This is a genomic window from Kribbia dieselivorans NBRC 106261, from assembly GCF_001552435.1.
In the GTDB taxonomy this organism is placed as follows: domain Bacteria; phylum Actinomycetota; class Actinomycetes; order Actinomycetales; family Dermatophilaceae; genus Kribbia; species Kribbia dieselivorans.
This window is the reverse complement of record NZ_BCRE01000043.1, coordinates 1-57671: the sequence shown is the minus strand read 5'-3', so window position 1 is coordinate 57671 and position 57671 is coordinate 1. Positions and strand designations below refer to the sequence as shown.

Below are 57671 nucleotides of genomic sequence, written 5' to 3'. Positions count from 1 at the left end.
GATGTGGATGTGGCTGCGCGTCACCCTCGGGGTGTTCGCCGCGCTGCCCCTGCTGCCGCTGGCCTTCTCGCTGCGTGTGCGGCTGAACGAGATCAACGACAACAAGGGGTCACTGGAGTACCAGATGCTCACCGATGGACGCGGTTACCAGACCGGTGTCACGGTCGGCCTGGTCCTCGCATTGGTCATCATCGGGTTCCTCGTCTGGTGGACCCTCGATCGCAAGTGGCGCCGTCGCAAGGCGGAGAAGGCGGACACAGCGGAGCGGTGACGCACGGGACCCTGTCGGTGTGTCGGGGAGCAACCGGTGCTCCGCAGGAACGGCAGGCTCGGCAGATGCGCGATTCCGTGGGACTCGCTTGGCGCGAGGGCCTACGATGGCAATGCATGGTTCACACGGGGCACGGGGGGCGACGTGAGGTTTCGGCATTCATCGGTGATGGGTATCGCGCTGCTTTCGACAGTGACGGGGGTGCTTGCACTGTCGAGCCAGGCACTTGCTGACAGGGGGGGAGATCAGGACGAGACCACCGTCGCCGAGGTGATCGACCGGGCCGTGGCGGCGGGGGTGGGTCCCGAGAAGCTTCCTGACGTGGCGGTCCGCCTGACGATTTCCCCGGACGGCGTTCCGGAGGGGGACATTGATGGCGTCTCCATCGCTGACGTGCAGGACGCTGCTTTGTTGGCGAAGCAGGACGGGATCAGCGGGCGAACGATTCTTGAGCGCCAGCGGCAGCACGAGCGGATCATGAAGGTTGCGGAGGTCGCACAGAAGCACGAGAGCACCTTCGCCGGCTACGACATCGACGGCCCGACGGGGTGGATCGGCTTCGTTGGGGAGGTCCCCGCGGACGTCCGCACTCGACTGGAGGCCACGTATGGTGAACTCCCCTCGCGCTGCTCGAGTTCTGAATATGCCGTGGCCTATGCCGACGTCAGGATCCGCTGAGCAGTCGCTCGCCACGAGGTGACCCCGCGCTGACGCAACGCAGGGTCCTGCGAAACGCGCGGTATAGCGCGCGCTTCGCAGGACCCTGTCGGTGTGTCGGAGAGTCGTCAGGCCTTCGGCGGCTTGACGAACGGCACGAGTTCGGTGTCGCGCAGCGCCATCGAGTCACCGTCGGCGAACTCGATCGTGCCGGTCAGGCGGCCGGCGGCGCGCAGGTCGCCCTCGCCCAGCTTGACCAACGCCACCTGAGCGGGCGGGCCGACCAACGTCGTCGAGGTGATCTCGGACTTCATCCCGACCTTGGCGTCGGACTTGGCCTTGCGCACCTGTGAGAGGGCCTCGCTGACCGCGGTGAGCACCGCCGGGTCGCCGACCGTCTCCGGGGTCACCTCGGCGACGGTGGGCCACGGAGCACGGTGCACCGACCCGGTCTGGAACCACGACCAGACCTCCTCGGTCGCGTAGGGCAGGAACGGAGCCAGCAGCCGCAGCACGGCGTCGAGCGCCACGCGCAGGGCGGCGCGCGCCGAGGCAGCGGCCTCCTCGCCCTGACCGCCGTAGGCGCGGTCCTTGACGAGTTCCAGGTAGTCGTCGCAGAAGGTCCAGAAGAACGACTCGGTCAGTTCGAGGGCCCGGGCGTGGTCGTACTTCTCGAACGCGTCCGTGGCTCGGGTGATGACGTCGGCCAGGGAGGCGAGCATCGCGGTGTCGAGGGGCTGGGTGATGGCCGCGAGCAACGCTCCGTCGACCTCGCCGAACGACAGGGCGAACTTGCTCGCGTTGAGCACCTTGATGGCCAGACGGCGGCCGACCTTCATCTGGCCGGTGTCGTAGGCCGCGTCGGTGCCGAGCTTGGCCGAGGCTGCCCAGTAGCGCACCGCGTCGGCCCCGTGTTCGCGCACGACGTCCTCGGGGGTCTGGGCGTTGCCCTTGGACTTGGACATCTTCTTGCGGTCCGGGTCGAGGATCCAGCCCGAGATCGCCGCGTGCCGCCAGGGCAATGAGTCGTGTTCGAGGTGGGAGCGCACGACCGTGGAGAACAGCCATGTGCGGATGATGTCCTGACCCTGCGGGCGCAGGTCCATCGGGAAGATCGTGTCGAACAACTCCGGGTCGTCGCGCCACCCGGCGGCGATCTGCGGGGTCAGCGACGACGTCGCCCACGTGTCCATGATGTCGGTGTCGCCGATGAAACCGCCGGCGACCCCACGCTGCTCCTCGGTGAAACCGGGCGGAGCCTGCACCACGGGATCAACGGGCAGGGCCGCCTCGTCGGGCACGATCGGGGTGTCGTAGTCGGGCTCACCGGCCTCGTCGAGGCGGTACCACACCGGGATCGGCACGCCGAAGAACCGTTGCCGTGAGATGAGCCAGTCGCCGTTGAGGCCGCTGACCCAGTTCTCGTAGCGGGTCCGCATGAAGCCCGGGTGGAACTCGAGCTCGTCACCGCGGGCCAGCAGCGCGGCGTTGAGGTCGGCGTCGCGACCGCCGTTGCGGATGTACCACTGCCGCGAGGTGACGATCTCGAGCGGCTTGTCGCCCTTCTCGAAGAAGTTGGCCTTGCGCTGGGTCTTCTGGGGCTCGCCCTCCATGTCGCCGGAGGAACGCAGCGCGTCGACGATGACCTCTCGAGCCGAGTGCACCGTCTTGGTCGCCGCCTGGGCGAACAGCTCACGGCCGGCCTGGTCGGTGATCCACTCCGGCGTCTCGGCCTGGATCCTTCCGTTGCGCGTGATGATGGAACGGGTCGGCAGCTGCAGCTCGCGCCACCACTGCACGTCGGTGAGGTCACCGAAGGTGCAGCACATCGCGATGCCGGCGCCCTTGTCCATCTCGGCAGCGGGGTGGGCCACCACGGGCACCTCGACGTTGAACAGCGGCGTGCGCACGGTGGTGCCGAACAGCGGCTGGTAGCGCTCGTCGTCGGGGTGGGCGATCAGCGCCACACACGCCGGCAGCAGTTCGGGGCGCGTGGTCTCGATGTACACCGGCCCGCTGCCGTCGGACGTGTGGAACCCGAGGCGGTGGAAGGCACCGGGGTAGTCGCGGGCCTCGAGCTCGGCCTGGGCCACCGCGGTCTGGAACGTCACATCCCACAGACCCGGAGCCTCGGCGGTGTAGGCCTCGCCACGGGCCAGGTTGCGCAGGAACGCCTGCTGTGCCGTCGCGCGGGAGTTGTCGTCGATGGTGCGGTAGTTGACCTGCCAGTCCACCGACAGTCCGAGGCGACGCCAGAGGTGTTCGAAGGTCTCCTCGTCCTTGACGGTGAGGATGTCGCACAGCTCGATGAAGTTCTGCCGGCTGATCGGCTTCTGGTCCGCGGCCTTGGTCGACTTGCCGTCACCGCCCTCCTGAGGCGGGGTGAAACCGGGCTCGTACGGCAGGGTCGCGTCGCCGCGCACGCCGTAGTAGTTCTGCACACGACGCTCCGTCGGCAGGCCGTTGTCGTCCCAGCCCATCGGGTAGAAGACGTGGTGACCCTGCATGCGCTTGTAGCGCGCAAGGCAGTCGGTGTGGGTGTACGAGAACACATGCCCGACGTGCAGCGAGCCCGATGCGGTGGGCGGGGGAGTGTCGATCGCGTAGATCTGCTCGCGCGGCGCGGCCAGGGCGGCCTCGCGGTCGAAGCGGTAGGTGCCCTGCTCCTCCCATACCGGTCCCCATACCTCTTCGAGCCCGTCGATGGTGGGCTTGTCGGGGATCGGTGTGGTCCGGATGGCACTCGCTTCGGTCATGCGCGCAATCTTCCCACCTGCGCCCGCGGCCCCGCGAATCGGTTGTCGACAAGGGTGGTTTGACCCGGGTTGGGCCCTTAACATCGCCGCATGAGCCTTGAACTGCCCTACCGCGGCGTCGAGCTGGCGGCCCGCGGGGCCTTTGCCCTGGCCGGATATCGCTTCACCTTCACCGGGCGGGAGAACGTGCCGCGCACGGGCGGCGCAGTCATGGCGATCAACCACACGGCCTACCCCGATTTCCTCATGGCGGGGCTCGGCGCGCGCAAGCAGCACCGCTGGGTGCGCTTCATGGCCAAGAAGTCCATCTGGTCGCACAAGTACGCCGGTCCGGTGATGCGCGCCCTGAAGCACATCCCGGTGGACCGCCGCTCCGGCGGGGAGGCCTACCGCCTGGCCGTCGCCGCGCTCAAGGACGGGGAGATCGTCGGGGTCTACCCCGAGGCGACGATGTCACGGTCGTTCGAGATCAAGGAACTCAAGCCCGGTGCGGTACGCATGGCACAAGAGGCCGGAGTCCCGATCCTCCCGACGATCGTCTGGGGCGCCCACCGCATCTGGACCAAGGACATCCCGAAGAACTTCTCCCGCAGCCACATCCCCATCCACGTCGCGATCGGAGCGCCGATCGAGGTCGGCCCCGACGACGACGTCACCGCGGTCACGCAGCACCTCCGGGAGACGATGCAGCGCATGCTCGATGAGGTCATCGCCGCGTACCCGCCCCTGACCGGCGAGGACCTGCGGTATCTGCCGGCCCGGCTGGGCGGTACGGCCCCGACCTATGACGACGCCTATCACCAGGACCTGTCGGACATGCAGCGCACGCGCGACGAGTTCACCGGCTGAACGACGCTCCGTCACCCGGCCCGATCACCACCAGCTTCGAGGTACCCCATGTCACCCCTGATCTACGGCGTCAACGGCGTCGACCCGACCATCGACCCCGCCGCCCGCTTGGCCGCCTCGGCCGTCGTCGCCGGAGCGGTGACCATCGGTGCGCAGGCGAACCTCTGGTACAACGTCGTGCTGCGCGCCGAGAGCGCGTCGATCACCATTGGCGCCCGCACCAACCTGCAGGACGGAGTCATCGGGCACGCCGACCCGGGCATTCCGCTGGAGGTCGGTGACGACGTCGGTGTCGGTCACGGGGCGGTGCTCCACGGCTGCCGGATCGGTGCGGGGAGCCTGATCGGGATGCGCGCGACCGTCATCAACGGAGCCGTCGTGCCCGAGGGCTGCATGGTCGCCGCCGGGTCGCTCGTGCTGCCGGGTCTGAAGGCGGAAACAGGCTGGATGATCATGGGGTCACCGGCCAAGGCGGTGCGCCCACTGACCGAGGCCGAGGTGGCGTTGGTCGCCGCAAATGCCCCAACCTACGTGGGGCTGTCCGAAGCGCACGACCTGACGCGGGGCGCCGACCTGGGCTGACGCGTCACACGTTGACCCTCAGACGCTGTGACCCAGGTGCGCGAGCGCTTGGCGCAGCAGCACACCGTGGCCGTTGGCCATCTGGCTGATGACCTCGGGAGCCAACGCCTCCTGCGGGGTCAGCCACGCCAGATCGAGGGCGTCCTGTTGCGGGGCGCAGTCACCGGCGACCGGCACGATGTAGCACAGCGCGACCGCGTGCTGGCGCGGGTCGTGGAAGGGCGTCACGCCCGGGGTGGGGAAGTACTCCGCGACGGTGAACGGCTGGGGACTGGCCGGTACCCGCGGCAGGGCGACCGGACCGAGATCCTTCTCGAGGTGGCGCATCAGGGCGTCGCGCACCCGCTCGTGATACAGGACGCGACCGGCGATGAGTTCGCGGGTCAGCCGGCCGTCGTCGTTGGCACGCAAGAGCAGCCCGACGGAGGCGACATCTCCGTTCTCGTCGACCCGCACCGGGATGGCCTGGACGTAGAGGATCGGCACGCGACCGCGCACGTCCTGGAGGTGCTCCTCGCTCAGCCACTGGCGTTCGACTTCGGTGGGCATGATCGTGATTCTGACAGAACGACGGTCAGGACCAGTACACGCGGCCGGGGTTGAGGATCTCCGTCGGGTCGAACAGGTGCTTGAGGTCGCGTTGGCGCTGCAGCGAGGCCGCACCCACTTCCTGCTCCAGCCAGCGGGCCTTGAGGGTGCCGATACCGTGCTCCCCACTGATCGTGCCGCCCATCGCCAGGGCGATGGTGACGAGTTCGCCGAACGCGGCTTCTGCGGCGGCCCGGCTGCCCGGGCCGCCGGGCACCTCCGGGTCGAAGAAGAACGAGGGGTGCAGGTTGCCGTCACCGCCGTGGCCGCTGGTCGTCACCTCGATGCCGTGCGCCGCCCCGACGCGATGCGCGGCCTCGATGAGATCGCCGAGTCGGACGATCGGCACGCAGATGTCCTCCAGGAACCGCGGCCCCTTCGCTTCGAGGCCGGGGTTGAGCATGCGCCGGCCGCCCATGAGCAACTCCGCCTCCTGGGGGTCATCGGCCGTGGCGAGGTCACTGGCACCGGCCGCCTCCAGCACCTGCGCGTAGCGGGCGATGTCCTCGGTGGCGTGCCCGGCGCGGTCGGACTGCACGAGCAGCACGGCCGTCGCCTCGGCCGGGTAGCCGTAGTCACCCAGGGCCTGGATGGCCGCCATCGTGGGGGAGTCGAGCACCTCGATCAGGCTCGGACGATGCGGTTCGAGGCGCAGCGCGACGATGGCCCGGGTCAGCGCCGCCATCGAATCGAAGATCGCCAGCGCGGTCAGCGGCGGCTCCGGGCGTGGAATGAGGCGCGCGACGACCTCGGTCACGACCCCGAGCGTGCCCTCCGAGCCGACGAACAACCCGGTCAGGTCCAGCCCGGCCACACCCTTGCTCGTGCGGCGCCCGGTCGTGATGACCTCGCCCGAGGCGAGCACGACCTGAAGGCCCCGGATGTGGTCGGCGGTCACGCCGTACTTGACGCAGCACAGTCCACCGGCGTTGGTGGCGACGTTGCCGCCGATCGTGCACGACCCCGAGGAGGCCGGATCGGGCGCGTACCACAGCCCCTGCTGCGCGGCGGCGGCCTTGAGGTCGGCGTTGATCGTGCCCGGGCCGCACACGGCGATCCCCTCGATCGGGTCGATCTCGGTCACGGTGTCGAGACCCTCGAGGTTGAGCACGATCCCGCCGGGAATGGCCACCGACCCGCCGGCCAGACCGGTCCGTGCCCCTTGCGGCACGACCGGGGTGCGGGTCGCCTGCGCGTGGCGGAGCACGGTGACGACGTCATCGAGATCGCGCGCCCGCACGAGGGTGAAGTCCCCGTCGCAGTGCGCCCCCAGCGACGAGTCGACGGCGTACCCGGCCTTGATGTCGGGGTCGGTGACGATCGCCGCGGTCGGCAACTCAGGGGCCATGGTCATGGCTTGCCCGACGACCTCTTCGACGCGATGAAGGCGTCGAAGTCGAAGGGCTCGGCCGGGCCGCTGATCTCACCCTCACTCAGCGCTGCGCGCAGCGTCGCCATCGGCGTCTCGGGGGTGTCAGGGTGGATCGAGGTGCTCTCGGCCATGTTCCGAGGTTATCCTTGGGCGCATAGGCGTTCGAGCCGTCATCAGCGGCGAGCCTCCGGAAGAACGGGCCAGCGACCAGGGCCTCACTAGACCCGGACGGGTGGCCCGTCACAGCCAGTGCAGAGCGGTCGTGCTCCCGTGCTCCGGGGTCGCGGCAAGCGAGGTGGTACCGCGGTGCTCCGTCCGATTCGGGCGCGGGCGTCGTCCTCGTGGACCGAGCCGAGTGACGACCGCCAGGAGCCGCACGCCATGACCTACCCCAAGGTCTCCATGTTCCCCGCTCAGCCCGAAGCGACCTCGGGCGACCCTGCCACCCCGGCGAACGACGCTCCGGGCGCGGCCTTCGGCGTCCCCGCCAGCCCGCACTTCCCGAAGCTCGAGGAGGGGGTGCTCGCGTACTGGCAGCAGGACGGCACCTTCCAGGCCTCGATCGACAATCGTCCCGCCGGTGATCACGGCTCCAACGAGTTCGTCTTCTACGACGGCCCGCCCTTCGCCAACGGCCTGCCGCACTACGGCCACCTCCTGACCGGCTACGTCAAGGACATCGTTCCCCGCTACGAGACCATGCGCGGCAAGCGGGTCGAGCGACGCTTCGGCTGGGACACCCACGGTCTGCCCGCCGAACTCGAGGCCATGCGCCTCAACGGCATCAAGACCACCGACGAGATCGTCGAGATGGGCATCGCGGAGTTCAACGAGGCCTGCCGCTCCTCGGTGCTGAAGTACACGAAGGAATGGCAGGAGTACGTCACCCGCCAGGCGCGGTGGGTCGACTTCGAGAACGACTACAAGACGCTCAACCCCGACTACATGGAGTCGGTCATCTGGGCGTTCAAGACCCTCCACGACAAGGGCCTGGTGTACGAGGGCTTCCGCGTGCTGCCCTACTGCTGGAACGACGAGACTCCGCTCTCGAACCATGAACTGCGCATGGACGACGACGTCTACCAGTCGCGTCAGGACCCGGCCGTCACCGTCGGTCTGCGCCTGAACACCGGCGAACTGGCCCTGGTGTGGACGACGACGCCGTGGACCCTGCCGTCGAACCTGGCGATCATGGTCGGTGAGGACATCGATTACGTCGTCATCGAGGCTCCGGTGCCCGGCAACCCCGAGCGCATCGAGCGTTTCATCCTGGCGGAGGCCCGTTTGGGCGCGTATGCGCGCGAGCTCGGCGACGAGCCGGTCGTCGTCGAACGATTGACCGGAGCGCAGCTCGCGGGCCGCACGTACACGCCTCCGTTCTCGTACTACCTCGGGCACGAGAACGCGTTCCGCGTCGTCACGGCCGAGTTCGTCACGACGACCGACGGTACGGGCCTGGTGCACACTGCCGGGGCCTTCGGTGAGGACGACAAGGTCGTCACCGACCGCGAGAACATCGAGGCGGTCATGCCGGTGGGCAAGGACGGCAAGTTCACCGCGCCGGTCAATGACTACCTCGGTCAGCTCGTGTTCGATGCCAACGCCCCGATCATGGAGCACCTCAAGGCCGCGACCCGTGGTGAGGGTGAGACCGGGTCGGTCACCGAGGGCACCGTGCTCCTGCGGCGCGAGACGTACGACCACTCCTACCCGCACTGTTGGCGTTGCCGTCAGCCGTTGATCTACAAGGGTGTCTCGTCCTGGTTCGTCGCGGTGACGCAGTTCAAGGACCGCATGGTCGAGCTCAACGAGCAGATCACGTGGACCCCGGAGCACATCAAGCACGGCCAGTTCGGCAAGTGGCTGGAGAACGCGCGCGACTGGTCGATCACGCGCAACCGGTTCTGGGGCAGCCCGGTGCCGGTGTGGAAGTCCGACGACGAGGCGTACCCGCGGATCGACGTGTATGGCTCGTTCGAGGAGCTCGAGCGGGACTTCGGTCGCCTGCCGGTCAACGCCGACGGCGAGCGTGACCTGCACCGCCCGTACGTCGACGACCTCGTGCGCCCGAACCCGGACGACCCGCGCACCCCCGAGGAGGGGCAGTCGATGATGCGCCGCGTCACCGATGTGCTCGACGTGTGGTTCGACTCCGGCTCGATGCCGTATGCGCAGGTGCACTACCCGTTCGAGAACCGCGACTGGTTCGAGAACCACTACCCGGGTGACTTCATCGTCGAGTACATCGGCCAGACCCGCGGGTGGTTCTACACCCTGCACGTGCTGGCGACCGCGTTGTTCGACCGGCCCGCGTTCAAGTCGTGCATCAGCCATGGCATCGTGCTCGGCTCCGACGGCCAGAAGATGTCGAAGTCGCTGCGCAACTATCCCGACGTCAATGAGGTCTTCGACCGCGACGGGGCCGACGCGATGCGCTGGTTCCTCATGGCCAGCCCGATCCTGCGCGGCGGCAACCTCATCGTCACCGAGCCGGGCATTCGCGACGGGGTGCGGCAGGTCATGTTGCCGTTGTGGAGCACGTGGTACTTCTTCTCGCTCTACGCCAACGCCTTCGACGGCGGCGCGGGGTACGAGGCGAAGTGGAGCACGGCGAGCACCGATCCGCTCGACCGGTACCTGCTGGCCAAGCTGCGCGAGTTCGTCACCGAACTGCAGGGCCAGATGGACCGGTTCGACATCGCCGACGCCTGCGAGAGCACGCGCACCTTCCTCGACGTGCTGACGAACTGGTACGTGCGTCGCAGCCGCGACCGGTTCTGGGACACCTCCGCCCAGGACGGTGCCGTGGCGCGTCAGGCGTTCGACACGCTGTACACCTGCCTCGAGGTGCTCACCCGGGCCATCGCGCCGCTGCTGCCGCTGACCACCGAGGAGATCTGGCGGGGCCTGACCGGCGGGCGCTCGGTGCACCTCACGGACGCGCCGGACCCGAGCGACCTGCCGCAGGACCACGCCCTCGTCGTGCAGATGGACACGGCCCGGGCGGTGTGCTCGGCCGCGTCGTCGCTGCGCAAGGCGAACAAGTTGCGCGTGCGGCTGCCGCTGTCCGACCTCACCGTGGTCACCGACGACGCCGCGGCGTTGCAGGAGTTCGCGCCGATCGTCGCCGACGAGGTCAACGTGCGGCAGGTCTCGCTGCAGGATGCCTCGACCGCGCAGGCGGCCGACTACGGCATCTCCCAGCAGTTGGTCGTCAACGCCCGGGCTGCCGGGCCTCGTCTGGGCAAGGAGGTCCAGGTCGCGATCAGGGGCTCGAAGTCGGGGGACTGGTCGGTGACCCCGGACGGCGACGTCACCAGTGGTGGCATCGCGCTCGTCGAGGGCGAGTACACCCTGGAGACCGTGGTCGCCCAGGACGGCGACGGCTCGCGGGCGACGGCCATGCTGCCCGGCGGCGGGTTCATCGTGCTCGACACGACGGTGACTCCGGAGCTCGAGCAGGAGGGGTTGGCGCGCGACCTCGTCCGGGCGGTGCAGCAGGCCCGACGTGACGCCGGCCTGGACGTCTCCGATCGCATCTCCTTGACGATCACCGGATCGGCGACCGTGTTCGAGGCGACCGTGACCCACCGCGATCTGATCGTCGAGGAAACCCTGGCCACGCAGTTCTCCTCGGCGCCGCAACTCGATGCGCTGCCGGCGCGTGACGACGTCGCCGAGGCGACCGTCGGTGAGGGCGAATCCGCGCGCATCAAGGTGATGAAGATCGGCTGACTCAGGGTTCTCCCAAGGTCGGCCGGGTAGGATGGTTGAACGTTCCACCTCGACCGGCCGATCTCTGGAGAGCCTCATGCCCCGACCCGACCGATCCTCCACCGGAGGCAACGACCAGCGAGCCGCCAAGCTCGACCAACTCCGCAAGGAGGCGCGCTCGGCGGATCGTCGTCGAACGGCCTCCCTGTGGGTCGTGGCGGTGGCGATCGTCGCGCTCGTCGGCGGTCTGGTCACGTGGCAGATCGCCCGCGACCCGGCCGGGGGCGACCTGTCCGCGGTGAAGTCGTACGACAACCTCGGGCGGGAGCACGTCACCGCCGGCAAGGCCGACTACCCCCAGACCCCGGCCGTTGGTGGCGACCACCACCCGGCGTGGTGGAACTGCGGCATCTACACCGAGGAGATCCCCGAGTACCACGCCGTGCACAGCCTCGAGCACGGCGCGGTGTGGCTGACCTACGAGCCCGGCCTGCCCCAGGCCGACCTCGAGAAGTTGCAGAAGCTGGCCTCCCAGGAGTTCATGCTGCTCTCACCGGTCAAGGGTCAGGACTCGCCGATCAAGGCCACCGCCTGGGGCAAGCAGTTGAGCGTGGACAGCGCCGACGACACGCGCATCGCCGACTTCATCCGCACCTACCGCCAAGGACCGCAGACCCCGGAGCCGGGTGCGGCCTGCACCGGTGGCACAACGACCGATCTCGCGCCGTGACGCAACCGGCGCCGCGGCTATCGGTCTCCGGGTGGATCGCCTTCGCCGCGGCTGTCGGGCTGGCCCTCGGCGCGCTGCTCGGGTGGGTGGCCTTCGCGCCTCGACACCCCGGTGACGACAGCGCCGACGCCGGATTCGCCCGCGACATGAGCGAACACCACGCGCAGGCGGTGGAGATGTCCCTGCTTGTCATGCAACGCACCGACGACCCGGACGTCGTCCGACTGGCCAGCGACATCGCCACCTCGCAGGCCTACCAGCAGGGGCAGATGGGCACCTGGCTGGTGGAGTGGGGGCTGCCGCAGGCCCGGCCGGGGGAGCGGATGGCGTGGATGGCGGGCCACGACCACGCCACCATGGACATGCCCGCCGGCGTGCCCATGCCCGGCATGGCCACCCCGGCGGAGATCGCGAAACTCACCTCGAGCCGGGGCAAGGCGGCCGAGGTCCTGTACCTGCAGCTGATGACCACCCACCACCTCGCGGGGGTGGAGATGGCCCGTGCCGGCCTCGATCTGGGCCGTGACCCGCAGGTGCGCTCGTTGGCGGAGAAGATGGTCCGTGCCCAATCCGGCGAGGTCGAACTGATGACGACGATGCTGACGGAGCGCGGTTCGCAGCCCCGCGAGGACGTCTCGGCGATCATGGGCCCAAACTCGCCGTCGGCCTCCACACCGGCCGAAGAGTCCTCCTCCACGATGGGTGGCCATTCTCGTCACTGATCCACCACTCATGGATCAAGACCTAGGTCAGACCTAGGTGGGGGCCTAGTCCACTGCGGCGGATTCCTTGGGACGGTACGGGGCATTGGCCGACGTGTTTCGGCCGGTGCCGCTGCTGCCACCCCACAGGAGGAACCATGACGGAGACGACCGCTGCGCTGCGGGTCGATCTTGACCAGATGCTCGTCGACGACCCCGAAGCCGGAGTCTTCCGGGCCAACCGCGCGATGTTCACCAGCGAGGAGCTCTTCGACCTGGAGATGCGCCACATCTTCGAGGGCAACTGGGTCTACTTGGCCCACGACAGCCAGCTGCCCAATCCGGGCGACTACTTCACCACGTACATCGGGCGGCAGCCGGTCGTCATCACGCGCGACAAGGAGGGCACCCTCCACTGTCTGATCAACGCCTGTGCGCACCGTGGCGCCATGCTGTGCCGGCGCAAGACCGACAACCGCACCACGCTGACCTGCCCGTTCCACGGCTGGACCTTCCGCAACGACGGGAAACTGCTCAAGGTCAAGGACCCGGAGGGTGCCGGCTACCCGGCCACCTTTGACAAGGACGGCTCCCACGACCTGACGAAGGTCGCGCGGTTCGAGTCCTACCGCGGGTTCCTCTTCGGCAGCCTCAACGCGGATGTCCCCACCTTGGCGGAGCACCTCGGTGACGCCACCACCGTCATCGACATGCTCGTCGACCAGTCGCCCGAGGGCCTGGAGGTCCTGCGCGGCTCCTCGACCTACACCTACGACGGCAACTGGAAGGTGCAAGCCGAGAACGGTGCCGACGGTTATCACGTCTCTTCGACGCACTGGAACTACGCGGCCACCACGTCGCGACGGAGCACCGGCGACTCGATCAACACCACCAAGGCGGTCGACGCCGGCGCTTGGGGCAAGAGCGGGGGCGGTTACTGGTCCTTCGACAACGGCCACCTGTGCCTGTGGACCTGGACGGGCAACCCGCAGGACCGCCCACTATGGGACGAACTGCCCGAGCTGACCGAGAAGTTCGGCCCGGCCAAGGCGGACTTCATGGTCAAGGGCTCGCGCAATCTGTGCCTCTACCCGAACGTCTACCTCATGGACCAGTTCTCCACTCAGATCCGCACCTTCCGCCCGGTCGCCGTTGACCAGACCGAGGTGACGATCTACTGCATCGCCCCCAAGGGTGAGCCGGCGGCAGCTCGCGCCCACCGGATCCGGCAGTACGAGGACTTCTTCAACGCCTCGGGCATGGCCACCCCGGACGACCTCGAGGAGTTCCGCTCCTGCCAGAAGACGTTCCTGGCCACCGCCGCCCCGTGGAACGACATGAGCCGCGGCGCCCAGCACTGGGTCACGGGCCCGGATGAGACCGCCCTCTCCTTGGGAATGGACGATGTCCGCTCCAGCGGCATCAAGAACGAGGATGAAGGCCTCTACCCGCTCCAGCATGGGTTCTGGCTCGAGACCATGCGCCGCGGCGTGGCCGCCGACCACCGGGCCGCCGCCGATCGGCAGCGCACCGCCACGCAGGCCTGAGGGGCAGGGACATGAGCACCATCGACCAGAACACCATCGAGCAGTTCCTCTTCCGGGAAGCCCGCTACCTCGACGACCGGGAGTTCGAGAACTGGCTGACCTGTTACCACCAGGATGTTGAATACTGGATGCCGGCCTGGGCCGACGACGACGCCCTCACGCGTGACCCGCAGAGCGAGATCTCGCTGATCTACTACCCGAACAAGGGTGGTCTGGAGGATCGGGTCTTCCGCATTCGCACCGAGCGTTCCAGCGCGACGAGTCTGCCCGAGCCGCGTACCAGCCACAACATCTCCAACGTCGAACTCATCGAGCGCCGCGGAGATGTCGTCGACGTGCGCTTCAACTGGCACACGATGTACTTCCGGTACAACCAGGTGGACCCGTACTACGGCACGTCCTTCTACACGATCGACTTCGGCGGCGAGTCGCCGCTGATCCGCCGCAAGGTCGTCGTCCTGAAGAACGACTACATCCACCACGTGGTCGACATTTACCACATCTGATTCATCGGCCGGTCGGGCGTCGGCGCGGCGCGCACACGGTGTGCCCCGTTGCCCGGCCGGTCCCTCAACGACGAGAGGCGTTGTTCCGTGACGTACCAGGTCGCGCTGTCCTTCGAGGACGGCGTCACGAAGTTCATCCAGTGCCAAGACGGCCAGACCGTCGCCGATGCCTCCTATCGCGCGCGCATCAACATCCCGCTCGACTGTCGCGACGGTGCCTGTGGGACGTGCAAGGCCATGTGTGAGTCCGGCGACTACGACCACGGTCCGTACGTCGATGACGCACTTTCCCCGGACGAGGCCGCCGAAGGTTATGTCCTGCCATGCCAGCTCATGCCACGCGGCGACCTGGTGCTGCAGATCGCCAGCACCTCCGCGGTGGCCAAGACCCAGGCAGCGACCTTCGAGGCAACCATCACCGAGGTGCAGCGGTTGTCGCCGACGACGATGGCCTTCACCCTCGAGGTGGCCGGGCGCAGCGAGCTGGCCTTCCTGCCCGGTCAGTACGTCAACATCCACGTGCCCGGCACGGACCAGAGCCGTTCGTACTCGTTCAGCAGCGACCCGGAGGACGAGCACGTCTCCTTTCTCGTCAAACTGACCCCCGGTGGCGTGATGTCGACCTGGCTCGCCGAGCAGGCCGCAGTCGGGGACACGGTGCGCTTCACCGGCCCGAACGGGTCGTTCTTCCTGCGCGACACCGACCGCCCGGCGCTCCTGCTGGCCGGCGGCACCGGGTTGGCGCCAATCCTGTCGATCCTGCGTCGCTTGCGCGCCACCGGCTCCCGGCGATCCGTCCACCTCATCTACGGGGTCTCCAGCGACGCCGACCTGGTCGAACTCGACACCCTCGCCGAACTCGCCGCCACGCTACCTGGCTTCAGCTTCGACCACGTCGTTTCGGACCCGAACAGCACGGCGCGCAACAAGGGCTACGTCATGTCCTTGATCGGGCCCGAGCATCTCCACGACGGGGACGTGGCGATCTACCTGTGCGGCCCACCCGTCATGGTCGAAGCGGTCCGCGCCGACCTGAAGGCGCGCGACCTCGAGCCGACCGGCTTCTACTACGAGAAGTTCGCCCTGGCCGGCACACCGGACACCGACCCGGCTGTGTCGACCCGCGCCGAGGCCGTGGTGGTCGACTCCACTCCCGCTGGCTGGGCCAATCCCGGCGACCCGCAGGCCCGTTCTCTGGCCGGGCAGGGCATCCTCCCGGCGGTGGGCACCGGCCCGAGCATGCCGCTCGACCCCGAGGAGGGATTGCCCAGCGGTGATCCGCAGGCCCGCGGGATCGCTGGTCAGGAGATGCTGCCGCCCCTGCCCGTCGTCGCTCCGATCTCGGGTGAGGTCGCGCCCGACGGGTACGAGATCGGTGAGGAACACCCGGCTGTGGGCGCGTCCGACGCCCTCTTCCAAGCTCGCACCGCGCTGGAAATGGGAGTGTTGGAGCTGGTGCTCGGCCGTCTCTCGAGCCAGCAGATCGCCGGTTATCGACTGCTGGCCGAGGCAACCGTGCCCTACGTCGAGGGCGACCGCTTCGTCGACGCGGCGGCCTACACCGAGGTCAACGCGGCCTTCCACGAGTACCCGTTCTCCTTGAGCGGAAACGAGCACCTGCTCGAGGCCTATCGCAGTCTCGGTGTCAAGGGCCACATGGAGACCACCTTGAGCCGGGCGACGTGGTGCCACCCGCAGTGCACCCAGGACCATCTCGATATCGTCGACGCGATGGAGGTCGGTGACCTCGACCGGGCCCGACAGTTGGTGCGCGATCACGGTGAGCGCTCCATGGTGACCACTCGTCGGGCGATGGCCGAGGAGGACGCGCGCCGGTTGCCGGCCTGGGTGACCCCCCGTCGCTTCGAGGGCCAGGTCGTCATCGTCACCGGGGCCGCCCAGGGGATCGGTGAACGGGTGGCCCGACGCATCCACGCCGAGGGTGGCCACCTCGTGCTGGCCGACCGGTCACCGGTGGTGCGTGAGGTTGCGGCGGAGCTCAGTGCGGCGGGTACCGAGGTCGCCGTCGTCGAGGCCGACCTGGAGCAGTGGGAAGGTGCCGAGTCCGTTGTCGCCCAAGCCATCGCCCTTCACGGCCGGGTCGACGTGGCCGTCCACAACGTCGGTGGCGCGATCCGGTTCACCCCGCTGCAGGAGTTCAGCCCGCACCAGATCACCGCGGAGATCAACCGCTCGCTCTACCCGACCCTGTGGGGGTGCCGCGCGGTGCTGCCGCAGATGATCGAGCAGGGGGGCGGGACCATCGTCAACGTCTCGTCCATCGCCACCGGCGGCATCCACCGAGTGCCCTACGCCGCGGCCAAGGGAGGGGTCAACGCGATCACCCGCTCGCTGGCCGTCGAGGCCGCTGAGCACGGGGTGCGGGTCGTGGCCGCTGCACCCGGTGGCACCGAGGCACCGCCGCGCCGGATCCCGCGTGGTCCCGGTCCGGAGGGGGAGCAGGAGGAGGAGTGGTACCAGGCGCACATCGACCAGACCCTCGATTCCAGTCTGCTCAAGCGCTACGGCACGTTGGACGAGCAGGCCGCAGCGATCTGCTTCCTGGCCTCCCGGGAAGCGGCCTACATCACCGGTACGGTCGTGCCGGTCGGTGGCGGCGACCTGGGCTGACAGCCGCCGGACAGACGCTGGGGACCTAGAGTTGCTCCACATGGCCAACCCCGCCGCCGTTCCCGCGCCGATCGGCCGTATCGCCCAGGTGGCACGGCTGATCGGTGTGGCCGACGAAGCCATCGCCACCGGGAGTGGACGCGTCGCCTGCATCAGCGGGGCTTCCGGAATGGGGAGTTCGGAGGTGCTCGCCGCGGTCCGGTCGCAACTGGCCAACCAAGGGTGGGAAGCACCGGCTCCGGTGCAAGCCCTCGCGTGGGAGCAGAGCCGTCAAGGTGGGGTGCTGGACGCGCTGTGCCACCGACTCGGAGGCCGCGCGCACCTGGGTGCTTGGTCGCAGCAGCGAGCACGGCCCGAGGAGGTCCAACGGGAGGTCGTGGCGTTGCACGCATGTGTGGCACTGGCCAGCGGGCCGCTTCTGCTCGCTGTGGAGGGCGGGATGCACGCCGATGTCCTCTCGCTGCAAGCCCTGGTGTCCGGGGCCCGACGCCCGCCCGTTCCGTTGTTCGTGCTGATCGCCGCCACGGTCCCGAACCACGACCGGCTCCCGGTCCCACTGGAGGGAGCGGACGTTCTGCGGGTGACGCTGCCCCCGCTTCGCAGTGAGGACGTGCGACAACTGGCTCTGGTCGAACACCGTATTCCCTTGTCGTCCACCGCTGCTCGTCGTTTGCGGGACCACACAGGAGGCGCGCCACGGGCGGTCCAAGAACTGCTCGACCAAGTGCCCGCGACCGTGCTGCAGGTGTCCACCACCGAACTCCCCGCCCCCTTCAGTCACCGCGCGGCCGTGGCGGCCAAGCTGGAACGGCTCACACCAGCGGCCTGGGACCTCGTGTGCTCGGCAGCCGTTCTCGGTCATGGGTGCACCCTGGTTGATGCGGTCGCCATCAGCCGGATCGCCGATCCGGTGCCGGCCTTGTCGGCTGCCATTGAGGCGGGGCTGCTCGTGGTGCTGACCCGTGACATCCCCGTCAGGCTTGGGCAGCCGAATCCCATGGACGCGCCGGCCGTACTCGATCTGATGCCGCTCGAGATGCGCCTCGACCTGCATGCCCGCGCTGCCGATGTGGTGACCGATGAGTGGGCACAGCTGCGCCACCGAGTGCGCTCGGCACCCCTGCCGGGTCCGCAGTTGGGCACGCTCCTCGTCGAGTTCGCGCGCCGTCGGGCTCGGCAGGGTCTGTGGGGTGAGGCATCCGAAGCGTGGTTGCTGGCCAGCCGCGTGGCGAGCGACCCGATGGTGGCGGCCGAGCGACTGCGCGCCGCAGTGGACGCGGTGCTCGATGCCGGGCGGGTGCCGGAGGCGCTGGCACTCCTGCCCGAGCTGGAGGTCCTTGACTCGGCCGGGGCACTGGCAGCTCGCGGCTATCTCGCCACCTTGCGGGGTAGGACCGCGGAGGCCGGTGCGTTGCTGGAGACCGCGTGGCAGCACGTGGGTGAGGACCGCGCCTTGGCGGCGACGATCGCCCAGCGGCGGGTGATCCATGCCTTGGCCCAGTGGCGTGGAGCGGACCTCGTGGAGTGGGCCTCGCGAGGCATGGACCTGGCCCAACGGCACGATCCCGCGTGGAGTGAGTCGGCCGCGGTCGTCGGGCTCGGGCTGGCGATGAGCGGCCAAGGCCCCGCGGCCCTGACCGAGTATGGTGCCCTGGCCAAGGTCGGTCTTCCGCCGGCTCAGCACCAGCGGGCCCTGCTGGGCCATGGCTGGGTCCTCCTGGCCCGTGACCACCCGGAACGGGCTCGCCACCTGTTCGAGGAGGCGTTGTCGAATCGTGCCGGCCAGGTGTCGGCGCGCATCTCGTTGTGGATCCATGCCTGGCTGGCCCGCGCCCACCTCCTCCTGGGGCGGTGGGACGAGGCGCGGCGCCTGGTCGACGATGGGGTGGCGCTGCTCGAACTCACCGGCATAGAGCTGATCGGTCCCATGCTGCACTGGACCGGCGCCACCGCGGCCGTGCTGCGCGGCGATGACTCGGCCTCGGCCTGGCATCTGCGCCGACTTGGCGACGGGGCTCACGGCTATCCCGTGATGGCCGTGCCGGCCGCCCTGGCCCGGGCGGAGGTCGCCGATGCAGCCAACGCGCACGGGGCGGTGCTGGACGCCTTGGAGCCATTGGCCTCCGGGACCATGCCCGCCGATGTCGATGAGCCGGGCTTCTGGCCGTGGCAGCACCTGTGGGCCACGGCCTTGGTCGGCACCGGGAGACTGGACGAGGCGGACCTGTTCCTGCGACCGCATGAGGCGCTGGCCGCCGAACGAGGTCACGTCTCGCAGAGCGCCCGACTGGCCGTGGCTCGCGGTCGGGTGGAGGCGGCCCAGGGTGATCCGAAGGCGGCGGTCGAGCGGACGACCGAGGCCGTGACGGCCCTGGCGACCTTGCCGCTGCCGCTGGAGCTCGGTCGGGCGCATTTCGCCTTGGGCATGGTGCTGCGTCGTGCCGGCAGTCGGCGCGATGCCGACGGTGAGTTGCGTCGGGCGCGGTTGCTGTTCGACTCGCTCGGCGCGGTGGCCCTCACCGCGCAGGCAGACCGCGAGCTCAAGGCGGGGGGAGTGGCGGCGGCGCGCTCCGTCGATCCGACGAGCCTGACTCCGCAGGAACGGGCCGTCGCGCGCCTCGTCGTGCGGGGCTTGGGCAACCGAGAGGTGGCCGACCAGTTGTTCGTCTCGGTCAAGACGGTGCAGTTTCATTTGACACACATCTACGGCAAGCTCCGGGTGACGAGCCGCACGGCCCTGGCCTCGGAGCATCCAGAATTGGGCGACGACTGACCTTGGTGCGCGCGGGGTGCGCGACAATGGACGGCATGCCAGCCCCCGATGCCGCTCAGCGTGAAGCCGCCCGCCAACTCGACCTGCGCAAGCAGATGCGCGAGGCCGAGGAGGCCATCTTGGCGCGGGCTCCCGAGCATGACCTCGAGCCGAGCCTGGACCGGATCGCCGCGGTCATGGACCTCGCCGGTCAGCCGCAACACGCGTACCCGGTCATTCATGTCACCGGGACCAATGGCAAGACGAGCACGGCGCGGATCATCGAGAAGATCCTGCGCGAGTCCGGTCTGAACGTCGGCCGGTTCACCTCACCGCACCTTCACCACCTGCGCGAGCGGATCAGCCTCGGCGGTCAGCCGGTCTCCATCGAGCGATTCCTCGACGCGTACGCCGACATCCTCCCGTTCGTCGAGATGGTCGACGCCAGGTCCGCCGCCGACGGTGGACCGCGGATGACGTTCTTCGAGGTCCTCGTCGTCGTCGCCTACGCGGCGTTCGCCGACGCGCCGGTCGATGTCGCCGTGGTCGAGGTCGGCATGGGTGGGGGGTGGGACGCGACCAACGTCGCCGACGGGGTCGTCAGCGTCGTCACCCCCGTCGGGTTGGACCACCAGCATTTCCTGGGCGACACGCTCACGGAGGTCGCCACCGAGAAGGCCGGCATCATCAAGCCCGGCGCGATCACGGTGTCCGCGCCACAGGCGGACGAGGTGATCGAGGTGCTCCGAGCGCGGGCCGAGGAGGTCGGCGCCGACCTGCGCCTCGAGGGCCGCGACTTCGGCGTCCTGACCCGAGACGTGGCCGTCGGTGGTCAGCAGATCAGTGTGCGGAGCCTGGCCGGCGACCACACCGACCTGTTCCTGGCCCTGCATGGCGCTCATCAAGCCGGCAACACCGCCCTGGCGATTGCCGCGGTCGAGGCGTTCCTCGGCGGGGGAGAGCAGCCGTTCAACGACGACGTCCTGCGCAGCGCGCTGGCGAACGTCACCTCGCCCGGGCGCCTGGAGATCGTGCGCCGCAGCCCGACCGTCATCGTCGACGCTGCGCACAACCCGCACGGAGCCGTCGCCCTGCGCCAGGCGCTGGAGGAGGAGTTCACCTTCACCCGCCTCGTGGGTGTGCTGGCGATCCTCAAGGACAAGGACGCGGTCGGCATCATGGAGGCGCTCGAGCCCGTGCTCGACCACGTCGTGGTGTCGCGGTCGACCTCGCCGCGGTCGATGCGCCCCGATGAACTCGGTCAGCTCGCCGGCGAGGTGTTCGGCGAGCACCGGGTCACGGTGGTCGAGGCGCTGCCCGACGCACTGGATCTCGCAGCTGAACTGGCCGACGAGGGCGGCGTGGCCGGAGGCGTGCTCGCGACCGGGTCGGTGACGACCGCGGCCGACGTGCGCCTACTGCTCGGCGTCGAGTCGGCGTGAGCGGACGACGCTCCGCTACCTCGTGAAGCCGATCGGGATGGCCGCGGCCTGCCAGATGCTGCCGTCCTTGGGGCTGTCGATGAGGTAGACCATCGCGCCTCGGCCGCTGCCAGGGTTGGTGAACCGCACCCGGCCGGTGTACGGACCCAGGACACCGTCACCACGACCGGTCACCGGTGCCTGTCCGAGGACCTTGCCGGCCGTGCCGCGTCGGACCTGGACCAGGACGTTGCCCTCGAAGGCGCTGGCCCGCCCGGTCACGCGCACCGGGGAGGTGATCCGGCTGCTGGCCCGCGGTCGGGTGATCTCGATCTGGGGCGTGGTGGCGGCGATGACGTACCACCGTTGGTCACTCATCTTGCGCACCAGCACCGTCGTCACCGGCCCACGGCGCGTCGGTCGCACCGGCACCTCACCGGAGCGACTGTCGCCCTGCTGGAAACTGCCGATGCGCGGATCGGTGAAGCCGATGTAGTCCTCCGCGAAGTGTTCGGCCACATCCCGCGGTGAGTCGTACTTCGAGAACCCGGCGGCGGGGAAGACGATGCTGGCCACCTCCGCGCCGGGCAGTCGTCTGGTGATGACCGCGGAGTCGCCTGACGTCGACGGTTCTGAGGTACTCGAGGTGCTCGAGGTACTGGAGGTTGACGTACTGGAGGTCGACGTCGTGCTCGACGTGGACGTGTCGGGCGTCGAACTGGTCGACGTCGACGAGGTGGTGGATGTGGTCGAGGACGTCGTGGTGTCCGACGCGGCGGGGGGCTGCGAACCACCGCCGCACCCGGTCAGTGCCATGGCACCGGCGAGGGTGATGACCACCAGGCCAGAACGGCGCGAGGAGCGGGTCATTCTCAGGATTTTACGCCTCGGACGTCGACGAGATCGGCTTGGTCGAAGAGGTCGGCCAACCCCGCCGTGCCCTCGTCGGGACTCTCGTCACGGTGATCGTGGATGCCGTCGCCGAGTCGGTGACGTAGCGGGTAGTAGGCCGCGACACAGGCGGCGGCGAAGATGCCCGCGGCGATCAGCGCTCCGATCAATGCTCCACCCAACACGAGGGTCAGGGCGAGCAGACTCATCCAGATGGGGTGGGCATCGGGACCGGCCTCGGGGATTCGGGCCATCGACCAGCGACCACCCACGGCGGCGCCGAGGGAGGTCACGGCCGCCCCGACCAGCACCAGCACGGCCATGACGGCGCCGGGGTTGCGAAACTGTGCGATCTGGGTGAGCGACTTGCTCATGACACCTCCTCGGGGGCGCTGTCCAATCTAGGGGAGAGCGCGACCAGGGCCACCACCGCGCCCGCGTGTCGGTGACTCAGTCGTCGATCGCTTCTCCGGCCAGGGCGCGGGCGGCGAGCCGCTCCTCCTCGGCCACCTCCCAGACCTCCTTGGCCGCCGACCCGTTGAGCAGCACGATCGCCAGTCCGAGGATGATGTCCGGCCAGCCCGAGTGGGTCAGTGCCGTCACCCCGGCCATGAGGATGATTGCGGCGTTGGCGTAGACGTCGTTGCGCGCGGCCAGGAATGCGGCGGTCGACATGCTGCCGCCGTGGTGACGCATGTTGGCCAGCATCGCGGCACAGACGGAGTTGACGACCAGCGCGCCGCCGGCGGTGAGGACCAGGGAGAGCACTGCCGGTGGTTGCGGATCGCCGAACTTCTCGATGGCCTGCCACAGGGCCGCGATCGCCGGCAGGAGGATGATGCCCGCCATGACCTTGCCCATCATGGCGCGTCGGTGGAGCGACCAGCCCAGGGCCAGGGCGATGAGCAGATTGACCGCCGTGTCCTCCAGGAAGTCGACCGAGTCCGCCAGCAGGGCGACCGACCCGATCCGCCAGGCCACCGTCGCCTCGATGAAGAAGTAGGCGAGGTTGAGCAGGGCGACGATGATCACCGTGCGGCGCAATACTGCCGGCGCGATGGAATCGGGGTTCGTCGGCCTTTCGGCGGGACTGCCGTTGGTGGGGGCGTTCTCCGTGGTCACCCGAGGCAGCCAATCACAGCTTGCCGGGCATCGCCGCCTACGCTTGGGCCCCATGTCACTGTTCCGCGGCCCCCTGGGCAAGTTCACCTGGCGCATGTTGGCCGTCATCCTGGGCACGGAATCGGTGATCGTCTTCTTCGGGGCCCTCGTGGCCCGCGGGCTGGGCGGACGGGGCGCCGACCTCTTCTGGCCGCTGTGCGCGCTCGCCGTGGCGTTCGTGGTCGGCGCCGGGCTGATTCGCCGACCGTTCGGGCTGACCCTCGGCTGGGCGCTGCAGATCCTCGTGCTCATCAGCGGGCTGTTCGTGCCGATGATGTTCCTGGCCGGGCTGGTGTTCCTGTTGCTCTGGGTGGTGTGCCTCGTGCAAGGTCGCCGGATCGACGCCGAGGTGGCTGCGCGGGAGCGTGAGGCTGCCGGGGGAGCCGACCCCGACCCTCGCTAGGCTGACGACGTGACTTCTCAGACGGAACGCTCCCTGGTCCTCGTCAAGCCCGACGGTTTTCGTCGCGGACTCACCGGTGAGGTGCTGCGCCGGATCGAGGCCAAGGGGTACACCTTGGCCGCGCTGGCCGTGCTCACCCCGACGCGGGAGCAGCTGGCCGCGCACTACGCCGAGCACGAGGGCAAGCCGTTCTACGAGCCGCTCGTCGAGTTCATGTCCTCCGGCCCGATCGCCGCGGTGGTCATCGAGGGTCAGGGCTGCATCCCGGGGTTCCGGTCGCTGGCCGGGGCGACGAACCCGACCGACGCCGCGCCGGGCACGATCCGCGGAGACCTCAGCCGCGACTGGGGCACCGCGGTCCAGCAGAACATCGTGCACGGCTCCGATTCGCCGGAGTCGGCCACGCGCGAGATCGGCATCTGGTTCCCGAACCTCTGAGCCGACGGGCGGTTCCCGCCGGCAGGTGACGAGGTCGGAGGCCGGGCTCCGATCGGGTGATGCGGGCCACTAGGCTGGCGCTCATGGCTGACTTCGATCTCGTGGTGCTCGGTGCAGGTCCTGGTGGTTACGTCTCGGCGATTCGCGCCTCTCAACTCGGTCTCAAGGTGGCCGTGGTGGAGAAGAAGTACTGGGGCGGCGTGTGCCTCAACGTCGGGTGTATCCCGTCCAAGGCGCTGCTCAAGAACGCCGAACTCGCGCACACCTTGACCCACGACAAGAAGAGGTTCGGCATCGAGGGTGACGCCACGATGTCCTACGGCCCGACCCACGCGCGCAGCCGTCAGGTCTCCGAGGGCATCGTCAAGGGCGTCCACTTCCTCATGAAGAAGAACAAGATCACCGAGATCGACGGGTGGGGGACGCTGACCAGCCCGACCTCGATGTCGGTGGCGCTCAACGACGGTGGTCAGCGCGACCTGACCTTCGACAACCTCATCATCGCCACCGGCGCCGTGACCCGCATGCTCCCCGGTGTCCAGGTCAGCCAGAACGTCGTCACCTACGAGGAGCAGATCCTCGATCCGAACCTGCCGAACTCGATCATCATCGCCGGCTCCGGCGCCATCGGCGTCGAGTTCGCCTACGTCATGACGAACTTCGGCGTCGATGTGACGATCGTCGAGTTCCTCGACCGCATGGTCCCGACCGAGGATGCCGACGTCTCCAAGGAGCTGCTCAAGCAGTACAAGAAGCTCGGCGTCAAGGTCATGCTCGGCACGAAGGTCGAGTCGGTGGAGGACACCGGCTCCGGCGTGCGCGTGACCGTCTCACCGGCCGCCGGCGGCGACCAGCAGGTGCTCGAGGCCGACAAGATGCTCTCGGCCATCGGTTTCGCCCCGCGCACGCAGGGCTACGGCCTGGAGAACCTCGGAGTCCAGCTCACCGAACGTGGCGCGATCGCCATCGACGAGTACTGCCGCACCAACGTGCCGAACGTGTACGCCATCGGTGACGTCACCGCCAAGATGATGCTCGCGCACGTCGCCGAGGCCATGGGCATCGTCGCCGCCGAGACGATGGCCGGCGCCGAGACGATGCCGATCGACTACGACTTCATCCCGCGCGCGACCTACTGCCACCCGCAGATCGGCTCGTTCGGGTACTCCGAGGCCCAGGCCAAGGAGCGCGGTTACGACGTCAAGACCGCGACGTTCCCCTTCAGCGCCAACGGCAAGGCCAGCGGCCTGGGCGAGACCGTCGGCTTCGTCAAGGTCGTCGCCGACGCGACATACAACGAGATCCTCGGTGCCCACATGATCGGCCCGGACACCACCGAGCTCCTGCCGGTGCTGACGCTGGCCCAGAAGTGGGACCTCACCGCGGACGAGGTCAGCCGCAACGTCTTCGCGCACCCGACGCTGACCGAGGCCGTCAAGGAGGCCGTCGAGGGCATCTCCGGTCACATGATCAACTTCTGATCGACTTCTGATCGACACCGACTCTCCGCGCGAGGGCCTCCACCCGGTTCGGGTGGAGGCCCTCGTCGATTCCCTCCGGTCGAGGTCGGAGTTGGGCCGGTTCAGATGGCCGGTGACCAGCCGCCGTCGACGTTGAGCGACGTGCCGGTCAGGTACGAGGAGCGCGAGGACAGGAAGAAGGCGATCGCCTCGGCCGCCTCCTCCGAGGTCCCGGGGCGGTTCATCGGTACGGCCAGTCGCTTCACCATCGCGTTCTCGAAGTCCTCCTCGTCGATCCCCTTCGCCGCGGCCTGCCGCACCCACTGGTCGCTGCGGACGAATCCGATGAGAATCGCGTTGACCCGCACCCCGTGGGCCGCGAGCTCCTTTGAGGCCCCGTTGGTCATGGCCAAACCGGCGGCCCGGAACACGGAGCTCGGCATGGACCCGACGGTCTGGAACCGCGCGTAGACGCTGAGCACGTTGACGACGGAACCGCCGCCGGCCCGTTCCATCAGCGGAACCGCCAGCCGCGTCCCGCGAATGGCGGCGAGCAGTTTGAGCTCGAAATCGGCCTGCCACTGCTCGTCGGTGACCGAGAGGAACGATCCTCCGGTGTGCACGCCGGCACTGTTGACCAGGCCGTCGAGTCCGTCCCACTCGTGACCAATCCGGTCGAACAGCGCGGTCAACGCCGGACCGTCGGTGACATCGAGCGCCTGCGTCAGCACCGCGCCACCATAACCCGTGGACTTCGCGGCGGCCTCGAGGGTGTGGGCCGCCGACTCGAGTCGACCGGCATCGCGGCCACAGATCGCCACCCGCGCGCCGCGAGTGATCAGGTGTTCGGCGGTGGCCAGCCCGAGCCCGGCCGAACCGCCGGTGATCAGGACGCGCAGGCCCGCGTACTCGGGCGGGACCGGGTGAGTGGGAGTCGGGGCGTTCACAGGGAGACCTTTCGTTCACGGCGATCCGCGTTGAGGTGCGGGGCCGGTGCCAGCGTGACGTGACGACGGTTGAGCTGACCCACCGAGGTCACGCCCAGCAGTCGCAGGTGGTGATCGAGACCCCGGCGGAAGATCTCGATGGCGTGGGCCGCGCCGCGCTCCCCACCGACCATGAGGCCGTAGAGGTAGGGCCGCCCGACGAGGACCGCCGTGGCACCCAGCGCGATCGCGGCGGCGATGTCGGAGCCCTCGCGCACCCCGCTGTCGAGGAACACCGCGGCCTGCCCGCCGATGGCCTGGGCGACCGGCTCGAGCACGTCGAGCGGGGCCACGGTCCGATCCAGTTGCCGCCCGCCGTGATTCGAGACGACGACGCCGTCGGCGCCGAGCTCCACCGCGCGGCGCGCCAGGTCGGCGTCGAGGATGCCCTTGACGACCAGCGGCCCGTCCCAGCGCTCCCGCACCCACGCAATCTCGTCGAAGGTGAAGTCGGCTCCGGAGATGGCCTTGAGCCCCTGCCACATGTCGCCGTGGCCGTCGATCGGAAACGACGCCAGCCCCAGCGGTTCGGCGCGCAGGAACCGTGTGGCCCATCCGGGGTGACGCGCGATCTGCAGCAGTTCCCGCGGGCGAATCCGAGCCGGGATCGTGAAGCCGTTCCGGGTGTCCCGGCGTCGATCACCGGTGGTGGGCGTGTCGACCGTGACGACGAGGGTGCGATACCCCGTGGCTGCGGCGCGGGCCATGAGGTCGACCGCTCGGGCACGGTCGCGGAGCACGTAGAGCTGGAACCACCGGTCGGCGTCCGGCGTCGCGGCAGCCACGTCCTCGATCGAGGTGGTGGCCGGCGTGGAGAGGGTGTAGGGGATGCCGGCGTGCGCGGCGGCCCGCGCCACGGCCAACTCACCGTCGGTGTGGGACATGCGGGTGAAGCCGGTCGGACCCATGATCAGGGGCAGGGCCACCCGGCGACCGAAGATCTCGGTGGAGAGGTCGATCGGTACTCGGGCCGTGGCGGCCAGCGGGCCGGGGTGGTGGTGGATCCGATCGAAGGCGGCCAGTGCGCGATCACGGCTGGCCTCGGTGCCGGCCGCGCCATCGACGAACTCGAAGACAGGGCGGGGGACCCGAACGCGCGCCGTCTCACGTAGGTCGTCGATGGTCAGGCAGCGGCGCAGCGCCCGTTCGACCGGATCACGCGGCGGCGGGGTGAGATCGACCATCTCCCACGCACGACGGATGCTCTCCACGAGGGACGGACGGTTCGGTGGGTGGTTCACGCGGCAATGCTCCTCATTGAGTGGTCTGCCGGACAGTGTGGCAGGGTGATTCCACGAAGGAACATTGACCATCGCGAGAATCTGGGGGGGTGATTTCGTGGAAACCACAAGACGATCGCCGATCATCGAAGGTCTGCTGGACGAGGTCGAGGCGGAATCGGATGACCTCATCGACCGCGTGGTGGCGGCCATTCGCCGGGAGACACCAGCCCTGCGCACCGTCCCGTACGAACGACACCGGGCGGACAGCGTGGTCGGTATCCGATCCTTCCTGGCCGGTCTGCGCAGCGGGAGGGGCGCCGACGAGGCCCACGTGCAGCACGCTTTCGACCTCGGCCGGGACCGCTCCCGAGACGGCGTCCCGCTGTCCGACGGGATTCAGGCCTACCACGTTGCCTATCGGGAGATCTGGGGCCACCTGCTCGACCGTGCCAGGGCCCAGGGGCCGCACGCAGTGGTCGAGTTGGCGCAGGAGGTCAACGTGCTCTGGGAGACCTCCCACCGGCTCAGCCTCGCCTTCAGCACGGCTCACACCGCCGAGGTCGCGCGAATGGAGGCCGGACGCGCGGGGCTGCGCAGCCGGCTCGTGACGTTGCTGACGGAGGGCGGTCAGAGCGGCCTGCTCGCATCGGTGGCGACGGCACTGGACTTCGACATCAAGGGCGACTTCGTCGTGATCGTCTCCCAGCCCACGTCGGTCGGGGTCATCGACGTACTTCACGATCGGCTGGGCGCTGGGGAGCGGGCGCACGCGGCACTGGACACGCAGGAGCGGGTCGTCCTCGTCGGTCAGGGCATCGATGCCGGGTGGGCGGCGCAGATCGTGCAGGAAACGACCGGAGGTCGCGTGGGCCAGGGTGTGGAGCGTCGTGGGCTGGCCGGGGCCGCGCGCAGCCTGGTCGACGCCACGCTGGCTCTGGCCTGGGTCACCCCGGAGCAGCCGGTGGTCGAGTTTGCGCAGGTGTGGCCGCTCGCGATCCTCGGCGCGGAGGCGGACCCGATCGAACCGCTCATGCACGGCGCGGTCGAGACGGCGGCCGCACACCCCCACCTCGCCGAGGCCGTCCGGGCATTCGGGCAGTCACGATTCTCCGTCGCCGCTGCCGCACGCGCCCTGCACGTTCATCCCAACTCCGCGAAGTACCGCCTTGAGCGCTGGGCGGCCCTCACCGGATGGGACGCCTTCACGCCCGAGGGATTGATCGCCTCGCTGGTCGCCATCGGACTGGCCGGTCCGTCCGGCGGCGAGGCGAGTTCTCCGGCGGCACTCAAGGGGTCGGCCAGTCACGCAGATCGGCGACCAGCGGGGGCAGGGCCAGCACGAGCAGCAGCACCGCGGCCGGCACCAACGTCACGAAACCCACCACGAGGTACCCCGCGGCGCCGATGACACCGCCCAGGAAGAACAACGAGACCAGCGTCAGGTGGTGGCGCAACTGCTCGGTGTTCGCGACGACGGGCGGCAGGTCGGCGCGCCGCGGTCGGTAGAGCGCCTTGCCGAGCTCGATCCCGATGTCGGTCACCATCCCGGTGATGTGCGTCGTGCGGATGCGCGCCTGCGACGCCTTCGTCACCAGGGCGTTCTGCAGACCCATGGTGAAGCACAGCACCGGGATGAACAGCCACGCCCGGTGTGACCAGGTCACGGCATCGGCCAACAGCCCGAAGAGCAGCACGACCGAGGCCTCCAGCACGAGCACACTGGCATACTTGCTGCGCAACTGACGCCGCCGACCCCAGTTGAAGAGGATCGCGCACGTCGCCGATCCGACGACGAAGCTGACGATGGCCACCACCGAGATGCCGACCAACCCGAGGTCACCGAGCACGAGATGGTCCGCCAGCGCCGCGGTCAGCCCGGTCATGTGGGAGGTGTACGTCGCCGTAGCGACGAACCCGACGGAGTTCAGCACCCCCGCGTGCAGCGCGAGAAAGTTGGCCAAGTGCAGGTTGCGTCGGGGAGTGCGGGTCGGCCCGGCGATGAACCGCAACCGACGCCAGGTGCCGGTCAGGGTGTTCATGGAGTCACTCTGACACGTCGGGAGGGGCGCTCGCCCCGGGGTCTGCCGCTGGTCGGGGCGCGCCCACATCGATACCCTCGACAGCATGGCGACTCTCGATGATGTCCGTCGCATTGCCCTCGCGCTCCCCGAGGTGACCGAAGCCCCGTCCTACGACGGCCAGATCGCGTGGAAGGTGCGGAACAAGTCCTTCGTCTGGGAACGGCCACTCCGGCGCCGAGACCTCGAGGAGTTGGGCGACGACGCTCCGGCGGGCGAGATCATGGGTCTTCGCGTGGCCGACCTCGACGCCAAGGACGAACTGCTGCTCGCCGAGCCCGACCTCTTCTTCATCACGTCGCACTTCGAGGGCTACCCGGCCGTGCTGCTGCGCCTCGACCGGATCGCCGTGGACGAGTTGACCGAGGTCGTCACCCAGGCCTGGTTCGACCGGGCGCCGAAACGACTGGCGGCCGCGCACCGGGCCACGCTGCCCGCGTCGGATGATTGAGGTATGACGCACCCCACCGACCCCGGCCCGCCCCGACTGCACGCGTCACGACGCTCCGCCGTGGCGTCGTTCGAGGTGATGGACATCCTCGACCGCGTGGCCGTGCTGCGCTCCGAAGGCCGTGACGTCATCTCGCTCTGTGCGGGGGAGCCGTCGCAGGGCGCGCCGTCGGCGGTGTCGGCGGCCTCCGAGGCGCTGCACGCGTCCCGTCGCGCGTTGACGTACACGTCGGCCCTGGGGATCCGGGAGTTGCGTGCCGAGATCGCGCAGCACTACGGCCGCTGGTACGGGCTGGATCTGGCGCCGGAGCAGGTCGGCATCACCACCGGGTCGTCGGGCGCGTTCCTGCTGGCGTTCCTCGCCGCCTTCGACGCCGGGGACCGCGTGGCGCTGGCCCGACCCGGGTACCCCGCGTACCGCAACATCCTGCAGGCCCTCGGGTGCGAGGTCGTCGAAATCGAGTGTGGGCCTGACGTGCGTTTCCAACCGACACCTGAGTTGCTCGACGCCGCGCACGACGGAGCGCCGTTGGCGGGGCTCGTGCTGGCGTCGCCGGCCAATCCGACGGGCACGATGGTCGATCGCGCCGAGCTGACCGCGGTGGCGCAGTGGTGTGCCGCGCACGGGGTGCGTCTGGTCAGCGACGAGATCTACCACGGCGTGACCTACCCGGAGCCTGGCGGCGCCGATCCGCGCGGGGTGTGTGCGTGGGAAATCGACGAGTCCGCCATCGTCATCTCGTCGTTCTCGAAGTACTGGGGCATGACCGGGTGGCGGCTGGGATGGATGCTGCTGCCCGAGGACCTCGCCAGGCCGGTCGATGCCCTCGCCGGGAACCTCGCGCTGTCACCGCCCACGCCGGCGCAGCAGGCGGCGATCGCCGCGTTCACACCCGAGTCGTATGCCGAATGTGACGCTGCAGTGGCCGGGTTCGCCGCAACGCGAGAACTGTTGCTGGACAACGCCGCTCGGCTCGGGTGGGGCACCGCCGCGCCCGCTGACGGGGCGTTCTACTACTACGCCGACCTCGGCGACGACGTGCTTTCCCACTGGTCGACGTCGTCGGCCTACTGCGCGGCGCTGCTCGAGGAGGCCGGGGTCGCGTTGACCCCCGGCGTCGATTTCGACGAGGTGGGCGGACGGCGCTCCGTGCGGTTGAGCTTTGCAGCGGGTCGCGCGGCGGTGGCCGAGGCGATCGAGCGGATCGTGGAGTTCCAGTCGCGCTGATCGCCCTCGGCCGTCACGCCTCGGGCCGCCCTACTCCGCGGCGTCGGGGTTCTGCGCCCACAGGTCGGGGCCGAAGACCTCGTACTTGATGCGCTCGGGGGAGACACCGCGACCGATGAGCTGCTTGCGCATGGCGTTCATGAACGGCAGCGGGCCGCACATGAAGACCGTCGAGTCGGCCGGGACGTCGGCATCGGTGAGGTCCATCAGACCGGACTTCGCCGGGTGCAGCGTCGGCGCGCTCTCGGCGTCCTCCTCGTACCAGTTCTGGGCCTTGGCGTCCTCCATCGACAGGACCTGGCGGCGCAGGGTGGCGTAGAGCGGGTGCGTGTCGTGCGAGCGGTCGGCGTGGAACAGACGCACCGTGCGGTGGGGCTGGCGCCGGTTGAGGTCCTCGAGGATCGCGGCGACCGGCGTGATGCCGATACCGGCGGAGACGAGCACGATCGGGCCCTCGGAATCGTCGAGGACGAGATCTCCGGCCGGTTGTGAGACGTCGAGGATCGTGCCCGGCTGGGCATGGTCGGCCAGCCAGTTCGAGACCTGGCCATCCGGAGTCCCGTCGACGCCCCGCACGCGCTTGATCGTCACCTGGAGGGCATCGCCCCGCGGTCCGGAACTGATCGTGTACTGGCGGGGCTGGCGCTCGCCGTCGGGCAGATCCACCGCGATGGCGACGTACTGGCCGGTCTCGTGCGGGGGAGTCTGACCCGAGACGGGGCTGAGCACGAGGGTGAAGATGTCCGCGCTCTCCTCGTGGCGCTCGACGACGCGGTACTGACGCCAGGGGTGCTCCGGGTCGGTCCCGCCGAGGGCGTACAGCTTGGCCTCCTCGGCGATCAGGGCACAGCCGAAGAGCCAGTAGACCTCGTCCCACGCGGCCGCGATCTCGGGCGTGACCGCGTCGCCGAGGACCGTGCCCACTGCCTTGAGCAGGTGGTGGCCGACGATGGTGTACTCCTGCGCCTTGATGCCCAGCGAGACGTGCTTGTGCGCGATGCGCTGCATGACCGGGGTGAAGTCCGGCGCGTCGGGGTCGATGAGGTTGACCGCGTACGCCACCACCGAGGCCGCCAACGCCTTGGGCTGCTCACCAATGGCCTGGTTGGCCTTGTTGAACACCCGCATCAGTTCCGGATGCGCTTCGAACATGTCCGGGTAGAACACCTTGGTGATCGCTTCGGCGTTCTCGGCGACAACACCGGCGGTGGCCTTGACAACGGCCTCGGACGCGGGGGAGAGCTTCATGCTGCTGCCCTTCTGGGGGGAGGGGTGTGACGATCTCGGAACCTAGCGGCGCCGATTCACCGGTGTCCGCCCTTTGGCGATGGCCGCGAGATTCGTCACACGGGACCCGATCGCCTCCTCAGCCGAGCATGTCCTCCACCAATCGACGAACCTCGGTGCCGTACAACTCGATCGAGCGCATCATGGCCGCGTGCGGCAAGGTGCCGACTGAATACTTGAGGTCGAACCGCACGGCGTCGAGATCGGCGCGGTGTTTGACGATCTTGCGCGCGACCGTTTCGGGGGAACCGACGTAGTACGCGCCGTCCGGGCCGCACCCGGCGTCGAAGGCCGCGCGCGAGAGCGGGGGCCAGCCGCGCTCCGCTCCGATACGGGCGTGGTTGGCGGCCTGGGCCGGGAAGAACTCCTCGCGCGCCTGCTCGTCGGTGGCAGCGACGTGTCCGGGGGAGTGCCAGGCCACGGGCAGCGGGTCCTTGCCGAACTCCGCCAGGGCGCGGCGGTAGTAGGTGGCGAAGGCGCCGAACTGGGCCGGGTCGCCGCCGATGATGGCGAAGATGACCGGCAGGCTGTAATGCGCGGCCCGCACGACCGAGGCCGGTGTGCCACCCACGGCGATCCACGCCGGCAGGCGGCCACCCTCGGTCTTCGGATAGACCTCGAGCCCGTCGATCGCCGGGCGCAGACCACCCTCCCAGTGGATCGGCCCCTCGGCCTGTAGACGCGTGAAGAGTTCGAGCTTCTGCTCGAAGAGCTCCTCGTACTGATCCAGCGGCAGCCCGAACAACGGGAACGACTCGATGAACGACCCGCGCCCGAGAATGACCTCGGCCCGCCCTCCGGAGAGGGCGTCGACCGTGGCGAACCGTTGGTAGACACGCACCGGGTCATCGGAGGAGAGCACGGTCACCGCGCTCCCGAGCCGGATGTTCTCGGTGCGCGTGGCGATGCCGGCCAGGACCGTCTCCGGTGTCGAGATGGCAAAATCGTCGCGGTGGTGCTCGCCCAGGCCGATGAAGTCGAGCCCGACCTCGTCGGCGAGCACCGCCTCGGCGACGACATTGCGGATGACCTGCGCGGCGGAGAGATCCCGACCGTCCTCGCCGGGGTAGATGTCGCCGAAGGTGTTGAGGCCCAGTTCCACGATCTGCTCCTTGACGTTGAGGGGGTCCTGCTCGATTCTTGCCGATTATCGGGGTGCACGGGGTGGCTGCTAGCATGGTCCGATGCCGTAGATCGGCCGCGGATCCCAGAGCCCCGGTGAACCAGCCCGGGCGCGCCGCGCAACAACGCAGTGAAGGAGTAGCACACGTATGCCGCTGACGACTGAGGTCAAGAAGCAGATCATGACCGAGTACGCCACCACCGAGGGCGACACCGGCTCCCCCGAGGTGCAGATTGCGCTCCTCACCCAGCGCATCAAGGACCTGACCGAGCACTCGCGTCAGCACAAGCACGACCACCACAGCCGCCGCGGTCTGCTGCTGCTCGTCGGTCGTCGTCGCCGCCTGCTGCGCTACCTCGAGTCGATCGACATCGAGCGCTACCGTTCGCTGATCAAGCGACTCGGCCTGCGCCGCTGATTGTCAGCGAAGGGAGCGGTTTCCCACCTCGGGGAACCGCTCCCTTCGCTGTGTCGCCGCGACTCACCGTCTGCGTGAGGTGCGGCGACGCTGCCGTATACGGCAGAGTGGGAACCGTTTGATGTGGTTCGCCACGCCCGGCCGGCGCTCGCGTCGACCTGCTTACCGATGGAGACCCGTGCACAACGACGATGCACGAGGTTCAAATGAAGAGAAGGAGGGCCCATGGAGGGTCCAGACATCCAGTTCGCCGAAGCCGTCATTGACAACGGTTCGTTCGGCACCCGCACGGTCCGGTTCGAGACCGGGCGCCTGGCCAAGCAGGCCGGCGGAGCCGTGGCGGCCTACCTCGACGGCGAGACCATGCTGCTGTCGACCACGACGGCCAGCAAGCAGCCCAAGGACCAGTTCGACTTCTTCCCGCTGACGGTGGACGTCGAGGAGCGCATGTACGCCGCGGGCAAGATCCCCGGCTCGTTCTTCCGCCGTGAGGGTCGGGCCAGCACCGACGCCATCCTCACCTGCCGTCTCATCGACCGCCCGCTGCGCCCGACCTTCCGCAAGGGCCTGCGCAACGAGGTCCAGGTCGTCATCACGGTCATGGCCCTGCACCCGGACCACCAGTACGACGTCGTGGCGATCAACGCCGCGAGTGCCTCCACGCAGATCTCCGGACTGCCGTTCTCGGGCCCGGTCGGAGCGACGCGCGTCTCCCTCATCGACGGCCAGTGGGTCGCCTTCCCGAACTTCAGCGACATCGAGCGCTCGACGTTCGACATGGTCGTGGCCGGCCGCATCGCCGGTGACGACGTCGCGATCATGATGGTCGAGGCCGAGTCCACGGAGTCGACCTGGAACCTCGTCAAGAGCGAGGGCAAGCAGGCTCCGACCGAGGAGATCGTCGCCGAGGGCCTCGAGGCATCGAAGAAGTTCATCCGGGTGCTGTGCGAGGCGCAGGCCGAGCTGGCCGCGAAGTCCGCCAAGGAGGTCGAGGAGTTCCCCGTCTTCCTCGACTACGAGGACGATGTGCTCGCTGCCGTCGAGGCGTTCGCCGCCGACGAGTTGACCACGATCCTGTCGATCGCGGGCAAGCAGGAGCGCGAGGAGCGCCTCGACGCCTACAAGGCCGAGGTCAAGACGGCCCTCGCCGGCACCGCCGAGGAGCCCAAGGAGTTCGCCGGTCGCGAGAAGGAGATCTCCGCGGCCTACCGCACGGTGCAGAAGCAGGTCGTGCGTCGGCGCATCCTCGTCGACGGCGTGCGCATCGACGGCCGTGGTCTCAAGGACATTCGTGCCCTCTCGGCCGAGGTCGAGGTGCTGCCGCGCGTGCACGGCTCCGCGTTGTTCGAGCGTGGCGAGACCCAGATCATGGGTGTCACGACGCTGAACATGCTCAAGCTGGAGCAGCAACTCGACACGCTCTCGCCGGTGACGCGCAAGCGCTACATGCACAACTACAACTTCCCGCCGTACTCGACTGGTGAGACCGGTCGCGTTGGAGCGCCGAAGCGTCGCGAGATCGGTCACGGCGCCTTGGCCGAGCGGGCCCTGATGCCGGTGCTGCCGACCCGCGAGGAGTTCCCCTACGCGATCCGTCAGGTCTCCGAGGCGCTGGGCTCCAACGGCTCGACGTCCATGGGTTCGGTGTGTGCCTCGACCCTGTCGCTGCTCAACGCCGGTGTGCCGCTGCGCGCTCCCGTTGCCGGTATCGCCATGGGTCTGGTCTCGGACGAGGTCGACGGTGAGGCCCGCTACGCGGCGATGACCGACATCCTCGGTGCGGAGGACGCGTTTGGCGACATGGACTTCAAGGTCGCCGGCACCCGCGAGTTCGTCACCGCGATCCAGCTCGACACCAAGCTCGACGGCATCCCCGCCTCGGTGCTGGCCGGTGCGCTGACCCAGGCTCGCGACGCGCGTCTGCACATCCTCGACGTGATGAACGAGGCCATCGACGCTCCGGACGAGATGGCCCCGACTGCCCCGCGGATCATCACCGTCCAGGTCCCGGTCGACAAGATCGGTGAGGTCATCGGCCCGAAGGGCAAGATGATCAACCAGATCCAGGAGGACACCGGCGCCGACATCACCATCGAGGACGACGGCACCGTCTTCATCGGTGCGGCCGATGGTGAGTCGGCGGAGGCGGCGCGCAACGCGGTCAACGCCATCGCCAACCCGCAGATGCCGGAGATCGGTGAGCGCTTCCTGGGCACCGTCGTCAAGACGACGACGTTCGGCGCGTTCATCTCGCTCATGCCGGGCAAGGACGGTCTGCTGCACATCTCCGAGGTGCGCAAACTCGTCGGCGGCAAGCGCATCGACGCGGTCGAGGACGTGCTGGGGGTGGGCCAGAAGGTCCAGGTCGAGCTCAAGGAGATCGACCCGCGCGGCAAGCTCTCCCTCGGTGCGGTGCTGACCGAGGAGCAGGAGGCGGCGCTGCAGGAGTCTGGCGGTGCCGGTGGTGGCGACCAGGGTGACGGTGAGTCGGGGGAGTTCGGCGATCGTCGCTCCGGTGGTGGTCGCAACCGTCGTCGTCGCGCCCCGCGTCGTGACGGGGAGTCCCGTGACGGCGGTGCCGAGGGCGGCGAGTCCTCGGAGGGCTGATCGCCTCGTCTGACCAACCAACAGTGGCCCGACACCCGGATGGGTGTCGGGCCACTGTGGCGTTCTGCGGGCCGTGGGCCCGGTGCCGCTACCCGATCAGGTCAGGCGGCGCGGCGGTGAGACTGCGGAGAGCCGAGGGTCCAGCGCATCTCCAGCCGAACTCCGCCGTCGTGGGTCGGCACTGTGACCCAGTGGCACTGCGGGCGCAGACGGGTCTGCGCCGCCTTCTGGCGGAACTTCATGTTGGTGGCCTTCATTGTGCGCACCTCCTTCTTTCGTTAACTCCACCGTAGCAGAAAGTGAACAAAAGGTGAACGACAAAGGATGCAACGGTTAACGAGTCGTACATACGTATCATTGTGTGTGGGCGTGGATCGCCGGCGCCGCGTGACTAGGCTGACGCCATGACGACGAAGGTTGCGGTGATCGGTGCGGCCGGCCGAATGGGTGCCACGGTGTGTGACGCGGTTGAGGCTGCCGATGGGCTCGAGCTCGTGGGCCGGTTCGATGTCGGAGACGAGTTGGGTGACCTCGGTGGGGCCGATGTCGTCGTCGAGTTCTCGGTGCCGGATGCGTCACCGACCAATGTCGCCCACTGCGTGTCGCGCGGGGTGCATGTCGTCGTGGGTACCACCGGGTGGAACGAGGAGCGCTTGGCGGTGCTGCGCGAGCAGGTGGCGGCGCAGCCCGGCGTCGGGGTGCTCATCGCGCCGAACTTTGCCATCGGCGCGATCCTCATGATGAAGTTCGCCGAGCAGGCTGCGCGGTTCTACGAGTCCGTCGAGGTCATCGAGCTGCACCACCCGAACAAGGTGGACGCACCCTCGGGCACGGCGGCGCGCACGGCAGACCTCATCGGAGCGGCGCGTGAGGCGGCTGGCCTGGGACCGGTGCCGGATGCGACGACGCAGGATCCGGACGGGGCTCGCGGCGCGCGGGTGCACGGGGTGCCGACGCATGCGGTGCGATTGCGTGGGCTGGTGGCACACCAGGAGGTGCTCTTCGGGGCCGAGGGCGAGATGCTGACGATCCGCCACGACTCGTTCGATCGCGTGTCGTTCATGCCCGGTGTCGTCGCCGGCGTGCGCGCGGTGGCAGACCACCCCGGCGTCACCGTCGGCCTGGAGCACTTCCTCGGCCTCTGAGGCCTGGGCTCCCCGCCGGGGTCCTCACTTTCGTGCAGATACCGCAACGGTTGTGAGGACCCTGACCCCGGTCAGGCTGCCTCGGCCGGCGAAAGCCTCAGACCGCGAGCGACTTGGTCCATGAAGCGTCCGGGCTCAAGTCGCAGCCCCAACAGCGGGATCCGCAGGACGCGGGATGTGCCGAGGACCAACTCGTTGGCGCGCAAGGCGTCATCGGTGGGGTTGAGGCCCAAGAGGTGGTGCCCGCCATCGATCTCCACGACCAGCCCTTTCCACTCAACGTCAAGGTAGACCCTGCCGGAGGGGCCGGTCTTCACGCTCTGTCGTGATGGAACGGGCAGGCGATACCGGCGGCACCACGTGGCGAACTCCAGTTCACCCAGCGAGTGTGCACCGTCGCAGACGTCAGCGATGATGTGGTCGAGAACTTCGCGACGCCGTGATCGGGCGACCGTGCGCCACACGGTCAGCAGGCGCTGCGGCGGAACCAGCCGTTGCTGCACAGGCAGGCAAATCAGCAGGGCAGCTTGTCGATCCGTTACCGCCCACTCTGCCGCATGAATCGTCGCCCACTCCGGCGCGATCCTGGGCACGCCAGCGGCTATGAGCCGCTCAAGTTGCCGTCGCTGGTGGGTGGTCACTCCCTCCAACTGTCGGACCGAGGCCGATCTCGGCAGGCTGATATCGATCGTGCTCGGTTCGAACCCCTTCATGCCCTGCGCCACCAGGGCTGCCGGCCCGTCGAGAACCGCTCTCGGACCGGACTCCCAAACGGCGCGCCAGTGGTGTGCGACTGGCTCGGCTGTCACGGCGAGGATCCGCACGGTGTGGATTCCCCAACGAGCCCAGCGGCCAGCCAGGATCTCGGACCGGACATCGAATCGCGACACACCGTGAGCGCGCAGATTCTTCCGGTGAACCACACCGCCGTGATCTCGCGCCAACCGTTCAGCAACAGCAGTTCTCTGGATGCGTTCCATGGACCGCATTCTGTGGCGGCCGCCGCGGCGCCGAACAGCCACCACCGCCGCCCTGTGGACAGGCACCACCGTTGGCTCGTCCTTGTGGACATGGACTGGAGGCTGTCGCGGTCCTCACAAACGTTGCGGTTATCGCACGAAAGTGAGGACGGTGCGGGGCCCTTGCCCTGTCAGGGGCGCCAGGTGAGGTCGGCGGCGGCGAGGGCCTGGTCCAGGATGCCCAGCGCCTTCGGGCCCATCCCGTGCAGCGCGGCGACCTCGGCGCGGTGGTGCTCGGAGAGCTCCTCGACGGTGGTGACGCCCACCTGGGCCAGCGCACGGCCCGCTGGGGCGCTCGTTCGCGGCAGCGGAGTCCCCAACTCGGCCAGGGTCGCGGCGATCCGGCTCTCGTACTCCGCGGCCAACGCCGCCAGATCCGCGCGGTAACGGCTGATGCGGCACCCCCGACCGTTCGGCTTGACGAGGATCCCCTCATCGGTCCAGTGCGGCCGCGCCCGCTCGAGCAGCGGCGCGGGCAGATCCCCGGCGGCGTTCGTCACCCGCCACCACGGCAGACCGCCGGTGTAGTGCGCCATGAACGCGCCGACCTGCCGGGGTCCGATCCCCACGATGGCACCGAGGTCACCGTAGGCCACGACCCGGCCGGGCGGCACCAACTCGACCAGCGTCAGGACCCGCTCGACGGTCAATTCGTTCACCACGACGGGGTCGCGTCAGCCAGCGGGAGCGTCGTCGACCAACCGTGCGGTCAGCCGCACCTCGCGCACGGTGTCACCCGCGGGCGAGACCACCCGATCGCGGTAGGCGCCGTCGGGCTGGATGCCACTGCTGCGCAGGAAGGACTGCACGTCCTCCTGCGTCGTCAGCGCCCACACGCCCAGGCTCGTCGCCCCCGCCTCGCGCAGGATGTCCACGGCCGCGTTGAGCAGCCGCGAGCCGTGCCCCTGCCGACGCGCCGCCGGATGCACCGCGATCGTCGTGATCTCACCGGCCAACTCGTCGGCGTCGGGGTCCTGGCTGGGACCGACCGCGACGAACCCGACGACCTGCTGGCCCAGGCACGCCACGAGCAGCGTCCAGACACCCTCCGGCGGGTTGCTCAGCGATTCACGCCACGGACCGGCGAACGCCTGCGGCTCGAAGGTTGCGAGCACTTCGGCCGGGACGATCTCGGCGTAGCTGTCGCGCCACACCTCCGACTGCACCAGACCGACTGCCGGAGCGTCGTTGACGCGTGCCCGGCGCACACTCGCATCCGGCACCGGACCGGCGACATGCCCGTGACCGTGACCGTCGTGCCCTGCGTGATCGTGCCCCGCGTGATCGTGCCCCGCGTGATCGTGCCCCGCGTGACCGTGCCCCGAGTGACCGTGCGAATCGCTCATCGGCCGTTGAACTCCGGCGTGCGTCGCTCGCCGAACGCCCGCTGCCCCTCGGCGAGGTCCTCACTCGCCCAGGCCCGGTGGAACGCCGCCTCGTAGGCACTGATGTCCTCCGGCAGCGCGTGGTGGTCGAACCCGACCTTGGACCCGCTCTGGCTCAACGGCGCCAGCGGCACGGCCCGCGCCGCCAGCGCTATCGCATCCTCGAGCGTGCCGCGCTTCTGCGCGAACCCGAGACGCCAGGCATCGTCGGCGGTGAGCACCTCGGCGGTGAGCACCATGTGCCGTGCGGCACCCTCACCCCAGAAGCGGGTCAGACGGTCGATCGTCCAGTGGTTGACCATGAGCCCGAGCTTCGAGACCGGCACCGCGAACTTCGCCGAGTCCGCGACGACGCGCAGGTCACACCCGACGGCCAGCTGCATGCCCAGGCCCATGCAGGAGCCCTCGATGGCGGCGATGGTCGTCACCGGCACGGACGCGAAGTGCTCCAGCACCTCGGCGAGTCGCTCGGTGAACGACACGTCCTCGAGCTCCTTGAGGTCGGCGCCGGCGCAGAAGTGACCCCCCGAACCGGTGATGACGATCGCGCGCGCCCCGTCGTCGAGCGAGCCCACGACGGCGTCGTGCACGTCGTTGAGCAGGTCGAGGTTGAGCGCGTTGCGGCGCTCGGGTCGGTCGATGGTGATGACGGAGACACGGTCATTGAGGCTGCGGAGGATCGGCACGTGCCGACTCTACCCACCGTCGCCCACGGTGCTCCGATCGCGCGTGGCGTCAGCGCACCGGGCCCGGCCATGGTTACTCTGACCTCGTGTCACTCCTGTCACCTGTGCATCACGCGCGGCCGAGGTTCCGGCCGCTGACGGTGCGTGCGGTCGAGCAGGTCGCCGAGGCGGCGGTCGCGATCACCTTCGACGTGCCCGACGACTGGAGTGCGGAGTTCCTCGAGTTCACCGCCGGGCAGCACGTGACGCTCTCGGCGACGATCGACGGTGAGCGCGTCCGGCAGTCCTACTCCATCACCTGGTCCCCGGAGCGCGCCCAGCGCGAGCAGGCCCTGCGGATCGGCGTGGCGCTGGTCCCCGGTGGCCGCATGTCGACGTGGCTGAACACGCAGGTCGCACCCGGCGACGTCATCGACGTGCTCGCCCCGATGGGGGAGTTCACCTACACCCCGGCGCCCGAGACCGAGCGCCTCCATGTCGCCGTCGCCGGCGGCTCGGGGATCACCCCCGTGCTCTCCATCATCACGACGGCTCTGGCGGCCGAGCCGACCTCTCGCTTCACCGTCCTGTACGGCACACGGAGCCGGGCGGCAGCGATGTTCGATGCCGAACTGTCCGCGATGGCGGAGCAGTACACCCCCCGGCTGCGCATCATCCCGGTGCACTCGCAGGAGGCCAGCGAGGATGTCCTCCTGGGCCGGATCGAACCCGACCTGCTCGACGCGCTCATCGAGGGCATCGCGCCCGTCGCCGATGTCGACGACTGGTGGCTGTGCGGTCCGGAGGGTCTGGTCGACGCGGTCACCGGCTGGTTGCAGCGTCACCGGGTGCCGGCGCAGCGGGTGCACCACGAGGTCTTCCACACCGTCCACCACTCGGCCTGAGCGCGGCGGAGCGTCGTACGGCCGGCCGTGTCAGGGGGTCACCACCGCGGCGAGCCATAGCGCCACTCCGGCACCCAGGCACGCCGTCAGTAGGCTCGTGAACGTGCCGATGATGAATCGCTCGCCCGCGGCTCCGTTCGGGGACTTGAGGTCGGCGTAGCGCCCGAGCCCCTTGATCGCCAACACCACGGCGATGCCCTCGGGCCACCCCAGCAGGAGCGTCGTGAACACGGCGATCCGTTCGAGCGCGCCGACCCACGTGCCCCCGCGCAGCAGGTCACCGGCGCCCGTCAGGGCATGACCGCCGGCGTCGCGGTCGACCAGTCGGAACACCCCGGTGGTGACCACACCGCCGAGCGCGACGCAGACCAGGCCCACCGCGGTCGCCACGAGGACCGACACCCATGACAGGTGGTCGAGGATGGTCATGACGCACTCCTGAGCAGGTCGTGGGACAGGGCGATGACGGCCAGCCCATCGCTGCGGATGCGCTGCGAGACGGCCGAGGGCGAGATGCCCTCCGCCGCCGCGATGCGCACCTGGGCCTCGCCCGTCATCAACCGGCGGAGGATGCGCACGGACCGTTCATCACACGATCCCAGCAGATGGTCCTGACAACGGAGCGCCGCGTTGACGGCTTCCACGGTCGGGCCGCCGGCTCCGTCGTCACCTTCGGCTGCGGCGTACGCCGTTCGGGTCAGGCGCAACGCGGCCTTCTCCTCGTCGTCGTGCACCTCGGTGATCGCCCGGCGGGCCGCCCACCACCCGGGCCCGTCGCTGGTGGCGTCGTCGAGTTGGGTGACCGGACCCCACCCCACACCATGGCGCACGTCGATGCCCGGTGCGAGGTGCAGGCGCAGCGTCATGGCCGCGTGGAGCGCCTGCCCCACCGTGGCGAAGGTGCCCTGGTACTCGTCTCCGAGCACGATGTGCAACGGGCGGGTGGGGCGCACCTCGGCGTTGACGTGCTCGATCGCCGCGACGAGTCGGTCGTGCAGGGCCTCGCGGTCGTCGTGCTCGCGTGAGCGGACCACATCGCCGATCAGCGTGGCGACGGGACCCCCGGTGCTGGGTGACATGGATTCATGTTATCGCTGCATATCTAAAAAATGAAGCAAATTTCTTCACTGAAGAAGCCATAAATGAAGCGATGTGGTTGATCTGGCGAGAATGAAGCGGGGCTACCGACGCTCGTACAGCACGAACTCCACACCCGGGCCCTCGACGGACTCGCCGGGCCGGCGCGAGATCTCGCGCCACACTGCTCCGTCGATCGCCGGGAACGTCACCGAGCCCTCGGGTTCGAGATCGACCTGCGTGATGTTCAACCGGTGCGCCATCGGCATCGCCTCGCGGTACACCTCTCCGCCACCGACGACGAAGACCTCCTCACCCGACCCGGCCAGCATCAGGGCCTCGCCGAGCGAGTGTGCGACCTCGACATCGGCGTGGTGCCACGCGGTGTTGCGGGTGATGACGACGGTGTGTCGGCCCGGCAGGGCGCGGCCGATCGACTCGAACGTGCGCCGGCCCATGACGATGGCATGCCCCATCGTCGTCTCCTTGAAATGGCGCAGGTCCTCGGGGAGGTGCCAAGGCATCGTCGTGCCGTCGCCGATGACGCCGTTGCGCGCGACCGCGGCCAGCAGGGTGATCGTCGTCATGTCGTTCTCCGTTTCACGAGCCGAGTTCGCGCCGCGATGTCACACCGCGACGGGGGCCTTGATGGTCGGGTCCGCCTCGTACCCGACCAGGTCGAAGTCGCCGAGGTCGTAGGCGTCGATCGACACGCGCGGGGTGATCCGCATGGTCGGCAGCGGCTTCGGCGTGCGGGTCAACTGCTCGCGCACCTGGTCGAAGTGGTTGGAGTAGATGTGCGCGTCGCCGAAGGTGTGCACGAACTCGCCGGGTTCGAGGTCGGTCTGCTGCGCGACGAGCATCGTCAGCAGGGCGTACGCCGCGATGTTGAACGGCACGCCGAGGAAGATGTCGGCACTGCGCTGGTAGAGCTGGCAGCTCAGCTTCCCGCGGGCACCGTCCACGCCGGGCGTGACGTAGAACTGGAACATCGTGTGGCACGGCGGCAGGGCCATGTCATCGACGTCGGCGACGTTCCAGGCCGAGACGATGTGCCGCCGGCTGTCCGGGTTGGTGCGGATCGACTCGATGACCTTGGTGATCTGATCGATCGACTCGCCGCTGGGCGTGGGCCAGGAGCGCCACTGGTGGCCGTAGATCGGGCCGAGGTCGCCGTTATCGTCGGCCCACTCGTCCCAGATGGAGATGTTGCGCTCGTGCAACCACGCGACGTTCGTGTCGCCGCGCAGGAACCACAGCAACTCGCCGATGATCGAGCGCAGGTGCAGTTTCTTCGTCGTCAGAACGGGGAAACCCGCGGAGAGGTCGAAGCGCATCTGGTGGCCGAAGACCGAGCGGGTGCCGGTGCCGGTTCGGTCGGACTTGTCGCGTCCGTTGGTCATCACGTGATCGAGGAGGTCGAGGTACTGGCGCACGGCGTCGACGCTACCTTGTGTCGAGGGGATACCGTTGGGCTCATGTCTGAAACCCCGTTCGGCCGCGTTCTGACGGCCATGGTGACCCCCATGACCCCTGACGGAGCCATCGATCGGGACGGTGTCGCCTCACTGGTCGAGCACCTCCTGACCACCGGTCACGACGGGATCGTCGTCAATGGCACCACGGGGGAGTCGGCCACCCTGACCTCCGACGAGAGCATCGACATGGTCGCGCTCGTGGCGAAGCAGACCTCCGGTCGGGCCAAGGTCGTTGCCGGAGTCGGGTCGAACAACACCGCGCACAGCGTCGAGATGGCCACCCGCGCCCGCGAGGCCGGCGCCGACGGACTGCTGCTCGTCTCGCCGTACTACAACAAGCCGACCCAGCCCGGGCTCATCGCCCACTGCCGCGCCGTGGCCGACACCACCGACCTCCCGGTGCTGCTCTACGACATCCCCGGCCGCACGGGGATCCCGTTTGCCACCCAGACCCTCATCGAGCTCGCCGCCCACCCCAACATCGTCGCTGTCAAGGACGCCAAGGGTGACCTGTGGGCCGCCAGCGAGGTCATGGCCGCCACCGACTTGCTCTGGTACTCCGGGGCCGACGAGGTCAACCTCGCCCACCTCGCCCAGGGCGCGGTCGGCATCGTCTCGGTGGTCGGCCACGTCGCCGGCAACCGCTACCGGTCGATGCTCGACGCCGTCGACGCCGGCGACCTCCAGGCCGCCCGCGAGGTCCACACCCGCCTCATCCCCGCGGTCAACGCGATCATGACGACGAGCCAGGGCGCGATCATGGCCAAGGCCGCACTCACGCGCCTGGGCATCATCGAGCACGCGACCGTCCGGTTGCCGCTGGTGGAGGGGCCACCAGAGCACCTCGAGGTGCTCGAAGCCGGCCTGACGCAGGCGGGTCTGCTGTGAGCCACCCGCATCCCGAACTCACCACGCCGCCGCCGCTGGCCGACGGTGCTGTCCGGATCGTCGCGCTCGGCGGACTCGGCGAGGTCGGCCGCAACATGGCCGTCATCGAGCACCAGGGGCAGTTGCTCATCGTCGACTGTGGCGTGCTCTTCCCCGACGACTCTCAGCCGGGCATCGACCTGATCCTGCCCGACTTCAGCTACATCAAGGACCGCCTCAACGACGTCCAGGCCGTCATCCTCACCCACGGCCACGAGGATCACATCGGCGCCGTCCCGTACCTGCTCAAGCTCAAGCCGGACCTGCCGCTCATCGGATCACAGTTGACGCTCGCGCTGGTCGAGGCCAAGTGCAAGGAACACCGGCTCAAGCCCTACACGATGTCGGTCACCGAGGGCCAAGAGGAGTCGTTCGGCGTCTTCGACTGCGAGTTCGTCGCCGTCAACCACTCCATCCCCGACGCACTGGCCGTGGCGATCCGCACCGACGGTGGCACGATCCTGCACACCGGCGACTTCAAGATGGACCAGTTGCCCCTCGACGGTCGCCTGACCGACCTGCGTGCTTTCGCCCGGCTCGGTGAGGAGGGCGTGGACCTGTTCATGACCGACTCGACCAACGCCGAGGTGCCCGGCTTCACGCCGCTGGAGAAGGACATCGCCCCGGCGATCGACAAGGTCTTCCGCGACGCCGAGCGACGGATCATCGTGGCCTCCTTCGCCAGTCACGTCCACCGCGTGCAGCAGGTGCTCAACGCCGCCGCCGCGGCCGGTCGCAAGGTGGCCCTGGTCGGGCGCTCGATGGTGCGCAACATGGGGATCGCGGCGGACTTGGGGTACCTCCACGTGCCGCCCGGCGTGCTCGTCGACCTCAAGAAGCTCGACCAACTGCCCGACCACAAGGTCGTGCTCATGTGCACCGGTTCGCAGGGTGAGCCGATGGCCGCGTTGTCGCGCATGGCCAACCGCGACCACCAGATCGAGATCGGCCCGGGCGACACGGTGCTCCTCGCGTCGTCGCTCATCCCCGGCAACGAGCACGCGGTCTACCGGGTCATCAACGGCCTGATGCGCCTCGGTGCCGACGTCGTGCACAAGGGCAACGCCAAGGTGCACGTCTCCGGTCACGCCGCGGCCGGCGAGTTGCTGTACTGCTACAACATCGTCCAGCCCAGTTCGGTCATGCCGGTGCATGGCGAATGGCGTCACCTCGTCGCCAACGCCCAGTTGGCCATCGACACCGGGGTGCCGGAGGACAACGTCGTGCTCGCCGAGGACGGTGTCGTCGTCGACCTCATCGACGGTCGGGCCCGCATCGTCGGAGCCGTGCCGTGTGGGTTCGTCTACGTCGACGGGTCGCGGATCGGCGATGGCGGTGACGTGCTCAAGGATCGGCAGATCCTGCGTGACGAGGGCTTCATCACCGTGGTCGCGGTCATCGATGCAGCGGACGGCAAGATCATCGCCGGCCCGGAGATCACCGCTCGCGGTTTTGCCGAGGACCAGCAGATCTTCGACCAGGTGCGACCCCGCCTCGTCGAGGCCCTCGAGGCGGCGCTGGGCAAGGGCACGACCGATCCGCAGCAGTTGCAGCAGATCATGCGCCGGGCCATCGGCTCCTGGGTCGGCGGCAAGATCCGCCGCCGGCCGATGATCATCCCGGTGGTCATCGAAGCCTGACGAGAGGGTCACGCGGCTCGGTGAGACTCCCGTGCCGCGTGTGCTCCCCGGGGCAGGTGTGACGAACGACTAGTCTGGCTGGCATGGCCAACCGCCCTGACAGTTCGTCGCGCCCGCGCACCGGCGCCCGTGGGTCCACCCGACCCGCGAGTCGGTCGCCGCGGGCCAGTGCCTCCACCAGCAACGCGAAGGGGCGGTCGACGAAGGCCAAGGGCGCCTCGACGCACCACAGCGGGAGCGCCGTGGGGCGGGCCGCCTCGGGCTTGGCCAGCGCCACGGGCGGAGCGGTCCGCAGGATCAGCGCCTCGGCCGACAACATCCCTCGCGAGCACCGCCGCGACGGGTGGGGCATGGTCCTCATCGCGGCCGGCATCGTCGTGGCCGCCCGCGAGTGGTGGGGCCTGCCCGGCCGATTCGGTGAGGCCGTGCACGCCGTCGCGGCCGGCACGGTCGGCCAGTTCGCCTACGCCCTGCCGATCGTGCTCATCCTGCTCGGAGCAACGTTCTTCCGCCAGAGCGATCCCGATGACGCCGCCGACGCTCGGCTCGGGTTCGGCACGGCGTTCCTCACCCTGGCCCTGACCGGCCTGACGCACATCCGCCACGGGCTGCCCACCCCGCCCGAGGGACCGGAGGCGATGCGCGGCGCCGGCGGCATCCTCGGCTTCCTCGCGGCCGACCCGCTCGTCACGGCGGTGACGGTCTGGGGCGCCGTCCCGCTGCTCGCGCTGCTGGGCATCTTCGGCCTGCTCGTGCTCACCGGCACGCCCGTCAACCAGGTTCCCCAGCGGTTCCTGGCCTTCCGCCGCCGACTGTTCGGCCTGCCCGACCCGGAGGAGACCGACGACCTCGGTGACGCGCACGCGGACGCCGCGGGCGACGACGCTCCGGCCCAGGCGGTCAAGCGTCAACGTCGACGCGGTCGCAGGGGCAACGGCGACGTCGATGACGCCGACGTGCTCAAGGACCAGCGCGCCCACGACATCGCCTACGACCAGGCCGCGACCGTCGAGGGCGCGTCGGGTGACAAGGCCAAACGCTCGGCGGCGGCCACATCCACCGAGGAGCCTGAGACCAACCCGGGCCGTTCGGCGATGGAGGTCACCGAGGAACTCGCGCTGCAGCGCGCTGCCGGACCCCGCCCCGGGGAGAAGCGACCCACCGCGCCCGGGGTGCTTGCACCGTCCTCCGAAAAGCCCGTTCTCGAACCCCCGCCGACGACGCAACTGCCGCCTCGCGTGGAGCAACTCGCCCTCGCCGGCGACGTGACCTACACCCTCCCCGACTCGTCGATCCTCAAGCCGGGAGCGCCGCACAAGGAGCGCTCGGAGGCCAACGACCGCGTCGTCGAGGCCCTCACCGCCGTGCTCGACGAGTTCAACATCGACGCCCAGGTCACCGGCTTCCACCGTGGCCCGACGGTGACGCGCTACGTCGTCGAGCTCGGGCCCGGCGTCAAGGTCGAGAAGGTCATCTCGCTGTCGAAGAACATCGCCTACGCGGTGGCCTCGGCCGATGTGCGCATCCTCAGCCCGATCCCGGGCAAGTCGGCCATCGGTATCGAGATCCCCAACGCCGACAAGGAGATGGTCTGCCTCGGTGACGTGCTGCGCAGCCAGGTCGCGCGCGGCAACGACCACCCCATGGTCATGGGTGTCGGCAAGGACGTCGAGGGCGGCTACGTCATCGCCAACCTGGCCAAGATGCCGCACCTGCTCGTGGCCGGTGCCACCGGCTCGGGTAAGTCCAGCTTCGTCAACTCGATGATCACGTCGATCCTCATGCGCTCGACCCCCGACGAGGTGCGCATGGTGCTCGTCGACCCCAAGCGGGTGGAGCTGACCGCCTACGACGGCATCCCGCACCTGATCACCCCGATCATCACGAACCCGAAGAAGGCCGCTGAGGCGCTGCAGTGGGTCGTGCGCGAGATGGACATGCGCTACGACGACCTCGCCCACTTCGGGTACAAGCACGTCGACGACTTCAACAAGGCGGTGCGCGCCGGCAAGGTACAGCCGCTGCCGGGCAGCGAACGGGAGATCCACCCCTACCCGTACCTGCTCGTCATCGTCGACGAGCTCGCCGACCTGATGATGGTCGCGCCGCGCGACGTCGAGGAGTCGATCGTGCGCATCACCCAGCTCGCCCGCGCCGCCGGCATCCACCTCGTGCTCGCGACCCAGCGTCCCTCCGTCGACGTCGTCACGGGTCTGATCAAGGCCAACGTGCCCAGCCGGATGGCGTTCGCGACGTCGTCGCTGGCCGACTCGCGGGTCGTGCTCGACCAGCCCGGCGCCGAGAAGCTGCTCGGCCAGGGTGACGCGCTGTTCCTGCCGATGGGCAAGTCCAAGCCGATGCGCGTGCAGGGCGCCTGGGTGACCGAGACCGAGATCCACGAGGTCGTCGAAAGCGTCAAGACCCAGCTCCAGCCGACCTACCGCGAGGACGTCGTCGTCGAGGCGCCCAAGAAGCAGATCGACGAGGACATCGGCGACGACCTCGAACTGCTGCTGCAGGCGACCGAGCTCATCGTCACCAGCCAGTTCGGGTCGACGTCGATGCTGCAGCGCAAGTTGCGCGTCGGGTTCGCCAAGGCCGGGCGCCTCATGGACCTGCTGGAGTCGCGTGGCGTGGTCGGGCCGTCGGAGGGCTCGAAGGCGCGTGACGTGCTGGTGCGCCCGGACGACCTGCCGACAACGCTGGCGCTGCTGCGTGGCGAGGACGTGCCGGCCGACGGTGGCGACGACGTCACCGGCGACCCCGGTACGCCCCTGGACGGCGACGCCCACACGCTGGCGCAGCGGGGACTGCAGACCGAGGGGCAGCGCGACACGCAGCCGGTGCCGTACGACCGCTACGCGGAGGACCCGATCGGCACCGACATCCCCGTCGACGACGATCCGGACGAGGACGCCTGGCAGCTCACCGGTCGGTGACCGACTCGTCGGGCATCGTCCGCGCAGCGGCTATTCGGCCTCGTGGATCTGACCGATGACGTCCTCGACGAACTCCACGACATCACCATTGCCCGTGATCGGCCCACCGGCCAGCAGGTCATCGGTGCCGAGCAGCACGGCACTGGGGGTGGCCAGGCCACCGAACGCATCGGAGAGGGCTCCGTCCTTGTCGTGGAGGGCATCGGCCGTGAGGGCATTCCACATCGGTTCGTCGGGCAGGGTGTCGAGCGGCACGTAGAACACGGCCCGCAGGCGCACCGGCCCGAGCCGCTCGGCCCATCGCGGCATGGCCTCGGCGACAACCTCGCACGCCCCGCACGTGGGGCTGAGGAAGATCAACAGGTGCGCCTCGCGCCGCGCCAACGTGCGAATGGACTGCGGGATGCCCTGGGCGTCGACAACGGTGGTCAGCGGCGTGGGCGTGCGCAGGTAATCGGCGTCGTCGAGCGCGCCGTCGGCGGCCGGGGCCGCCGGCACGTGCACGATGCGCGTGCCCGAGCCACCGACGACGAACCACGTCAGGAGTACCGTGACGGCGATTCCGAGGAGCCACCACCAGACCGCGGCGGGGGCCGCGATGAGCTGCTGCACGACCGAGCCCTGCCGCCACGCGGTGTACACCGACACGGCCGCGATGGCGCTGAGCAGCGCGTTGCGCCACGCGGTCTTCGCCTCGACCAGCCCCAACCCGAGCCGGCCGAAGCAGTTGCACGTGACCGGGTACGGGAAACGCAGCGCGCGCACGATGATTCCCAGATAGGTGAGCATGAGCACGAGCCCCGCCGCGGCCGGCAGCCACGCCCACGGCCGCGGCACGACGAGCAGGAGCGCGGCGAGGGCCAGTTCACCCCACGGCAGCAGGCGCGGAGCGCGGAGCGTCCGGAGGAACCCTGGCAGCTGGAGTTGGGCGAACGCACTGGCCGTCGAGACGGATTCACGCAGTTTCGCGACGCCGCTGACGACGAGCACGATGACGATGAGCAGTTGGGGGAGCACCCACGGCGCGGCGGCAGTCACCGGCCCAGCCTACGAGCATCCCGGGGGGCCGGCGCGGGCACACTAGGCTGACCCCATGCCTGACACCCCCCGTAGCGTCGCCCTCGTCACCCTCGGCTGTACCCGCAACGAGGTCGACTCCGAGGAGTTGGCGGGCCGACTCTCCGCCGAGGGATGGCTGCTCGTCGACGACGCGGCGCAGGCCGACGTCGCCGTCATCAACACGTGCGGGTTCATCGCCCAGGCGAAGAAGGACTCCATCGACACCGTCCTCGAGGCCGCCGACCTCAAGGAGAACGGCCGCACCCAAGCTGTCGTCGCGGTGGGCTGCCTGGCCGAGCGCTACGGCTCCGAACTGGCCGCCGAACTGCCCGAGGCCGATGCGGTCCTGGGTTTCGACTCGTACGCCGACATGTCCACCCACCTGCGCACCGTGCTCGACGGCGGCAAGCCCGAGGTTCACGCCCCCGGTGACCGGCGCACCCGCCTGCCGTTGTCGCCGATCGAGCGCCAAGCGGGGGCCGGATCCGTCGTGGTGCCCGGCCACGGCGATCCGGCCAGTCACGGCGCTCCGGTCGTCAACGGCGATCCGACCGAGACCGGGAGCGTCGTGGCGACGCGCGTGACGCGGGCCCGGCTCGATGGTCGCCCGTGGGCGCCGCTGAAGATCGCCTCCGGGTGCGACCGGCGCTGCGCGTTCTGCGCCATCCCGATGTTCCGCGGCTCGTTCATCTCCCGCCGCCCGACCGACATCGTCGCCGAGGCGCGCTGGCTCGCCCAGCAGGGCGTGACCGAACTGTTCCTCGTCTCGGAGAACTCGACGTCCTACGGCAAGGACCTCGGCGACCTCGACCTGCTGCAGACCCTGCTGCCGGAGTTGGCCGCGATCGAGGGGATCGAATGGGTGCGGGTGTCCTACCTCCAGCCCGCGGAGATCCGACCCGGCCTGCTCGAGGCCATGGCCGCGACCGAGAAGGTCGTGCCGTGGTTCGACATCTCGTTCCAGCACGCCTCCGGGCCGCTGCTGCGTCGCATGCGTCGGTTCGGTGACGCCGAATCGTTCCTGGACCTCATCCAGCGGGTGCGCACCCTCGTGCCCCAGGCCGGCCTGCGCGCCAACGTCATCGTCGGATTCCCCGGTGAAACCGACGCCGACGTCGCCGTGCTCGAGGACTTTCTCACCCGCGCGCGCCTCGACGTCGTGGGCGTGTTCGGGTACTCCGATGAGGACGGCACCGAGGGTGAGACCCTCGACGGCAAGGTCGACGACGCGACGATTGCCGCGCGCGTGCAGCGACTCACCGACCTCGTCGAGGAACTCAGCGCCCAACGCGCCGCCGACCGGGTCGGGCAGGACGCGCGGGTGCTCATCGAGGAGTTCGACGAGGACGGCCGGGCCGTCGGGCGCGCCGCGCATCAGGGCCCCGAGGTTGACGGAGTCACGTACGTCACGGGCGCCGCCGACGTCACCGCCGCTCTGAAGGTCGGCGACTACGTCGACGTGCGATTCGTCGACAGTGAGGGCATCGACCTGGTCGGTGAGGTGCGGTGAGCGCTGCGCCCGGGCCGGCGCAGAGCCCCGAACCGAGCCCGTGGAACCTGCCGAACGCGCTGACGGTCCTGCGGATCATCCTCGTCCCCGTCTACGGGTGGCTACTGCTGACCCACGGTGGTGAGGACGCGACCCTGCGGTGGTGGGCGTTCGTGGTGTTCGTCGTCGCCATGGCCACCGACAAGATCGACGGTGACCTGGCGCGCAGCCGCGGGCTCGTGACGAACTTCGGCAAGATCGCCGATCCCATCGCCGACAAGGCGTTGACCGGCATGGGCTTCATCGGCCTGTCGATCATCGGCGACATCCCGTGGGTGCTGACGATCATCGTGCTCGTGCGCGAATGGGGGATCACCGCGCTCCGCTTCGTCGTCATCAGACACGGCGTCATGCCGGCCGGGCGCGGGGGCAAGCTCAAGACCGTGCTCCAGGCGGTCAGCCTGACGCTGTTCACGATGCCGCTGTGGACCCTGCCGCTGTCGGGAGTGTGGGTCGCCATCGCGTGGATCGTGCTCATCGCGGCCGTGCTGGTCACCGTCGTGACCGGGGTGGACTACGTCATCAAGGCGCGGCAATTGGTGGCCGGCAGCGCCCGCACGGCGGAGCGTCGTGCCAGTCGGGGCGGCTCGTGAGCGCCGCCGACGTCGTGGCGCGGTTGACCGCCGCGGGATTGACGATCGCGACGGGCGAATCCCTGACCGCGGGGTTGGTCGCGGCGCGGATCGCCGATGTGCCGGGGGCGTCGGCGGTGCTGCGCGGCGGGGTCGTCGCCTATGCCACGGAGATCAAGGCCACTGTGTTGGGCGTCGACCGAGTGTTGTTGGCGGAGCGCGGTGCGGTTGACCCCGAGGTCGCGGCGCAGATGGCGGCCGGCGCGGCGCGGGTGCTCGGCGCCGACGTCGGGGTGGCGACCACCGGGGTGGCCGGTCCGAGCGAGCAGGACGGGCAGCCGGTGGGGACGGTGTTCGTGGCGGTGTCGGGGGCCTTGGGGGAGGACGTGCGGCCGTTGGCTCTGCACGGTGACCGCGCGCAGATCCGCGCCGCGACCGTGGAGGCCGTCCTCGACCTCGTAGAGGACGGCCTCCACGGTCGTGGGTGACTGATCCGTCGTCGGGCGACGCCCGCGGGACGTCGTCGGTCGGAAGGTGGCGTGGTAGGTCCCACGGGTGGGGCGGCCCAAGCCGACGCCCGGGAAGAGGGACGAGCGACGGAGCGTTGTTCACGTCACGGCCATGTCGATGGCTGCGGTTGTCGGAACCACGGGATACCGTGGTGTTCTGACTTCAGAGCGAGCTGAGGAGGGAGCGACATGGTTCTGCTGCGCCAGGAGATCGGCAGCGCCCTGCGGGCCCGCCGCCGTGAGTTGGGCCGCACGCTGCGTGAGGTGTCGGCCGATGCGTCGGTGTCGCTGGGCTACCTCAGTGAGATCGAACGCGGTGAGAAGGAGGCCTCGTCCGAACTGATCGCCTCCGTGTGTCGTGCCCTCGGCCTGCGCCTGAGTGAACTGCTCGAGGTCGTCACCGAGCACGCGGCCTCCGCCGAGACGGTCACCACCCTGCCGGTGCGTGAACCCGTCGTGCAGGCCGCCTCCGCCGCCTGAGCCCGACGGGTCACCGACCCCGGCTGCCGAGTGGTCCCAGGCGCCCCCCACGGTCGCCCGGGGCGAGACCGCCTTGGCAGGTCGGGCAGTAGAACATGGGACGCTGCCGGGTCGGCGGCCCGATGCCCTGAACGCGCACGATGGTTCCGCAGCGGCGGCAGGGGTGACCCGAGCGGGCGTGGACGTATGTGCGTTCGCCGCGCCGTTGCGATCCGGTCACCGATGGCACCGGGTGCTCGACGGAGCGCAGCATCATCACGCGCAACCAATCGACCATCTCCGTGACGAGTTCTGGATCGACATCGCGGGCGGCCAGCCACGGGTGTGTGCGATACGCGAACAGCACCTCCGCGGACCACAACGTGCCCACCCCGGACATGGGCCGCTGATCGAGCATCGCGGCACCGATGGTGTCGCCGTGGGCGGACAGGGCGGCCGCCGCCGACGCGGCGACGTCGGCGTTCCAGTCGGGGGCGAGAATGTCGGGCCCGAGGTGGGCCAACTTCTCACCCTCGCTCGACGTGCGCCAGACGTCGACCATCCGCAGTCGCTGTCCCAGACACAGCCAGTCGTCGGTCCCGAGCACGGCACGCGTCTCCGGGTTGTGCCACGACGTTGGCGTCATGTCGGTGGGCCGCCACACCTGCCACATGCCGTCCAGCCCCAGGTGGGTGCGCAGCGTCCAGCCGCCCTCGATGCGGTGAAGGATGTGCTTGGCGCGGCGGGTGACCTCCAGCGTCGAGCGGCCGGTCAGGTCGATGTCCGCGGCCGTCGGCCAGCGCAGCTCGACCAGCCGCAGGGGCTGCCCGGCGAGCACGGTGTTGAGGCGCTGTGCCACGCGCCAGACGGTGTCGGCCTCAGGCACCGCTCACCCCCGCAGTCGCAGCCCGCGCGGAGTCAGGTGGAACCCCGCCTCCTGGAGCACCCCACCGAGCGCGGATTCGGCGCCCAGCACGCCCTGCCCGTCGATGCGCTCGATCGTCAGCCCGCTCAGCCGCCCGGCCGAGACCAGTTCGGTGAGCGCGGTGGCGGCCGCGGTCAGGTGCGCGCGATCGCTGGTGAAGGTCAGCGCGGTGCGACCGCCGCGCTCGAGGAACAGCACGAGTGAACCGTCGACGAGCGCGACGAGGGCTCCGGCCTTGCGCCCCGGACGGTGCCCGACGGACTCGGCGACGTCGGGCCACTCCAGGCCGGCGCCGTACGGGTTGGCCGGGTCGCAGGCGGCGAGCACCGTGGCCGTGGGAACTTCGGCGGGACCGACCTGCCACGGGTCGCGGTCCGCCTCTGGAGCCGGGAGGCGAGACAGGGACCGCAGGCGGTCGATCGAGCCGGTCGAGCCGAACTGCGATCCGCCGAGCGACTCGATGAAATACCCGCGCCGGACCCGCCCGGCCTCCTCGGCCGCGGTGAGCACCTTGTGGATCGCGGCGAACCCGCCCGGCACCTCCTCCATAGTCACCGGGCCGCGCGTCAGCACGCCGTACCGGTCGAGCAACACCTCGGCGGCCGCCCAGGCCCGCACGGTCGGGTCCGTCTCAACCTCTGGCAGGCGGGACCAGCGCCCCGAGACCTCACGCAACCCCTGCGAGGCCACCCGGGCCGCGCGAGCGGCGGCCGCGACCGAGCCCGGCCCGCCCAACGGCACCCGGCCCAAACGGCCGAGACGAGCGGAGCGCGGTCCGGTCGGGCGGCGGTGGGTCGTGTGGCTGCCCGCGAGCCGGGTGCGCAGCGGGCCCAGCGTGTCGGCGGTCAGGTGCCCGGCCCACACCAGCTCCCAGATGGCTTCGGCGACCTGGGCCTCGGACGGTGCGGAGGCCGCAGTCGCATCGGGGTCGATGACCGTCTCGGCGAGGGACCTGGCGAAGACCGCCGCGTCGTCGGGCACCGCCGCCCAGATCTGCCGCGCCAGCTCCGAGAGCTCGGCCAGATCCGTGGGCCGCGGCAGGGTCAGGTGTGCGGTCTCGGTCGGGTGCAGCGAGATCCACCCGTCGTCCCCGGCCAACGCGCCGTGCCCGCGCCAGACGACCTCGCCGCTGGCCAGCACCTCGTCGAGCATGCCGGGGGAGTACCCGCGAACCCGGGCGGGCAGGATCAACGACTCCAACGCACTGGCCGGCACGACGACTCCGGCGAACTGTTCGAGAACGACCAGCAGCCCCTCTGACCCGCGCACCGGCTCGCCGACGTGCTGCCACACCGGCAGGAACCGGGCGTAGTCGGCGGTGGTGACCGGTTCGACCTCGGCCCGCAACGCCGCCAGACTGCGCCGACGCAGCAGCCGCAGCACCTCCAGGTCGCAGTACTCGCTCTCGCGGCCACCGCCGGCCTCGAGGGGGATGAGCTCACCTGAGGTGACGGTCCCGGCGGCCACGAGCCTGGCGAGCACCCCCTGCACGACGGGCACACTCAACCCGAACCGCCCGCTGATCATCGTCGCGGTGAACGGACCGTGCGTGCGGGCGTGGCGGGCGACGAGGTCGGCCATCGGGTCGGCCACGGGTTCGAGGAACACCTGCGCGACGCCGACGGGCAACGCGGCACCGAGGCCGTCCCGCACCCGCGAGGCGTCCTCGACGACGACGTACTGCTCCTGCTCGGCGACATGCACGGCGATGACCAACCGCCGGTCCACGAGGTCGGTGAGCACCCCCTCGACCCGCGCGGCCACCTCGGGGACGCAGCGGCGGGCCACCTCGGCGGCCGGCAGCGGTCCGAGCACGCGAATGAGGTCCAGGACGTCCTCGGCATCGCGAGCCGCACGGCCCTCCGTCAGGTGTTGCAGTTCGTTCTCGGTGCGGGCGACCTGCTCGGGGTCGAGGAGGTCACGCAGCGAGAGCCCCTGGTCGCGGCCGAGGAGTTCGTCGAGCAGCGCAGGGTCGAGCGACAACGCGGCCGCCCGACGCTCCGCCAAGGGGGTGTCACCGTCGTAGAGGTGTTCGGCAACGTACCCGAACAGCAGATTCCGGGCGAAGGGCGAGGGCTGCGCGGTCTCGACGGCGGTCACGCCGATCCGTCGGGATTCGACGGCCCGCATGAGGTCAACCAGCGCGGGCACGTCGAACACGTCCTGGAGGCACTCGCGCACCGCCTCCAAAGTGATGGGGAAGTCCGGGAACTGGGCGGCGACCTGCAACAGTTGGGAGGCGCGTTGGCGCTGCTGCCACAGTGGTTGGCGTCGGGTGGGGTTGGGGCGAGGCAGGAGCAGCGCTCGGGCGGCGCACTCGCGGAACCGTGCGGCGAACACCGCCGAGCCCCCGACCTCCGTCGTCACCAGTTCGGCGACGTCGTCGGCCGGCGGGACGACCAGTTCGATGAGTTCAGCGTCGAAACCGGCCACATCGTCGACCTCGATGTTCGGCAGGCGCAGCACGATGCCGTCGTCCCCGTGCATGGCCTGCACCTCGACCCCGAACCGGGCGCGGAGGCGGGCGGCGATGCACAGGGCCCACGGGGCGTGCACGCGCGAGCCGTAGGGGGAGTGCAGCACGACCC

Annotated in this window: 52 protein-coding genes and 1 pseudogene (1 of these 53 running past the window's edge); 29 read left to right on the top strand and 24 right to left on the bottom strand. The window is 69.4% G+C overall.

Annotated elements, in window-relative coordinates; translation table 11 throughout:
• On the top strand, window positions 1–271 hold the 3' portion of the coding sequence (locus KD1_RS04100) for a hypothetical protein (protein ID WP_157073158.1). It extends 353 nt beyond the left edge of the window; only the last 271 of its 624 coding nucleotides appear in the window; the start codon falls outside the window, past its left edge; it ends in the stop codon at window positions 269–271.
• A 168-nt stretch (window positions 272–439) separates the two neighbouring features.
• Entirely contained in the window at window positions 440–949 is a 510-nt protein-coding gene (locus tag KD1_RS04095) for a hypothetical protein (protein ID WP_068397926.1), read from the top strand.
• A 107-nt stretch (window positions 950–1056) separates the two neighbouring features.
• On the opposite strand, the gene valS is transcribed toward KD1_RS04095, so the two are convergent.
• Window positions 1057–3684, bottom strand: a complete 2628-nt coding sequence (gene valS, locus KD1_RS04090) for a valine--tRNA ligase (RefSeq protein WP_068397922.1) — start codon at window positions 3682–3684, stop codon at window positions 1057–1059.
• A gap of 90 nt (window positions 3685–3774) precedes the next feature.
• Between valS and KD1_RS04085 the strand changes: the two genes are divergently transcribed.
• Window positions 3775–4533, top strand: coding sequence for a lysophospholipid acyltransferase family protein (locus tag KD1_RS04085; protein WP_068397919.1), 759 nt, complete (start codon window positions 3775–3777; stop codon window positions 4531–4533).
• A gap of 48 nt (window positions 4534–4581) precedes the next feature.
• A complete protein-coding gene (locus KD1_RS04080; protein ID WP_068397916.1) occupies window positions 4582–5115 on the top strand; it encodes a gamma carbonic anhydrase family protein in 534 nt (177 codons plus the stop codon).
• Between the two features lie 18 nt (window positions 5116–5133).
• Here the strand turns inward: KD1_RS04080 and KD1_RS04075 are convergent, their stop codons facing one another.
• From KD1_RS04075 to KD1_RS16145, 3 genes are read right to left on the bottom strand one after another with little or no spacing between them, the layout of a single operon-like run.
• Window positions 5134–5664: an NUDIX hydrolase family protein gene (locus KD1_RS04075; protein WP_068397913.1), complete on the bottom strand. Its 531-nt coding sequence runs from the start codon at window positions 5662–5664 to the stop codon at window positions 5134–5136.
• A 25-nt stretch (window positions 5665–5689) separates the two neighbouring features.
• A complete protein-coding gene (locus tag KD1_RS04070; RefSeq protein WP_068397910.1) occupies window positions 5690–7057 on the bottom strand; it encodes an FAD-binding oxidoreductase in 1368 nt (455 codons plus the stop codon).
• Window positions 7054–7206 carry a type II toxin-antitoxin system ParD family antitoxin gene (locus KD1_RS16145; RefSeq protein ID WP_083542045.1) on the bottom strand — a complete coding sequence of 51 codons (153 nt, stop codon included), beginning with the start codon at window positions 7204–7206 and terminating at the stop codon, window positions 7054–7056. The genes KD1_RS04070 and KD1_RS16145 overlap by 4 nt, the downstream gene beginning before the upstream one ends.
• A gap of 250 nt (window positions 7207–7456) precedes the next feature.
• On the opposite strand from KD1_RS16145, the gene ileS reads away from it, so the two are divergent.
• The 8 genes from ileS to KD1_RS04030 all read left to right on the top strand — a co-directional run bounded on the left by ileS (window position 7457) and on the right by KD1_RS04030 (window position 21098).
• Window positions 7457–10810 (top strand): isoleucine--tRNA ligase, encoded by a 3354-nt coding sequence (gene ileS / locus KD1_RS04065; protein ID WP_068397962.1) that lies wholly within the window; start codon window positions 7457–7459, stop codon window positions 10808–10810.
• A 76-nt stretch (window positions 10811–10886) separates the two neighbouring features.
• Complete coding sequence (locus KD1_RS04060) at window positions 10887–11519, top strand: thioredoxin-like domain-containing protein (protein ID WP_068397959.1); 633 nt, start codon at window positions 10887–10889, stop codon at window positions 11517–11519.
• Entirely contained in the window at window positions 11516–12241 is a 726-nt protein-coding gene (locus KD1_RS04055) for a DUF305 domain-containing protein (RefSeq protein ID WP_083542043.1), read from the top strand. The genes KD1_RS04060 and KD1_RS04055 overlap by 4 nt, the downstream gene beginning before the upstream one ends.
• 137 nt (window positions 12242–12378) lie before the next feature.
• The gene (gene benA / locus KD1_RS04050) at window positions 12379–13767 is read left to right on the top strand and encodes a benzoate 1,2-dioxygenase large subunit (RefSeq protein WP_068397907.1); all 1389 of its coding nucleotides are present in this window, start codon (window positions 12379–12381) and stop codon (window positions 13765–13767) included.
• Window positions 13768–13778: 11 nt separating this feature from the next.
• Entirely contained in the window at window positions 13779–14273 is a 495-nt protein-coding gene (benB, locus tag KD1_RS04045; protein WP_068397904.1) for a benzoate 1,2-dioxygenase small subunit, read from the top strand.
• An 87-nt stretch (window positions 14274–14360) separates the two neighbouring features.
• The gene (gene benC, locus KD1_RS17485; RefSeq protein WP_068397900.1) at window positions 14361–16904 is read left to right on the top strand and encodes a benzoate 1,2-dioxygenase electron transfer component BenC; all 2544 of its coding nucleotides are present in this window, start codon (window positions 14361–14363) and stop codon (window positions 16902–16904) included.
• Between the two features lie 40 nt (window positions 16905–16944).
• Window positions 16945–19677 (top strand): helix-turn-helix transcriptional regulator, encoded by a 2733-nt coding sequence (locus KD1_RS04035; RefSeq protein WP_068397897.1) that lies wholly within the window; start codon window positions 16945–16947, stop codon window positions 19675–19677.
• A gap of 35 nt (window positions 19678–19712) precedes the next feature.
• The gene (locus tag KD1_RS04030) at window positions 19713–21098 is read left to right on the top strand and encodes a bifunctional folylpolyglutamate synthase/dihydrofolate synthase (protein WP_370670741.1); all 1386 of its coding nucleotides are present in this window, start codon (window positions 19713–19715) and stop codon (window positions 21096–21098) included.
• A 15-nt stretch (window positions 21099–21113) separates the two neighbouring features.
• Here KD1_RS04030 and KD1_RS04025 read toward each other — a convergent pair whose 3' ends face one another.
• The 3 genes from KD1_RS04025 to KD1_RS04015 all read right to left on the bottom strand — a co-directional run bounded on the left by KD1_RS04025 (window position 21114) and on the right by KD1_RS04015 (window position 23090).
• A complete protein-coding gene (locus KD1_RS04025) occupies window positions 21114–21947 on the bottom strand; it encodes a Gmad2 immunoglobulin-like domain-containing protein (protein WP_157073157.1) in 834 nt (277 codons plus the stop codon).
• 2 nt (window positions 21948–21949) lie between these two features.
• Window positions 21950–22342 (bottom strand): hypothetical protein, encoded by a 393-nt coding sequence (locus tag KD1_RS04020; protein WP_068397888.1) that lies wholly within the window; start codon window positions 22340–22342, stop codon window positions 21950–21952.
• Window positions 22343–22418: 76 nt separating this feature from the next.
• Entirely contained in the window at window positions 22419–23090 is a 672-nt protein-coding gene (locus KD1_RS04015; protein WP_306307007.1) for a cation efflux transmembrane domain-containing protein, read from the bottom strand.
• 52 nt (window positions 23091–23142) lie between these two features.
• Here KD1_RS04015 and KD1_RS04010 point away from each other — a divergent pair, with 52 nt between their 5' ends.
• The 3 genes from KD1_RS04010 to lpdA all read left to right on the top strand — a co-directional run bounded on the left by KD1_RS04010 (window position 23143) and on the right by lpdA (window position 25451).
• Window positions 23143–23532, top strand: a complete 390-nt coding sequence (locus tag KD1_RS04010; RefSeq protein ID WP_068397885.1) for a DUF4233 domain-containing protein — start codon at window positions 23143–23145, stop codon at window positions 23530–23532.
• A 9-nt stretch (window positions 23533–23541) separates the two neighbouring features.
• Window positions 23542–23970, top strand: a complete 429-nt coding sequence (gene ndk, locus KD1_RS04005; protein ID WP_068397882.1) for a nucleoside-diphosphate kinase — start codon at window positions 23542–23544, stop codon at window positions 23968–23970.
• Window positions 23971–24053: 83 nt separating this feature from the next.
• Window positions 24054–25451: a dihydrolipoyl dehydrogenase gene (gene lpdA / locus KD1_RS04000; protein ID WP_068397879.1), complete on the top strand. Its 1398-nt coding sequence runs from the start codon at window positions 24054–24056 to the stop codon at window positions 25449–25451.
• A gap of 101 nt (window positions 25452–25552) precedes the next feature.
• Here lpdA and KD1_RS03995 read toward each other — a convergent pair whose 3' ends face one another.
• Together KD1_RS03995 and KD1_RS03990 are read right to left on the bottom strand one after the other, a co-directional pair.
• On the bottom strand, window positions 25553–26377 hold the full coding sequence (locus KD1_RS03995; RefSeq protein ID WP_068397876.1) for an SDR family NAD(P)-dependent oxidoreductase: 825 nt from the start codon (window positions 26375–26377) through the stop codon (window positions 25553–25555).
• Window positions 26374–27657 (bottom strand): alpha-hydroxy acid oxidase, encoded by a 1284-nt coding sequence (locus tag KD1_RS03990; RefSeq protein ID WP_217995792.1) that lies wholly within the window; start codon window positions 27655–27657, stop codon window positions 26374–26376. Before KD1_RS03990 ends, KD1_RS03995 begins: the two co-directional genes overlap by 4 nt.
• Window positions 27658–27754: 97 nt before the next feature.
• Here KD1_RS03990 and KD1_RS17715 point away from each other — a divergent pair.
• A pseudogene (locus KD1_RS17715) lies at window positions 27755–28864 on the top strand (RsbRD N-terminal domain-containing protein); the annotation flags it as partial.
• A 61-nt stretch (window positions 28865–28925) separates the two neighbouring features.
• Here the strand turns inward: KD1_RS17715 and KD1_RS03985 are convergent.
• Window positions 28926–29678, bottom strand: coding sequence for a YoaK family protein (locus tag KD1_RS03985; RefSeq protein WP_068397873.1), 753 nt, complete (start codon window positions 29676–29678; stop codon window positions 28926–28928).
• 85 nt (window positions 29679–29763) lie between these two features.
• Here KD1_RS03985 and KD1_RS03980 point away from each other — a divergent pair, with 85 nt between their 5' ends.
• Window positions 29764–30168, top strand: coding sequence for an MmcQ/YjbR family DNA-binding protein (locus KD1_RS03980; protein ID WP_068397870.1), 405 nt, complete (start codon window positions 29764–29766; stop codon window positions 30166–30168).
• A 3-nt stretch (window positions 30169–30171) separates the two neighbouring features.
• Window positions 30172–31395 carry an aminotransferase class I/II-fold pyridoxal phosphate-dependent enzyme gene (locus tag KD1_RS03975; RefSeq protein WP_068397867.1) on the top strand — a complete coding sequence of 408 codons (1224 nt, stop codon included), beginning with the start codon at window positions 30172–30174 and terminating at the stop codon, window positions 31393–31395.
• Between the two features lie 30 nt (window positions 31396–31425).
• Here the strand turns inward: KD1_RS03975 and KD1_RS03970 are convergent, their stop codons facing one another.
• Window positions 31426–32643, bottom strand: coding sequence for a globin domain-containing protein (locus KD1_RS03970; protein WP_068397864.1), 1218 nt, complete (start codon window positions 32641–32643; stop codon window positions 31426–31428).
• Window positions 32644–32761: 118 nt separating this feature from the next.
• A complete protein-coding gene (locus tag KD1_RS03965; protein ID WP_068397861.1) occupies window positions 32762–33784 on the bottom strand; it encodes an LLM class flavin-dependent oxidoreductase in 1023 nt (340 codons plus the stop codon).
• 169 nt (window positions 33785–33953) lie between these two features.
• Between KD1_RS03965 and rpsO the strand changes: the two genes are divergently transcribed.
• On the top strand, window positions 33954–34223 hold the full coding sequence (gene rpsO, locus KD1_RS03960) for a 30S ribosomal protein S15 (protein ID WP_068397858.1): 270 nt from the start codon (window positions 33954–33956) through the stop codon (window positions 34221–34223).
• 225 nt (window positions 34224–34448) lie between these two features.
• Window positions 34449–36830: a polyribonucleotide nucleotidyltransferase gene (locus tag KD1_RS03955; RefSeq protein ID WP_068397854.1), complete on the top strand. Its 2382-nt coding sequence runs from the start codon at window positions 34449–34451 to the stop codon at window positions 36828–36830.
• Window positions 36831–36931: 101 nt separating this feature from the next.
• Here KD1_RS03955 and KD1_RS16485 read toward each other — a convergent pair whose 3' ends face one another.
• Window positions 36932–37087: a hypothetical protein gene (locus tag KD1_RS16485; protein WP_157073156.1), complete on the bottom strand. Its 156-nt coding sequence runs from the start codon at window positions 37085–37087 to the stop codon at window positions 36932–36934.
• Between the two features lie 147 nt (window positions 37088–37234).
• Here KD1_RS16485 and dapB point away from each other — a divergent pair, with 147 nt between their 5' ends.
• Window positions 37235–37975: a 4-hydroxy-tetrahydrodipicolinate reductase gene (gene dapB / locus KD1_RS03950; RefSeq protein WP_068397851.1), complete on the top strand. Its 741-nt coding sequence runs from the start codon at window positions 37235–37237 to the stop codon at window positions 37973–37975.
• Between the two features lie 71 nt (window positions 37976–38046).
• Here dapB and KD1_RS03945 read toward each other — a convergent pair whose 3' ends face one another.
• From KD1_RS03945 to KD1_RS03930, 4 genes are all read right to left on the bottom strand, one after another.
• On the bottom strand, window positions 38047–38955 hold the full coding sequence (locus KD1_RS03945; protein WP_245627267.1) for a PDDEXK family nuclease: 909 nt from the start codon (window positions 38953–38955) through the stop codon (window positions 38047–38049).
• Window positions 38956–39125: 170 nt separating this feature from the next.
• A complete protein-coding gene (locus tag KD1_RS17560) occupies window positions 39126–39644 on the bottom strand; it encodes an MGMT family protein (protein ID WP_306307006.1) in 519 nt (172 codons plus the stop codon).
• 24 nt (window positions 39645–39668) lie between these two features.
• Complete coding sequence (locus KD1_RS03935; RefSeq protein WP_083542038.1) at window positions 39669–40340, bottom strand: GNAT family N-acetyltransferase; 672 nt, start codon at window positions 40338–40340, stop codon at window positions 39669–39671.
• A complete protein-coding gene (locus tag KD1_RS03930; protein ID WP_068397848.1) occupies window positions 40337–41065 on the bottom strand; it encodes an enoyl-CoA hydratase in 729 nt (242 codons plus the stop codon). Before KD1_RS03930 ends, KD1_RS03935 begins: the two co-directional genes overlap by 4 nt.
• An 86-nt stretch (window positions 41066–41151) precedes the next feature.
• Here KD1_RS03930 and KD1_RS03925 point away from each other — a divergent pair, with 86 nt between their 5' ends.
• A complete protein-coding gene (locus KD1_RS03925) occupies window positions 41152–41949 on the top strand; it encodes an FAD-binding oxidoreductase (RefSeq protein ID WP_083542036.1) in 798 nt (265 codons plus the stop codon).
• A gap of 30 nt (window positions 41950–41979) precedes the next feature.
• On the opposite strand, the gene KD1_RS03920 is transcribed toward KD1_RS03925, so the two are convergent.
• The 4 genes from KD1_RS03920 to KD1_RS03905 form a co-directional block, all read right to left on the bottom strand.
• On the bottom strand, window positions 41980–42378 hold the full coding sequence (locus KD1_RS03920; RefSeq protein ID WP_068397843.1) for a hypothetical protein: 399 nt from the start codon (window positions 42376–42378) through the stop codon (window positions 41980–41982).
• Window positions 42375–43028, bottom strand: a complete 654-nt coding sequence (locus tag KD1_RS03915) for a SatD family protein (RefSeq protein ID WP_068397840.1) — start codon at window positions 43026–43028, stop codon at window positions 42375–42377. Before KD1_RS03915 ends, KD1_RS03920 begins: the two co-directional genes overlap by 4 nt.
• Window positions 43029–43130: 102 nt before the next feature.
• On the bottom strand, window positions 43131–43613 hold the full coding sequence (locus tag KD1_RS03910; protein WP_068397837.1) for a dihydrofolate reductase: 483 nt from the start codon (window positions 43611–43613) through the stop codon (window positions 43131–43133).
• Window positions 43614–43652: 39 nt separating this feature from the next.
• Window positions 43653–44462, bottom strand: a complete 810-nt coding sequence (locus KD1_RS03905) for a thymidylate synthase (RefSeq protein WP_068397834.1) — start codon at window positions 44460–44462, stop codon at window positions 43653–43655.
• A gap of 42 nt (window positions 44463–44504) precedes the next feature.
• Here KD1_RS03905 and dapA point away from each other — a divergent pair, with 42 nt between their 5' ends.
• The 3 genes from dapA to KD1_RS03890 all read left to right on the top strand — a co-directional run bounded on the left by dapA (window position 44505) and on the right by KD1_RS03890 (window position 50010).
• Window positions 44505–45392: a 4-hydroxy-tetrahydrodipicolinate synthase gene (dapA, locus tag KD1_RS03900; protein WP_068397831.1), complete on the top strand. Its 888-nt coding sequence runs from the start codon at window positions 44505–44507 to the stop codon at window positions 45390–45392.
• Window positions 45389–47071, top strand: coding sequence for a ribonuclease J (locus tag KD1_RS03895; protein ID WP_068397828.1), 1683 nt, complete (start codon window positions 45389–45391; stop codon window positions 47069–47071). The genes dapA and KD1_RS03895 overlap by 4 nt, the downstream gene beginning before the upstream one ends.
• Before the next feature lie 83 nt (window positions 47072–47154).
• Window positions 47155–50010: an FtsK/SpoIIIE family DNA translocase gene (locus KD1_RS03890; protein ID WP_068397825.1), complete on the top strand. Its 2856-nt coding sequence runs from the start codon at window positions 47155–47157 to the stop codon at window positions 50008–50010.
• A 30-nt stretch (window positions 50011–50040) separates the two neighbouring features.
• Here the strand turns inward: KD1_RS03890 and KD1_RS03885 are convergent, their stop codons facing one another.
• The gene (locus KD1_RS03885) at window positions 50041–51048 is read right to left on the bottom strand and encodes a MauE/DoxX family redox-associated membrane protein (RefSeq protein WP_068397822.1); all 1008 of its coding nucleotides are present in this window, start codon (window positions 51046–51048) and stop codon (window positions 50041–50043) included.
• A gap of 55 nt (window positions 51049–51103) precedes the next feature.
• On the opposite strand from KD1_RS03885, the gene rimO reads away from it, so the two are divergent.
• The 4 genes from rimO to KD1_RS03865 all read left to right on the top strand — a co-directional run bounded on the left by rimO (window position 51104) and on the right by KD1_RS03865 (window position 54179).
• Complete coding sequence (rimO, locus tag KD1_RS03880; RefSeq protein ID WP_068397819.1) at window positions 51104–52579, top strand: 30S ribosomal protein S12 methylthiotransferase RimO; 1476 nt, start codon at window positions 51104–51106, stop codon at window positions 52577–52579.
• Window positions 52576–53211: a CDP-diacylglycerol--glycerol-3-phosphate 3-phosphatidyltransferase gene (gene pgsA, locus KD1_RS17155; RefSeq protein ID WP_068397815.1), complete on the top strand. Its 636-nt coding sequence runs from the start codon at window positions 52576–52578 to the stop codon at window positions 53209–53211. Before rimO ends, pgsA begins: the two co-directional genes overlap by 4 nt.
• A complete protein-coding gene (locus KD1_RS17150; protein WP_068397812.1) occupies window positions 53208–53678 on the top strand; it encodes a CinA family protein in 471 nt (156 codons plus the stop codon). The genes pgsA and KD1_RS17150 overlap by 4 nt, the downstream gene beginning before the upstream one ends.
• Window positions 53679–53888: 210 nt before the next feature.
• Entirely contained in the window at window positions 53889–54179 is a 291-nt protein-coding gene (locus KD1_RS03865) for a helix-turn-helix domain-containing protein (RefSeq protein WP_068397809.1), read from the top strand.
• Window positions 54180–54189: 10 nt separating this feature from the next.
• Here the strand turns inward: KD1_RS03865 and KD1_RS03860 are convergent, their stop codons facing one another.
• Together KD1_RS03860 and KD1_RS03855 are read right to left on the bottom strand one after the other, a co-directional pair.
• Window positions 54190–55044 (bottom strand): DNA-formamidopyrimidine glycosylase family protein, encoded by an 855-nt coding sequence (locus KD1_RS03860; RefSeq protein ID WP_068397806.1) that lies wholly within the window; start codon window positions 55042–55044, stop codon window positions 54190–54192.
• A 3-nt stretch (window positions 55045–55047) separates the two neighbouring features.
• The coding region (locus KD1_RS03855) for a DNA glycosylase AlkZ-like family protein (RefSeq protein ID WP_174521091.1) at window positions 55048–57671 on the bottom strand (2624 nt) is incomplete at its 5' end.

Bases quoted from the DNA above. Each gene is read 5' to 3' on its own strand.
- KD1_RS04095 (WP_068397926.1), top strand. From the start codon at position 440: ATGGGTATCGCGCTGCTTTCGACAGTGACGGGGGTGCTTGCACTGTCG.
- valS (WP_068397922.1), bottom strand. From the start codon at position 3,684: ATGACCGAAGCGAGTGCCATCCGGACCACACCGATCCCCGACAAGCCC.
- KD1_RS04085 (WP_068397919.1), top strand. From the start codon at position 3,775: ATGAGCCTTGAACTGCCCTACCGCGGCGTCGAGCTGGCGGCCCGCGGG.
- KD1_RS04080 (WP_068397916.1), top strand. From the start codon at position 4,582: ATGTCACCCCTGATCTACGGCGTCAACGGCGTCGACCCGACCATCGAC.
- KD1_RS04075 (WP_068397913.1), bottom strand. From the start codon at position 5,664: ATGCCCACCGAAGTCGAACGCCAGTGGCTGAGCGAGGAGCACCTCCAG.
- KD1_RS04070 (WP_068397910.1), bottom strand. From the start codon at position 7,057: ATGACCATGGCCCCTGAGTTGCCGACCGCGGCGATCGTCACCGACCCC.
- KD1_RS16145 (WP_083542045.1), bottom strand. From the start codon at position 7,206: ATGGCCGAGAGCACCTCGATCCACCCTGACACCCCCGAGACGCCGATG.
- ileS (WP_068397962.1), top strand. From the start codon at position 7,457: ATGACCTACCCCAAGGTCTCCATGTTCCCCGCTCAGCCCGAAGCGACC.
- KD1_RS04060 (WP_068397959.1), top strand. From the start codon at position 10,887: ATGCCCCGACCCGACCGATCCTCCACCGGAGGCAACGACCAGCGAGCC.
- benA (WP_068397907.1), top strand. From the start codon at position 12,379: ATGACGGAGACGACCGCTGCGCTGCGGGTCGATCTTGACCAGATGCTC.
- benB (WP_068397904.1), top strand. From the start codon at position 13,779: ATGAGCACCATCGACCAGAACACCATCGAGCAGTTCCTCTTCCGGGAA.
- KD1_RS04035 (WP_068397897.1), top strand. From the start codon at position 16,945: ATGGCCAACCCCGCCGCCGTTCCCGCGCCGATCGGCCGTATCGCCCAG.
- KD1_RS04030 (WP_370670741.1), top strand. From the start codon at position 19,713: ATGCCAGCCCCCGATGCCGCTCAGCGTGAAGCCGCCCGCCAACTCGAC.
- KD1_RS04025 (WP_157073157.1), bottom strand. From the start codon at position 21,947: ATGACCCGCTCCTCGCGCCGTTCTGGCCTGGTGGTCATCACCCTCGCC.
- KD1_RS04020 (WP_068397888.1), bottom strand. From the start codon at position 22,342: ATGAGCAAGTCGCTCACCCAGATCGCACAGTTTCGCAACCCCGGCGCC.
- KD1_RS04010 (WP_068397885.1), top strand. From the start codon at position 23,143: ATGTCACTGTTCCGCGGCCCCCTGGGCAAGTTCACCTGGCGCATGTTG.
- lpdA (WP_068397879.1), top strand. From the start codon at position 24,054: ATGGCTGACTTCGATCTCGTGGTGCTCGGTGCAGGTCCTGGTGGTTAC.
- KD1_RS03985 (WP_068397873.1), bottom strand. From the start codon at position 29,678: ATGAACACCCTGACCGGCACCTGGCGTCGGTTGCGGTTCATCGCCGGG.
- KD1_RS03980 (WP_068397870.1), top strand. From the start codon at position 29,764: ATGGCGACTCTCGATGATGTCCGTCGCATTGCCCTCGCGCTCCCCGAG.
- KD1_RS03975 (WP_068397867.1), top strand. From the start codon at position 30,172: ATGACGCACCCCACCGACCCCGGCCCGCCCCGACTGCACGCGTCACGA.
- KD1_RS03970 (WP_068397864.1), bottom strand. From the start codon at position 32,643: ATGAAGCTCTCCCCCGCGTCCGAGGCCGTTGTCAAGGCCACCGCCGGT.
- rpsO (WP_068397858.1), top strand. From the start codon at position 33,954: ATGCCGCTGACGACTGAGGTCAAGAAGCAGATCATGACCGAGTACGCC.
- KD1_RS03955 (WP_068397854.1), top strand. From the start codon at position 34,449: ATGGAGGGTCCAGACATCCAGTTCGCCGAAGCCGTCATTGACAACGGT.
- KD1_RS16485 (WP_157073156.1), bottom strand. From the start codon at position 37,087: ATGAAGGCCACCAACATGAAGTTCCGCCAGAAGGCGGCGCAGACCCGT.
- dapB (WP_068397851.1), top strand. From the start codon at position 37,235: ATGACGACGAAGGTTGCGGTGATCGGTGCGGCCGGCCGAATGGGTGCC.
- KD1_RS03945 (WP_245627267.1), bottom strand. From the start codon at position 38,955: ATGGAACGCATCCAGAGAACTGCTGTTGCTGAACGGTTGGCGCGAGAT.
- KD1_RS03935 (WP_083542038.1), bottom strand. From the start codon at position 40,340: ATGAGCGATTCGCACGGTCACTCGGGGCACGGTCACGCGGGGCACGAT.
- KD1_RS03920 (WP_068397843.1), bottom strand. From the start codon at position 42,378: ATGACCATCCTCGACCACCTGTCATGGGTGTCGGTCCTCGTGGCGACC.
- KD1_RS03915 (WP_068397840.1), bottom strand. From the start codon at position 43,028: ATGTCACCCAGCACCGGGGGTCCCGTCGCCACGCTGATCGGCGATGTG.
- KD1_RS03910 (WP_068397837.1), bottom strand. From the start codon at position 43,613: ATGACGACGATCACCCTGCTGGCCGCGGTCGCGCGCAACGGCGTCATC.
- dapA (WP_068397831.1), top strand. From the start codon at position 44,505: ATGTCTGAAACCCCGTTCGGCCGCGTTCTGACGGCCATGGTGACCCCC.
- KD1_RS03890 (WP_068397825.1), top strand. From the start codon at position 47,155: ATGGCCAACCGCCCTGACAGTTCGTCGCGCCCGCGCACCGGCGCCCGT.
- rimO (WP_068397819.1), top strand. From the start codon at position 51,104: ATGCCTGACACCCCCCGTAGCGTCGCCCTCGTCACCCTCGGCTGTACC.
- KD1_RS03865 (WP_068397809.1), top strand. From the start codon at position 53,889: ATGGTTCTGCTGCGCCAGGAGATCGGCAGCGCCCTGCGGGCCCGCCGC.